The organism is Leptotrichia hofstadii (assembly GCF_007990525.1).
In the GTDB taxonomy this organism is placed as follows: domain Bacteria; phylum Fusobacteriota; class Fusobacteriia; order Fusobacteriales; family Leptotrichiaceae; genus Leptotrichia; species Leptotrichia hofstadii.
Window position 1 is genome coordinate 691,183 of sequence record NZ_AP019823.1, and the last position, 57,671, is coordinate 748,853.

At 29.8% G+C, this 57,671-nt stretch carries 57 protein-coding genes, 2 tRNA genes and 2 pseudogenes (2 of these 61 only partly in view); 53 read left to right on the forward strand and 8 right to left on the reverse strand.

Annotated elements, in window-relative coordinates:
- The 13 genes from FVE77_RS03285 to FVE77_RS03345 form a co-directional block, all read left to right on the forward strand.
- Positions 1-649 carry the 3' portion of a nitroreductase family protein gene (locus tag FVE77_RS03285; RefSeq protein WP_026745636.1) on the forward strand. It extends 110 nt beyond the left edge of the window, so only the last 649 of its 759 coding nucleotides appear in the window; the start codon falls outside the window, past its left edge; its stop codon occupies positions 647-649.
- Between the two features lie 114 nt (positions 650-763).
- Entirely contained in the window at positions 764-1,360 is a 597-nt protein-coding gene (locus tag FVE77_RS03290) for an ACP phosphodiesterase (RefSeq protein WP_026745637.1), read from the forward strand.
- A 53-nt stretch (positions 1,361-1,413) separates the two neighbouring features.
- On the forward strand, positions 1,414-1,986 hold the full coding sequence (locus FVE77_RS03295) for a hypothetical protein (protein WP_231370746.1): 573 nt from the start codon (positions 1,414-1,416) through the stop codon (positions 1,984-1,986).
- 334 nt (positions 1,987-2,320) lie between these two features.
- Complete coding sequence (locus FVE77_RS03300) at positions 2,321-3,919, forward strand: PAS domain-containing protein (protein ID WP_026745638.1); 1,599 nt, start codon at positions 2,321-2,323, stop codon at positions 3,917-3,919.
- A 205-nt stretch (positions 3,920-4,124) separates the two neighbouring features.
- Positions 4,125-6,116, forward strand: a complete 1,992-nt coding sequence (locus FVE77_RS03305; RefSeq protein ID WP_026745639.1) for a TonB-dependent receptor — start codon at positions 4,125-4,127, stop codon at positions 6,114-6,116.
- A 409-nt stretch (positions 6,117-6,525) separates the two neighbouring features.
- Positions 6,526-7,506, forward strand: a complete 981-nt coding sequence (locus tag FVE77_RS03310) for a FecCD family ABC transporter permease (RefSeq protein ID WP_026745640.1) — start codon at positions 6,526-6,528, stop codon at positions 7,504-7,506.
- 1 nt (position 7,507) lies between these two features.
- Positions 7,508-8,308 (forward strand): ABC transporter ATP-binding protein, encoded by an 801-nt coding sequence (locus FVE77_RS03315; protein ID WP_036087650.1) that lies wholly within the window; start codon positions 7,508-7,510, stop codon positions 8,306-8,308.
- 18 nt (positions 8,309-8,326) lie between these two features.
- Positions 8,327-9,190, forward strand: a complete 864-nt coding sequence (locus tag FVE77_RS03320; protein WP_026745642.1) for an ABC transporter substrate-binding protein — start codon at positions 8,327-8,329, stop codon at positions 9,188-9,190.
- 46 nt (positions 9,191-9,236) lie between these two features.
- On the forward strand, positions 9,237-10,016 hold the full coding sequence (locus FVE77_RS03325) for a DUF2470 domain-containing protein (RefSeq protein WP_026745643.1): 780 nt from the start codon (positions 9,237-9,239) through the stop codon (positions 10,014-10,016).
- A gap of 6 nt (positions 10,017-10,022) precedes the next feature.
- Positions 10,023-11,387 (forward strand): coproporphyrinogen-III oxidase family protein, encoded by a 1,365-nt coding sequence (locus FVE77_RS03330; protein WP_051254463.1) that lies wholly within the window; start codon positions 10,023-10,025, stop codon positions 11,385-11,387.
- Positions 11,332-11,847 carry a flavodoxin family protein gene (locus tag FVE77_RS03335; RefSeq protein WP_026745645.1) on the forward strand — a complete coding sequence of 172 codons (516 nt, stop codon included), beginning with the start codon at positions 11,332-11,334 and terminating at the stop codon, positions 11,845-11,847. Before FVE77_RS03330 ends, FVE77_RS03335 begins: the two co-directional genes overlap by 56 nt.
- 30 nt (positions 11,848-11,877) lie before the next feature.
- A complete protein-coding gene (locus FVE77_RS03340; protein ID WP_026745646.1) occupies positions 11,878-12,237 on the forward strand; it encodes a YbaN family protein in 360 nt (119 codons plus the stop codon).
- Between the two features lie 202 nt (positions 12,238-12,439).
- Positions 12,440-13,921, forward strand: a complete 1,482-nt coding sequence (locus FVE77_RS03345) for a hypothetical protein (protein WP_026745647.1) — start codon at positions 12,440-12,442, stop codon at positions 13,919-13,921.
- A gap of 159 nt (positions 13,922-14,080) precedes the next feature.
- On the opposite strand, the gene FVE77_RS03350 is transcribed toward FVE77_RS03345, so the two are convergent.
- Entirely contained in the window at positions 14,081-16,036 is a 1,956-nt protein-coding gene (locus tag FVE77_RS03350) for a PTS fructose transporter subunit IIABC (protein ID WP_026745648.1), read from the reverse strand.
- Positions 16,037-16,171: 135 nt separating this feature from the next.
- Positions 16,172-17,089, reverse strand: a complete 918-nt coding sequence (gene pfkB / locus FVE77_RS03355; protein WP_026745649.1) for a 1-phosphofructokinase — start codon at positions 17,087-17,089, stop codon at positions 16,172-16,174.
- A gap of 190 nt (positions 17,090-17,279) precedes the next feature.
- Between pfkB and FVE77_RS03360 the strand changes: the two genes are divergently transcribed.
- Together FVE77_RS03360 and FVE77_RS03365 are read left to right on the forward strand one after the other, a co-directional pair.
- Positions 17,280-17,365, forward strand: a tRNA-Leu gene (locus FVE77_RS03360).
- Between the two features lie 40 nt (positions 17,366-17,405).
- A tRNA-Leu gene (locus FVE77_RS03365) sits at positions 17,406-17,490 on the forward strand.
- Positions 17,491-17,741: 251 nt separating this feature from the next.
- On the opposite strand, the pseudogene FVE77_RS13050 reads toward FVE77_RS03365, so the two are convergent.
- The 6 genes and pseudogenes from FVE77_RS13050 to FVE77_RS03390 form a co-directional block, all read right to left on the reverse strand.
- Positions 17,742-18,278, reverse strand: a pseudogene (locus tag FVE77_RS13050) (AbiH family protein); the annotation flags it as partial.
- Between the two features lie 279 nt (positions 18,279-18,557).
- Positions 18,558-18,668 (reverse strand): bacteriophage abortive infection AbiH family protein, encoded by a 111-nt coding sequence (locus FVE77_RS12805; RefSeq protein WP_232052951.1) that lies wholly within the window; start codon positions 18,666-18,668, stop codon positions 18,558-18,560.
- 112 nt (positions 18,669-18,780) lie between these two features.
- Positions 18,781-19,527: a restriction endonuclease subunit S domain-containing protein gene (locus tag FVE77_RS03375; protein ID WP_051254464.1), complete on the reverse strand. Its 747-nt coding sequence runs from the start codon at positions 19,525-19,527 to the stop codon at positions 18,781-18,783.
- 124 nt (positions 19,528-19,651) lie between these two features.
- A complete protein-coding gene (gene tnpA, locus FVE77_RS03380) occupies positions 19,652-20,113 on the reverse strand; it encodes an IS200/IS605 family transposase (protein ID WP_026745652.1) in 462 nt (153 codons plus the stop codon).
- 492 nt (positions 20,114-20,605) lie between these two features.
- Positions 20,606-20,938 carry a helix-turn-helix domain-containing protein gene (locus FVE77_RS03385; protein WP_026745653.1) on the reverse strand — a complete coding sequence of 111 codons (333 nt, stop codon included), beginning with the start codon at positions 20,936-20,938 and terminating at the stop codon, positions 20,606-20,608.
- 22 nt (positions 20,939-20,960) lie between these two features.
- Positions 20,961-21,353, reverse strand: a complete 393-nt coding sequence (locus FVE77_RS03390) for a helix-turn-helix domain-containing protein (RefSeq protein WP_051254465.1) — start codon at positions 21,351-21,353, stop codon at positions 20,961-20,963.
- A 251-nt stretch (positions 21,354-21,604) separates the two neighbouring features.
- Between FVE77_RS03390 and FVE77_RS03395 the strand changes: the two genes are divergently transcribed.
- From FVE77_RS03395 to FVE77_RS03575, 38 genes and pseudogenes are all read left to right on the forward strand, one after another.
- Positions 21,605-21,805 carry a hypothetical protein gene (locus FVE77_RS03395; protein WP_026745655.1) on the forward strand — a complete coding sequence of 67 codons (201 nt, stop codon included), beginning with the start codon at positions 21,605-21,607 and terminating at the stop codon, positions 21,803-21,805.
- A 63-nt stretch (positions 21,806-21,868) separates the two neighbouring features.
- Positions 21,869-22,636, forward strand: coding sequence for a helix-turn-helix domain-containing protein (locus FVE77_RS03400; RefSeq protein WP_026745656.1), 768 nt, complete (start codon positions 21,869-21,871; stop codon positions 22,634-22,636).
- Complete coding sequence (locus FVE77_RS03405; RefSeq protein WP_081690284.1) at positions 22,557-23,330, forward strand: ATP-binding protein; 774 nt, start codon at positions 22,557-22,559, stop codon at positions 23,328-23,330. Before FVE77_RS03400 ends, FVE77_RS03405 begins: the two co-directional genes overlap by 80 nt.
- A 2-nt stretch (positions 23,331-23,332) precedes the next feature.
- Positions 23,333-23,497, forward strand: a complete 165-nt coding sequence (locus FVE77_RS03410; protein WP_081690285.1) for a helix-turn-helix domain-containing protein — start codon at positions 23,333-23,335, stop codon at positions 23,495-23,497.
- A 128-nt stretch (positions 23,498-23,625) separates the two neighbouring features.
- A complete protein-coding gene (locus FVE77_RS03415) occupies positions 23,626-24,414 on the forward strand; it encodes a ParA family protein (protein ID WP_026745658.1) in 789 nt (262 codons plus the stop codon).
- Positions 24,415-24,528: 114 nt separating this feature from the next.
- Positions 24,529-25,140 (forward strand): hypothetical protein, encoded by a 612-nt coding sequence (locus FVE77_RS03420; RefSeq protein ID WP_026745659.1) that lies wholly within the window; start codon positions 24,529-24,531, stop codon positions 25,138-25,140.
- 106 nt (positions 25,141-25,246) lie between these two features.
- Positions 25,247-25,543 (forward strand): hypothetical protein, encoded by a 297-nt coding sequence (locus FVE77_RS03425; RefSeq protein ID WP_172966410.1) that lies wholly within the window; start codon positions 25,247-25,249, stop codon positions 25,541-25,543.
- Positions 25,530-25,880, forward strand: a complete 351-nt coding sequence (locus FVE77_RS03430) for a hypothetical protein (RefSeq protein ID WP_026745661.1) — start codon at positions 25,530-25,532, stop codon at positions 25,878-25,880. The genes FVE77_RS03425 and FVE77_RS03430 overlap by 14 nt, the downstream gene beginning before the upstream one ends.
- Before the next feature lie 58 nt (positions 25,881-25,938).
- Positions 25,939-26,457, forward strand: a complete 519-nt coding sequence (locus FVE77_RS03435) for a hypothetical protein (RefSeq protein ID WP_026745662.1) — start codon at positions 25,939-25,941, stop codon at positions 26,455-26,457.
- 121 nt (positions 26,458-26,578) lie between these two features.
- Positions 26,579-26,983 (forward strand): hypothetical protein, encoded by a 405-nt coding sequence (locus tag FVE77_RS03440; RefSeq protein WP_026745663.1) that lies wholly within the window; start codon positions 26,579-26,581, stop codon positions 26,981-26,983.
- Between the two features lie 23 nt (positions 26,984-27,006).
- Positions 27,007-28,851, forward strand: coding sequence for a MobA/MobL family protein (locus FVE77_RS03445; RefSeq protein WP_172966411.1), 1,845 nt, complete (start codon positions 27,007-27,009; stop codon positions 28,849-28,851).
- Between the two features lie 690 nt (positions 28,852-29,541).
- Entirely contained in the window at positions 29,542-29,907 is a 366-nt protein-coding gene (locus FVE77_RS03450) for a hypothetical protein (RefSeq protein ID WP_026745665.1), read from the forward strand.
- A gap of 2 nt (positions 29,908-29,909) precedes the next feature.
- Entirely contained in the window at positions 29,910-30,617 is a 708-nt protein-coding gene (locus FVE77_RS03455; RefSeq protein WP_026745666.1) for a type IV secretion system protein, read from the forward strand.
- A 17-nt stretch (positions 30,618-30,634) separates the two neighbouring features.
- The gene (locus FVE77_RS03460; RefSeq protein WP_026745667.1) at positions 30,635-31,459 is read left to right on the forward strand and encodes a TrbG/VirB9 family P-type conjugative transfer protein; all 825 of its coding nucleotides are present in this window, start codon (positions 30,635-30,637) and stop codon (positions 31,457-31,459) included.
- Between the two features lie 18 nt (positions 31,460-31,477).
- Positions 31,478-32,815 carry a TrbI/VirB10 family protein gene (locus FVE77_RS03465; protein ID WP_051254466.1) on the forward strand — a complete coding sequence of 446 codons (1,338 nt, stop codon included), beginning with the start codon at positions 31,478-31,480 and terminating at the stop codon, positions 32,813-32,815.
- Positions 32,816-32,817: 2 nt separating this feature from the next.
- Positions 32,818-34,854 (forward strand): type IV secretory system conjugative DNA transfer family protein, encoded by a 2,037-nt coding sequence (locus FVE77_RS03470; RefSeq protein ID WP_026745668.1) that lies wholly within the window; start codon positions 32,818-32,820, stop codon positions 34,852-34,854.
- Positions 34,855-34,862: 8 nt separating this feature from the next.
- A complete protein-coding gene (locus FVE77_RS03475) occupies positions 34,863-35,162 on the forward strand; it encodes a hypothetical protein (protein ID WP_026745669.1) in 300 nt (99 codons plus the stop codon).
- On the forward strand, positions 35,159-36,148 hold the full coding sequence (locus tag FVE77_RS03480; RefSeq protein ID WP_021744871.1) for an ATPase, T2SS/T4P/T4SS family: 990 nt from the start codon (positions 35,159-35,161) through the stop codon (positions 36,146-36,148). Before FVE77_RS03475 ends, FVE77_RS03480 begins: the two co-directional genes overlap by 4 nt.
- The gene (locus FVE77_RS03485) at positions 36,148-36,387 is read left to right on the forward strand and encodes a VirB3 family type IV secretion system protein (RefSeq protein WP_021744870.1); all 240 of its coding nucleotides are present in this window, start codon (positions 36,148-36,150) and stop codon (positions 36,385-36,387) included. Before FVE77_RS03480 ends, FVE77_RS03485 begins: the two co-directional genes overlap by 1 nt.
- 55 nt (positions 36,388-36,442) lie before the next feature.
- Positions 36,443-37,066 carry a hypothetical protein gene (locus FVE77_RS03490; protein ID WP_146967811.1) on the forward strand — a complete coding sequence of 208 codons (624 nt, stop codon included), beginning with the start codon at positions 36,443-36,445 and terminating at the stop codon, positions 37,064-37,066.
- Between the two features lies 1 nt (position 37,067).
- Positions 37,068-39,551 carry a VirB4 family type IV secretion/conjugal transfer ATPase gene (locus tag FVE77_RS03495; protein WP_026745671.1) on the forward strand — a complete coding sequence of 828 codons (2,484 nt, stop codon included), beginning with the start codon at positions 37,068-37,070 and terminating at the stop codon, positions 39,549-39,551.
- Between the two features lies 1 nt (position 39,552).
- The gene (locus FVE77_RS03500; RefSeq protein WP_036087655.1) at positions 39,553-40,284 is read left to right on the forward strand and encodes a hypothetical protein; all 732 of its coding nucleotides are present in this window, start codon (positions 39,553-39,555) and stop codon (positions 40,282-40,284) included.
- Between the two features lie 13 nt (positions 40,285-40,297).
- The gene (locus FVE77_RS03505; RefSeq protein ID WP_026745672.1) at positions 40,298-41,761 is read left to right on the forward strand and encodes a type IV secretion system protein; all 1,464 of its coding nucleotides are present in this window, start codon (positions 40,298-40,300) and stop codon (positions 41,759-41,761) included.
- A gap of 120 nt (positions 41,762-41,881) precedes the next feature.
- Positions 41,882-42,073 carry a hypothetical protein gene (locus FVE77_RS03510; RefSeq protein ID WP_026745673.1) on the forward strand — a complete coding sequence of 64 codons (192 nt, stop codon included), beginning with the start codon at positions 41,882-41,884 and terminating at the stop codon, positions 42,071-42,073.
- Between the two features lie 89 nt (positions 42,074-42,162).
- Complete coding sequence (locus FVE77_RS03515) at positions 42,163-42,639, forward strand: hypothetical protein (RefSeq protein ID WP_081690288.1); 477 nt, start codon at positions 42,163-42,165, stop codon at positions 42,637-42,639.
- Positions 42,611-43,321: a nucleotidyl transferase AbiEii/AbiGii toxin family protein gene (locus tag FVE77_RS03520; protein WP_026745674.1), complete on the forward strand. Its 711-nt coding sequence runs from the start codon at positions 42,611-42,613 to the stop codon at positions 43,319-43,321. The genes FVE77_RS03515 and FVE77_RS03520 overlap by 29 nt, the downstream gene beginning before the upstream one ends.
- Positions 43,322-43,388: 67 nt before the next feature.
- Positions 43,389-43,760, forward strand: a complete 372-nt coding sequence (locus FVE77_RS03525) for a hypothetical protein (RefSeq protein ID WP_026745675.1) — start codon at positions 43,389-43,391, stop codon at positions 43,758-43,760.
- Positions 43,761-43,836: 76 nt separating this feature from the next.
- Positions 43,837-45,288, forward strand: coding sequence for a peptidoglycan amidohydrolase family protein (locus FVE77_RS03530; RefSeq protein ID WP_026745676.1), 1,452 nt, complete (start codon positions 43,837-43,839; stop codon positions 45,286-45,288).
- Between the two features lie 16 nt (positions 45,289-45,304).
- Positions 45,305-45,796 (forward strand): S26 family signal peptidase, encoded by a 492-nt coding sequence (locus FVE77_RS03535; protein ID WP_026745677.1) that lies wholly within the window; start codon positions 45,305-45,307, stop codon positions 45,794-45,796.
- Complete coding sequence (gene traD, locus FVE77_RS03540; protein ID WP_026745678.1) at positions 45,780-46,172, forward strand: conjugal transfer protein TraD; 393 nt, start codon at positions 45,780-45,782, stop codon at positions 46,170-46,172. The genes FVE77_RS03535 and traD overlap by 17 nt, the downstream gene beginning before the upstream one ends.
- The gene (locus FVE77_RS03545; protein ID WP_026745679.1) at positions 46,159-46,830 is read left to right on the forward strand and encodes a hypothetical protein; all 672 of its coding nucleotides are present in this window, start codon (positions 46,159-46,161) and stop codon (positions 46,828-46,830) included. The genes traD and FVE77_RS03545 overlap by 14 nt, the downstream gene beginning before the upstream one ends.
- A gap of 126 nt (positions 46,831-46,956) precedes the next feature.
- Positions 46,957-47,928 carry a DUF4116 domain-containing protein gene (locus FVE77_RS03550; RefSeq protein WP_162141759.1) on the forward strand — a complete coding sequence of 324 codons (972 nt, stop codon included), beginning with the start codon at positions 46,957-46,959 and terminating at the stop codon, positions 47,926-47,928.
- An 18-nt stretch (positions 47,929-47,946) separates the two neighbouring features.
- The gene (locus FVE77_RS03555; RefSeq protein WP_051254467.1) at positions 47,947-48,654 is read left to right on the forward strand and encodes a transglycosylase SLT domain-containing protein; all 708 of its coding nucleotides are present in this window, start codon (positions 47,947-47,949) and stop codon (positions 48,652-48,654) included.
- Positions 48,655-48,783: 129 nt separating this feature from the next.
- Positions 48,784-49,317, forward strand: coding sequence for a C40 family peptidase (locus tag FVE77_RS03560; protein ID WP_036087660.1), 534 nt, complete (start codon positions 48,784-48,786; stop codon positions 49,315-49,317).
- Positions 49,318-49,333: 16 nt separating this feature from the next.
- Entirely contained in the window at positions 49,334-49,756 is a 423-nt protein-coding gene (locus FVE77_RS03565; RefSeq protein WP_026745682.1) for a hypothetical protein, read from the forward strand.
- Between the two features lie 18 nt (positions 49,757-49,774).
- The gene (locus tag FVE77_RS03570; RefSeq protein WP_026745683.1) at positions 49,775-51,847 is read left to right on the forward strand and encodes a type IA DNA topoisomerase; all 2,073 of its coding nucleotides are present in this window, start codon (positions 49,775-49,777) and stop codon (positions 51,845-51,847) included.
- Positions 51,848-52,750: 903 nt separating this feature from the next.
- Positions 52,751-53,098 carry a TnpV protein gene (locus FVE77_RS13085; RefSeq protein WP_408610399.1) on the forward strand — a complete coding sequence of 116 codons (348 nt, stop codon included), beginning with the start codon at positions 52,751-52,753 and terminating at the stop codon, positions 53,096-53,098.
- Between the two features lie 401 nt (positions 53,099-53,499).
- Positions 53,500-57,671: pseudogene (locus tag FVE77_RS03575) on the forward strand (helicase-related protein) (its annotated part continues 616 nt past the right edge of the window); the annotation flags it as partial.

A 57,671-nucleotide genomic window follows, 5' to 3' on the forward strand; every position in this document is an offset into this window, starting at 1 on the left:
TGCGAATTCAGTTAATGGACAGCAAACTTCATTGATTGTTGTAAGAGATAAGGAAAAATTGGCAAAAATTGCAGAACTTTGTGGAGGACAGAAGCATATTGCACAGGCTGACGCTTTTGTATTTGTATTGGTTGATTTTCATCGTGGAGTTTATGCATCAAATTCTCTTGGCAAGAGAAATATCGCTCCAAAATCTGCGGATGGAATTCTAGTTGGTGCAGTAGATGCGGGAATTGTTGTAAATGCCTTGCAGACGGCAGCTCTTGCTCTTGGATATGGAAGTACTGTGATTGGTGCAATTAGAAAAGAAACAAAAGAATTTATAAAAATGCTTGGATTACCAGAATATGTATTCCCAATAGTAGGAAGCACACTTGGAGTGCCTGTGGAAAGAAAATTAACTAGAGTAAAACCAAGAGTTCCATTAGATACATTTGTGTTTGAAGACACCTATGATGCGAAAAAAGTGGAGGAAGGAGTGGAATTTCACGAAAAAGACACAGTGGCTTGGCGTGAAGAAAATGGAACACCACAATTACCTTCGTACAAGGAAATGATTGTAAGAATATATGAAAATTTCTATAACACATCAAAACAGGACTTGGAAGGTCAAGGATTTAAATTTGCTGATGAATTGGACGAGAAATAATTAAGAAAATATTTTTTTTAATTAAATGAAAAATAGGAGAAATTATAAATTTATTTAATTTTTATCATTTAATCTGGTTTAGTTTTAAAAGTAAAGTGGGAAAGAGAAAAGATTATGAATTTTTTAGCACATTCACTAATTTCGCTCGAAATTGATGAGCAGGAAAATAAAAAGACATTATATGGAAATTTTGCGGGAGATTTTTATAAGGGACTAATTAATAAAATAGAACTTCCTGAAGAATTGAAAGAGGGAATTGTCCTGCATCGGATAATTGATGGAATTTCTGACAGGAATGAGAATTTCCTGAATGAACTGCTTGCGGAAAAATTTGGGATTTTTAAAGGGATTGTGTCAGATATGTTTATCGATCATTTTTTAGCTCAAAATTTTGATAGGCTATTCAATGAAAATATTAATAATATTGAAAAGAAAATACTGTATAATATATCTAAAAATCAAAGTTTTTTTTCAAAAAAATTCGCAGGAACATTTACATGGATTAAAAATGAGAAAGTAATGTCTAATTATAAAGATATAGATTTTTTGGAGCGGGCGTTTTATGGAATTTCTAAAAGAGTCAGAAAAGGGGAAATTTTAAGGATGGCTGTAGAGGAGCTGGAAAAAAATTACAGTTCCTTTGAAGAAAAATCTATAAAAGAATTTTTTTATGTAAAAGAAAAAAGTATAAAAAAATTTATAAATATGTGAATAAGAAAAAATTGATTTTATAAATTGGAGAAAGAAGGAGAATGGTGAAGTTTATGAAAGTAAAAAAAATATTGATGGGATTAATGGTTCTAGGAGGGCTGGCGGCTGTACCAAATATAGTGAATGCGGCACCGTCTACAAAGGAAGCCGCGCAAGTTAAGAAGTATGATTCATTGAAAACAGCTGCAACAGATTATGCAAAAGCTTTGCAGGAAATATCAAATTACGGCTCAAGAAAGATGTTGAAGTCAATAAATCCAGATGTGGATAAATATGTAGCAAAAGCAAATAATTCAGCATTAAAGAAACAATGGGAAGAGTCAAATACGATGCTTATTGAACAATTTGAAGTTTCTGTATATCAAGTGAATGAAAATGGGAATAACGGGGAAGTTGTATTTTTAGTAAAAGGATACGATGAAAAGGCTTTGGATAAGTATTTAGGAGACAATGCGAGCAAATATGTAACAAAAGTTGATAATAGCAAGGATGAAGTGGAAGTTGATATTGAAAAATATATAAAATTACAATATGATTATTTGAAAAAAACTAAGAAAATAAATTTAGCAACATCAACAGTTAAATTTGTAAAGGGCAGCGACAATAAATGGCAAGTTGTAAAATAATGTATTTATTTTGATAGAGTGATTAGTAAGTTTGATATTTTTTGGATTTTTATATAAAAGTTATTAAAAGTGTGTTGTTTATCACACTTTTTTTTCTGCAAATATGTTAAAATAGGTTTGAGAATCAAAATATAATTGAATCTTTTTTGTCAAATTAGCAAAATAAATATTTCTGAGTGCAGATAAGAATAGCTATAATTTAAAAATTTGGCATGAAGTGTTACTATGTGTATATTATTTAAGCAGTAAAATTATATAAAATTTGATTTTAAAATTTTAACAAAAAAGTTTTATTTGGTTGAAAAAAGATTATAAAAAATAGAAGGTGGTTATTATGGCACAGGATATGAAAAATTATCTGAAATTAGATCTTGAAAAAATTGAGAAAATGACTCAAATAAAAAAAGATTATATTGAAGGAAAGACTGACTTTGAGGCTACTAAAAAATTAATAAAAGAGAATTTTGACAAGATGACGGCAAGCGAATTTGCTTATTCAGAGCAGAAAATTAAAGAACTTGGATTTGATGATAATACGGTTCATGATAAGATGAATGATGTTTTAGGGCTTTTTGAGGATATTATTGTGAAGGATGAATTTGACTTGCCTGAGGGGCATCCGATAAATACGTATATTTTGGAAAATGAAGCAGCTAGAAAGCTGATTGCGGAAATGAAAGAAGAGTTTGGGAAAAAGTTTATAAAGAACAGATGGCTTGAACTTTATGAAAAATTATCTCAATTTAACCCCACACATCTTGCAAGAAAACAGCATCAATTATTTTCAATATTAGAGAAAAAAGGGTTTGACCGTCCATCAAGAATAATGTGGAGCTTTGATAATAACGTGAGAGATAGCATAAGTGAAGCATATAAATTACTTGAAAATGATAAAATTGAAGAATTTTTGGAAAAACAGGAAAATGTGTGGGAATTGACGCTTGATATTATGCATAAGGAAGAAGAAGTGCTTTTTCCAACTTCGATGAAAATGATTAGTGAAGAAGAATTTAAGCAAATGCGTGCAGGAGATGACGAAATTGGATATTTCCTGATTGATAAGCCAACTGGATTTTATCCTGAAAATAATGAGAAACAAGATGACAAGAGTATTCAGAGCATAAAAGAGGAAACTGTAAAATTAGAAAACACTATTGAAAATAATCAAAATGCTGGAAACTTTATGAATGACCTTGCAAGTCTTATGGCAAAATATAATATGGGAAGCCAAAATAATGAAAATGAAGTTTTTGATGTGAAGCAGGGGAAATTAACGCTTGAACAGATTAATCTTATTTTTCAGCATATGCCTGTGGACTTGTCTTTTGTGGATGAAAATGAAATTGTGAAATTCTATACGGACACTAAACATAGGGTTTTCCCAAGAAGTGCAGGAGTTATAGGGCGTGATGTTAAAAACTGCCATCCAAGAGAAAGCGTCAGTTCGGTACTGGAAATAATAGACGCTTTTAGAAAAGGGGAGCAGGACGAGATTGATTTTTGGCTAGAAATGCGTGGAAAATTCATTTATATCTATTATGTGGCTGTAAGAGATGAAAATGGAGTGTTTAAAGGTGTTCTGGAAATGATGCAGGATGTTACTAGAATTAGAAGTCTTACAGGAGAAAGAAAACTTGTGACTTGGGAAAATAAAGTTAAAGATGAAAAAAAAGAAGAAGCTGGTGAAGTATTTACAAGCAAATATAATTTGACTGCAAAAACTGTAATAGGCGATATTGTTAAAAAATATCCGTATATTAAAGAATATATGCCATTAATTTCTCCAGAATATAAACGTCTTTTAGATCCTGTTCAATATATGATGATGTCTAAAATAGCGACTCTTCAAATGATTGCAATGCGTGGGGAACTGGAACTTGATTATTTGATCATGATGATCGAGGCTAAAATTGACGAGGAAGAGAATAAATAGGTTTTAAATTTATTAAAAATAAAGAAAAAGTATCTGTTTGATAATATCATTTGGATACTTTTTTTAACATATTTTTTAAATATCTATAAAAACGAAATATTGACAACGATAATATTTTATAGTAAAATATTTTTATAATCAAAGTATTTTTGGAGAAAAAATTAGCTGAAATTAAAAGATACTTATTTAGAATGAGGAGGAAAACATGTTAAAAAAATTAGCGATTTTAAGTTTTATTGCAGTTGGAATGATGGCATTTGGAGATGATAATGACACATTTAATGTAAAATTGGAAGAATCAGTAGTAACAGCCACGGGATTTGATGATGTGCAGAGCAATCAAATTAAGAACACTACAATTGTAACGGCTCAGGATATACACAACAAAGGGTATAATACTATAGAAGAGATATTGAAACGTACACCAGGTATAAATTTTGTTAATAATGGATTTGGATATATTGTGGATGTAAGAGGGCAGGGAGTTCAGGGAGCTGCTAAAAATGTAAAAGTTCTTGTGGATGGGTCTCCTTTAAACATACTTGATATGTCACATGCAATTTTACCTCTAAATTCAATTTCAGTTGAAGATATTGAAAAAATAGAAATTATTAACGGTGGAGGGACTGTACTTTACGGTGGAGGAACTGCTGGTGGAGTAATTAATGTAATTACAAAGAAAACGCAGGAAGAGCCTGTAAAAAATAAGGTTTACTATCAAAACAGCTCATTTGATACAAATAAATTTGGATTTGGAACAAGCATAAAATTTGCAGATAATTTCTTGTTAGATTTGGGATATGAAAATATTAATGGAAATGGGTATAGACGTGGGGACAAAAGAGATGGTGAGAATTTAAGAGGTGGATTTACATATAACATCGCTGATAATCAGACATTAAGATTTAAAGCTACAAGATACAAGGAAGAATCAAAAGAATCTGACGGTATAACTAAAACTCAGTTAAATAATGATAGAAAACAGGCAGGAACAACTTTGACAGAATCTGATTTGGATAGAACAGAATACAGCCTAAATTATGAAATTAAGCCTACTGACAATTTAACTTTCTCATTGTTAGGATACAATCAGAAAACAATTAGAGATTATGATCAGGAAGCTCCAGCTGGAAGAATGACTCATAAGACTGATGGACAGTTTAAAGATAGAAAAACTGGCATTGACTTAAAAGGTAAATATAACTATGGTTCAGGAAATGTAATCTTTGGATACGAATATATAAAAAATAATTCAAACAGAAGTTCTTATGGTGCAATGTATATGAGAAACAGAAGATTATTCCCAACATCTACTGTAGACATTGATTTGCAAAAAAATACTCATTCAGCGTTTATTCAAGGAAGACATTCTCTTACGGACAAGCTTGAGGGAACTTTAGGTTACAGATACGAACATGCTGATTACGATATTCACAGAACAGATGGAAGAAATGTTATAAATAAAAACACTAAAAAAAGCAATAATGCTTATGAAACAGGATTGAATTTTAAATATTCTGATACAGGAAATGTCTATGCAAAATATGAAAGAGGGTACAGATCTCCAAGTCCAACGGAAATGGTTGATAAATCAACTACAAGAGGATATGTACTAAACAATCTGAAGTCTGAAAAATACGATACTTATGAAATTGGTATAAAAGATATGATTGGACCTTCATTTGTAAGCTTGACAGGATTTTATACTAAGAAAAATGATGAAATTTTAATTAATATGCCAGGCGGACATGGATTAAACTGGACATATAAAAACTTGCAGGAAACAGAAAGAAAAGGAGTAGAGTTGTTTGCAGAACAATATTTTGGGACATTTAGACTAAATGAGTCAGTTTCTTATGTGGATGCAAAAATTAGCAAAGGTACAGATAAAAACAAAAAAATACCATATGTATCAAAAACAAAAGCAACTTTAGGAGCAAATTACGAAGTTCTGACAGGATTAAACCTAACAGCTGACCTCAATTACTTCTCAAATTCTGTAGATGGAAACTATGAAAAAATAAAAGGTTATTCTACAACAGATTTAGGAGTAAGTTATGCTCATAAAACAGGTTTAGGAGTCCAAGCAGGAGTTAAAAACTTATTCGATAAAAAATATTACAGATATAAAAATGGAGATTCATATATTCCAGAATCTGAAAGAACATATTATGTTGGTGTAAGTTACAACTTCTAGAAATGATTTTAAATACGGAAAGCGACAGTCAAGCAATTGTTATAAAGTTGTTTGGCTGTATTTTATAAATAAATTTTTTATATAAGTTATTGTACTAAGTTTTAAAATATTTTAGTTAATAATTATTTTTTCGTTTATATTTATAATTTCTTTTTAACGTAAGGGCATCAGACGCCATGCTCTCTTTCGCAATAAAAGTTATTTCAAAAGCTCAAACAACTATTTTTCTTTTAACGAAATTTTGCTTGGAAATTAGTTTGTATTGCAATAGTTATTATTATAATAAAAATATGATTAATTTTGTTTATAGAAAAAATATTTATAAAAACTTTTAACTTATGGACAAGGATTAAAGTAAAATATGAAAATTCAAAATAAGAAAAAGAAATATATAAAAATTGATAAAAATATGTGGAAAATATATTTGGTATTAATAATTTTTATAATTGTAGTGGCATTTTTATCTTTGGAAATAGGAACTGTGAATATTTCGGCAAAAGATATATTTAGAAGTTTTTTAGGCGTGAAAATGAGGGATGAATCTGTAAAATCGATAATATTTAATGTGAGGTTGCCGAGAATTATTATGGCGGTGCTGATTGGAATGTTGCTGGCTAGTTCGGGGACGGTTGTGCAGTCGGTTTTTCAGAATCCGTTGGCGGATCCTTATATAATTGGTATTTCGGCTAGTGCTACGCTTGGAGCGGTTATTGCATATATCTTTAATTTTCCTGATGTTATGTATGGAATTTGTGGATTTATTGTATCGGTTATCGTGGCGTTGATAATTTTTAGAATTTCGAGAAGCAGGACTAAGACGGATGTGGCGGTGCTTTTAATTGTTGGGATTGCAATTTCGTCTTTTTTAGGGGCATTTACGTCGTTCAGCATGTATTTGATTGGGCAGGATTCTTTTAGAATAGTAACGTGGATGATGGGATATATGGGAAGTGCTTCTTGGCTGAAAATCGGAGTTCTTATGATACCACTTTTAGTTTCTGTTGTTTATTTTTATTTAAAAAGATATGAGCTGGATTTACTGATGAGTGGAGATGAAGAGGCACATTCGCTTGGAGTGAATGTGGATAGGCTGAAAAGGAATTTATTGATTGTTTCGGCACTGATTGTCGGTTTTTCTGTGGCATTTACTGGAATGATAGGATTTGTCGGGCTTATTGCACCGCATACAGTAAGGCTTGTGCTAAAAAGTGGAAGCAATACTAGGCTACTGCCGTTAGCAACATTGGGTGGAGGGCTATTTTTGCTGATTTGTGATACGATTGGACGTACAATTTTAGCACCAACAGAAATTCCGATAGGAGAGGTAACTTCATTTTTTGGAGCACCATTTTTTCTATATTTGGCGATAAGAAGGAAAAAAGGTGGATAGGATGAGTAGTGGAAATAATAATTCAGAAATTTCGATAAAAAATGTAAGTTTTAGCTATGATAATTCCCAAAAAAAGATAATTGATGGATTAAATATAAATATAAAAAAAGGTGAATTTGTCGGGATTCTTGGTGCAAATGGGAGTGGAAAATCGACGTTTTTGAAAATGATTTTGAAATATTTTCCTATAGAAACTGGGAATATTGAGATTTCTGATAAAAATATCAGTTTATATAGTTCTAAGGAAATGGCAAAAATAATAAGTTTTGTTCCTCAAAAGTCGGCTTTGAATATGCCGATAAGTGTAATCGAAATGATTTATATGGGACGTACGCCACATATTAAGAATAAATGGATTGGGTTTGATAAGGAAGATGAGCGGAAGGTAAATGAGATTTTGGAAAAGTTGCGACTTGAAAAATTTAGGGACAGATTGATTTTTTCACTTTCGGGTGGAGAATTTCAGCGTGTTCTGCTGGCAAGGGCATTAGTGCAGGAAACGAGTATTATTCTACTGGATGAGCCGACTTCTGCATTGGATATGAATTATGCTCTTGAAATTATGAAGCTTACATCGGATTTTGTGAAGGAGAAAAAGATTACGGCTGTTATGGTTTTGCATGATTTGAATCTGGCTTCAATGTATTGTGATAATGTGATGTTTTTAAAAAATGGAAAAATTGCATATTCAGGGAGTCCAAAGGAGCTTTACAAAAAGGAGATTTTTTCTGAAATTTATGGATTTGAATGTGAAATTGTGGAAAATAGCGGATTTTTGTATGTAATACCTAAAAAAATTTAATAGGAAAGGATTGGAAAAATGAAAAAAATAATAAGAAATTCTTTTTATTTGGCATTGCTAATTATTTCAATGTTTATAATTTCTTGTTCAAAGAAAAATGATGAAAATGGTAAAAAGGGGGAAAATAAAAAATATAATAGGATTGTTGTGCTGGATCCTGCGGCTGTTGAAATGATTTATATGCTTGGAGCAGAAGATAAAATCGTGGGAGTTGCTAATTTGGAGCGTTCAAAGGTATGGCCTGAAGAAAAGGTTGCAAAACTTGAGAGCGTGGGAACTTTTATGAAGCCGTCGCTTGAAAAAATAATCGCCTTAAAGTCTGATTTGGTTATAATGTCAGCCCTTACAGGCGAGGAGCTGAATAATGGGCTTAAATCAAATAATATTGAGGCAAAAAGAGTTCAGGCAAATTCGATAGAAGAAATATTTACCAATTTTTTGGAAGTGGCAAAAATGCTTGGGAAAGAAAATGAAGCAAATAAAATAATTGCTGAAAAAAAAGTAAAGCTGGAAGAAATTAAAAAGATAGCAACCGGTAATAAAAAAGGGCTGTTTGTTATGTCAGCTTCCCCGCTTATGGTATTTGGAAACGATAATTTACCAAATGACATAATGAAATTACTGAATATTAAGAATATCGCAGAAAATCAGAAGGGGAGAAATCCGATTGTAACGCCTGAATTTATAATAAAGGAAAATCCAGACATCATAATTACATTATTACCAAACCCATCTCAAATTGTGGCTACAAATCCACAGTTAAAAAACGTAAATGCAATAAAAAACAGCAAATTTATTGTTGTAAATTCATCGCAGATTTTAAGAGGTTCGCCAAGAACTATTGATCAGATTGAAGAAATTGCAAAAGCGGTTGCAAAGTAAGAATTTGAGGATAATTTATTAAATCAAAATAGAAGGAGTGAAAAAAATGGATATAAGCATAGAAAGAATTTTGGATCATATGAATAACGATCATGGGGATGTTTTGCCTTTGTATGTAAGGCATTTTTGCAAGAGAGAAGATGTGAAGGAAGCGAAGTTGATTGATGTGAATGAAGAGGGAATGACTTTGCTTGTAAACGGAAATGAGAGAGTTCAGATTAAATTTACGAAAAAGACTGATTTTAAAGGAATCCATCTGGAAATGATAAAAATGGCAAAAATTGCGAGAAAAGCTTTGAATGTGCCTGCACCCGAACATTACAAGGACAAGGGACACCAGGAAGAGGAAAAAATGAAAATGGAAATAAGTGATTTTATTGGAAACTTTAAATCGGTTATAATTGGAACTGTATCAGAAGAAGGAGAGCCGAATGCAAGTTATGCACCATTTTTTAAGTATCATGGGGACAGTTATCTGTATATCAATGAAACAGAAGTCTATTTTGAAAATTTTAAGAAAAATGGGAAAGCAAGTTTGCTGTTTATTCAGGATGAAGGACAGGCAATGGTTCCATCAATGAGACAAAGAGTTACATACAATGTAGAAATTCAGTTTTTAGAAAAAAATGATTACTATAACGAAATTTTGGACGAATTTCAGAAAAATGACTTTTCAATACAAATGACTAGAAACGTGCCAGTTTTTCATCTAGTAAGAGCAAAATTGATAAGTGGAAAATATGTGAAGGGACCTAGACAGGCTTTTGATATCACAAAGGACAGAAGAGTTGTGGAAGTTATGTTGGGAGCGTCAGAAAACAGCTGAAAAGAAATGCCAAAGGAAATGCGAGAAGGTAAAATTTCAGAGCCAAATCTAGAGGAGCAGGGAATTTTTCCAAAGAGATTTAAGTCACATAATGATTCGGTAGGGATTGTGTCAGATTATTTTCGGAAAAATAAGAAATTTGGAACAGAAGCAGAGTTGCTGGAAAGGATGGAGAAACCTGCGGAAAATGAACTTGGAACAATTTACGTCCATACTCCATACTGTGATAAAATCTGTTCATTTTGCAACTTGAACCGAAAGCAGATTGACAATGATTTGGAAGATTACACAAATTTTCTTGTTTCAGAATTTGAAAAATACGGAAAGACGCCTTATATGAAAAGTAAAAAAATAAATGTAATTTTCTTTGGTGGTGGAACACCGACTATTTATAAGGAACATCAGCTGGAACGAATTTTAAAGGCTATAAATGATAATTTCATTTTAACAGATGACTGTGAATTTACATTTGAAACAACATTGCATAATTTGAATCCAAAGAAAATAAAAGTTCTGGAAAAAGGCGGAGTAAATCGGCTAAGTGTTGGAATTCAGACTTTTTCTGACAGAGGAAGGAAGATTTTGAACAGGACTTTTTCAAAGGAGGAAACGGTAAAAAGATTGAGAAATCTTAAAGAGAGTTTTAGTGGAATGGTTTGTACTGATATAATTTATAATTATCCCGATGAAACAGTTGAGGAAGTGCTGGAAGATGCGAGAATCGTGAAGGATCTCAAAATAGATAGCACAAGTTTTTATTCGCTTATGATTTATGAAGGCTCTCAAATGTCTAAGGATATACGAAATAACACATTGGAGTTGAATTATGAACTGAAAAAAGACTTTGAACTGCATGATGCTTTTCTCAAAAGTATGCTTGAAAGTGGAGAATATGAAGTGATGGAGCATACAAAAATTGTTAGAAAAGGAAGGGATGAGTATAGATATATAAGAAATACACATCAAGGGAAGGATATTCTGCCGATTGGAGTAGGTGCAGGCGGGAAAATTGATAATTTTGAAATCTTCAGATTGAGTCAGGATAAGGCATTTTATGCGATTTCTTCAGATGAAAATGAAATGAAGATGAAACGAATAAGTGGACTTTTACAGTATCCGAAAGTTTATTTTGACAAATTAAAAGAATATGTTTCCGATGAAATGTTTAATGAAATTTATAAGATTTTTGAAAATTTTGAAAAAAAAGGATACTTGAAAATTCATGAAACTCACACAGAACTCATGCCAGAAGGAATTTTCTGGGGAAACAACATAAGTGCAACAATATTAAAAAAATGTTTAGGAGGTGCAAAGGATGTCAAGTCTAGTAGTCTTTTCCACATCAACAGGAAACACAAGAAAAATAGCTGATGCCATTTTTTCAGCCTTAAAGGATACAGATAAAAAAATAGTGGATGTAAACGAAATAAACACTGTAAATATGAATGAATTTGAGAAAATTATTATTGGTGGCTGGATTGACAAAGGCGAGATTGATGAAAAATCCAAAGAGTTTTTGACTAATCTAAAAAATAAAAAACTTGGACTTTTTGTAACAATGGGTGGAAATCCAGAAACAGACAGGGCAAAAAACTGCTTTCAGGAAATAAAAAAATCATTGGAAAAAAATGGAAACATTGTAGAAAAAACATTTGTATGTCAAGGGGCGATTGATCCCAATTTAATAAATAAATTTCGAGAAATGACAAAACAGGGGATAGCTGGGCCTTTTGCAGTCACTCCAGAAAGAGAAGCCAGATGGGCAGAAGCGGCAAAACATCCAGACGAAAAGGATATTGAAAATGCTAAGAGAATATTTGGAGGATTGTAAAATTAAGAATAAAAATAAGGGGGATAAATTGTGAAAATAATTTATGTAATCGCAGGATTACTGGCAGTAGCATTGGGATTTATAGGAGCTTTTCTACCAGGATTGCCGACGACACCATTTTTATTATTAGCTAGCTTCTGCTTTGCAAAGGGCTCAAGGCGATTTGATGGATGGTTCAAATCAACAAAGCTGTATAAAAATCATCTGGAAGACTTTGAAAAAAATAGAAGTATGAGATTGAAAACAAAAATAACATTACTACTTTTTTCTAGTGCAATGATGTTATTTCCAATAATTAGGTTTAGTAATCATTATATTAGGGGAACGCTTGTTTTGCTGGAAGTTTTTAAATATTACTATTTTATTTTTAAAATAAAAACAAAATTTTAAAGAAAGGAAAAGACTTTTGTTTCTATTGCTTAAAATAACCTGAAAAAGTAAAATTTAAGAAATAAAAATTATTAACTAAAAAAACTTAAAATAAAACTTCCAAATAAAGACTACTTACTTGAATATTTAATGATAAATTTTTTTTAAAAATATGATATAATAGCAAAAAAATTAATAAATAAAATATGGGGAAAATAGTAAGATGAAAAATTATTTAAGAGCGATAAATCAAAGACTTGGAAATATTTTTGTGAATATTCGGACTTTGGAGGAATTGGAAAGAAAGACAAAAAGTGTTGTAGATGAAGAAAAGAATGTTTTTGAGTACAATCAGAATATTAAGAAAGTTAATGATCTTATAAAAAAGGGAGAATTTGAGAAAGCAAAAAATATTCTGGAAGAGATGAAGGGACTTCATCGGATGGGGTATTATGAGCTTGGGAAGTATTATTACTTCTGTGAAGGGGATTTGAGCAAGGCAGAGAGTAATTTATATATTGCATTTGAAAATGGGGTTGTGAAGGCTGGATATTATTTAGGGAGGCTGGAAGAAGAGAGCGGGAATGTGAATTTGGCTAGAAACTGGTATGTTACCAGTTTTAATTTTTCTGAGAAGTCTGTTATGAAGCTATTTTATTTTGCGATAAGAGAACAAAATTTCTGGGCAATAGATGGATATTTTTATTATTTGCTGCAATACGGCGAGAGTGCTAAAAATCTGTATGAATTTGCCAAATATTATTTTTGGAGAAATGATAATGAAAAAATAAAGGAAATTCAGAATAAGCTGCTGAATGAAAGCCAGATTTTGTATTTAACAAAAGAAATTTTATACAATGTTAAATGTATGCTTGGAGATGAAAAGAGCAGGGAGTACATAAAGTTTGTGGAAAACGCTAAAAATCTTGAGAAATTGGGAGAAATAGAAAAAGCAGAAAAATTTTATAAAAGATCAATTGAATATAGTGAATATGGAAATGTAGAACTGGCTAAATATTATGGAAAATTTACAGAATTTGATAAATATGAAAAACTAAAAAGGATTTTTAAAAATAATTTTCTGAAACAAATACGATCAGAAACATCTTATCAGCTTGGAAAGTACAGTGAACACCAAAGCAATCTTTACGATGCGATAAAATGGTACAAAATATCTGCAAAAAATGAGAATTATAAATCTTTCTATAAACTTTCAAAACTGCAAAGTCAAAAATTTTCTGAAACAGAAACAAATTTACAGAATAACTATTTTAAATATTTAAAAAACTCTGCAGATTTGGGATATGCACGAGCAATGATTGAAATGGCATTTGATTCACATTTAAACAGTCTGGAAAGTTTTGAGATGGCAGAGAAGATTTTGACACAGAATAATATTTTTGAACTGACAAAGGCAATAATGAATAAGGCAAAAATGATTTATTTTGGAAATGAAATTAAGGAAGTTCTGGAAATAAATTATGAAGAGGAAAATATGAATACGATAAAGATGTTATTTGAAAATGAGAAAAAAAGGAATAATAAGGAAATTGGTGAAATAGAATATTCGATTACGAAGAATAACTTACAAAGAAATCTGAAAATTATTGAGGGAGAAGGAAATATTGAAAAACAGCAAGAAAAACCAAAAAATACATCTTCAAATTTACTTAATAAATTAAAAAATTTTTTTGGAAATTCATAATTTATTCAGAAAAATTAAACAAATTTGAAATTGAGCAGATTAGCTATAATTATTAAAATTAGTTTTAAAATTATTATTACTTAAAATAGAAAAACCGTTTTAAATGAATTAATCAAATAAGACGGTTTTTTGTTATTTATTATAAAATATATTTAAATTTTAGTCTTTTTTTATAACAGGCTTTAATGCTCCTAATATAAGAGCTGAAACGATACTTCCAATAATAACTGCTACTAAGTACAATAAGAAGTTATTGCTTAATACCATTACTAAAATTCCACCATGTGGAGCAGGTATTTTTATGTTGAATAAACCTGTTAATCCTCCTGCAATTGCTGAACCTACAACACTTGCTGGAATAATTGTTTTCGGATCTGCCGCCGCATAAGGAATCGCACCTTCTGTAATAAATGATAATCCCATTACATAATTTGACAGTCCAGCTTCTCTTTCCTGCTCAGTAAATTTATTTTTAAATAATGTCGATGCTAATGCAATTGCGATAGGTGGCACCATTCCTCCAGCCATAACTGCTGCCATTGGAATACTTCCGCCAGAAGACAATGTTGCTGCCAGAGAGCCTACACCAAATACATAAGCTGCTTTATTTACAGGACCTCCCATATCTATTGCCATCATTCCGCCTAAAATCAATCCTAGCAATGCCGCGCTTGCTCCACTCATTGAAGTAAGCCAGTTATTTAATCCTGTATTTATTATTGAAACTATCGGATTTAATACTAAAACCATACCTAGACCTGTCATTAAAACAGATAAAACAGGATAAAACAAGATCATTTTTAATCCGTTTAATGATTTTGGCAAGTTTGCTAATGCTTTTACTAAAAATTTAACTACATAACCAGCTAAGAACCCTCCAGCTAACGCTCCTAAGAAACCTGAACCTCCAGCTTTTGCCATTGCTCCTGCAACTAATCCTGCTGTAAGCCCTGCTCTTTCACTTATGCTGTATGCTATATATCCTCCTAGAACAGGTATAAATAAATCAAATGCAACGCCTCCAATTTGAACTTTCAGTATATATGCTAATGTTGTAATTGAACCGTAAATCTGTCTAGGGTCATCAGTATTTACAGATTTAGCAAGACTTTCTGCATTTCCTTTTCCTGCCAAGGTATCAACCAAAAATGCCAACGCAATCAAGATACCTCCACTTATTACTAATGGAAGCATATAAGAAACTCCGCTTAATAAGTGTTTGTAAAGTCCTTTTTTCTCAGACGAAGATTCTTCAGAAGAAGCTGTAGAAGAACCGCTTGCATGGAAAACAGGGGCTTTTCCATCTAAAACTTGTTGAATTAATGCTTTTGCGTTGTTAATACCTTCCTTTGCCTCCACTTGAATTAATGGTTTACCGTCAAATCTGTTAACTTCAATATTTCTGTTAATTGCTAAAATTACACCAGTTGCTTTTTTTATATCTTCATCAGTTAAGACATTTTTTCTTCCATCAGCACCGTTTGTTTCAACTTTTATGTTTACTCCCATTTCATCAGCTGCTTTTTTAAGTGCTTCTGCCGCCATATAAGTGTGGGCAATTCCTGTTGGGCAGGCTGTTGCCGCGATTATGTAAGGAGCATTTTCATCAGATGACGTATGTGCAGGTACTTCTTCTTTCTTTTCTTCCTCTGCAAATTTTTCTGCTTCAGCCTTGTTAATAATATCCAATACTTCGTCAGCAGTTTTTGCATTTTCTAGTGCCGCTTTAAAATCGTCATCTAGCAATAACTGTGATAATCTTGCAAGCGTTTCGATATGAGTGTTATTCGCACCATCTGGAGCCGCAATCATAAAGAAAAGTGTCGCAGGCTCTCCATCTAATGAGTCGTAGTCGATCCCTTCAGGTTTTCTACCCATAGCAAGTGCAGGTTCTTTTACAAATTCTGTTTTCGCATGTGGAATCGCAATTCCTTCCCCAATTCCAGTTGAACTTTGTTCCTCTCTTGCCATCAATGCCTTGACATAGCCGTCATAGTCATTTAAGACACCTGTTTTTTCATGCAATTTTGCAAGTTCTTTTATAATGTCTACTTTATTTGTAGATTTTACATCCAGATTTATTCTATCTTTAATCAGTAAATCTGATATTTTCATATTTATACCATCCTTATTAATTTTATTTTTTAAATTTATTTTTATATTTAACATAATAAAACCACTTTAAAATTCGATTCAAAAATCATTATTTTACTCAAATTGAAATTTGATTTTTATTAATTTAAGTTTATTTTAGAAAGTTTCTTTTGTAATTTCAATTTCGCTGTATAATTTATTTACTAAATCTTTTTCTGCAAGTCCGTAAGAATAAGCTGTCGCACTTCCCGAAGCGACTGCCAGCCTAAATGAATCTTCTGGAGAAAGCCCTTTTACAAATCCGGCAATAAATCCTGCAACCATAGAGTCTCCCGCTCCGATTGAATTAATTAGCTGTCCTTTTGGAACTGATGCTTCCAGTACAAAGTCTTTGTTTACAAGCAATGCGCCTTCGCCACCTCTGGAAAGAATAACATTTTTTACACCTTTGTCCAAAAAGAATTTACATTTTTCGACAATTTCAGCTTTTGTTTCCAATTTTTCATTAAACATTTCCCTTAGTTCGTGAATATTTGGTTTTACAAAAAGGTTGTTATGAATATTGTCCTGCAGTAAGTTTCCTCTTGTGTCAAGAACAATTTCCACATTGGCTTTTACATTTTCGGATAATTCTTTGTAAATTTTACTGCTAACTGAAGCAGGGATGCTTCCTGAAAGTACAAGAATATCTCCATCTTTCAAATCAGAAATTTTATTAGTCAGTTCCTGCAATTTTTCAGATGTAATTTCTGGTGAAACTCCCGTAAGTTCTGTTTCTTTGTCGTTACCATTAACTTTTACATTAATTCTAGTATTTCCTTCAAGTTCTACAAATTCAGATTTAATGTTATCTTTTTGCAAATCTCTAATAATAAAATCTCCAACAAATCCAGCTACAAAGCCAATTGCTGTAGATTCCACATCCAGATTTTTCAATACTTTTGAAACATTAATTCCTTTTCCACCAGCTCTGTAATTGACTTCATGGGCAAGATTCAGATGTTCAGCCTGTAAGTCATTTTTCAGATACATGTCATAATCCAACGCTGGATTCAGTGTCAATGTGTAAATCATAATTTTCCTCCTTAAAATTAAACATTATTTCCCATTTATTTATATCATTTGAGACTTAAAATGTCAAATAAATTAACTAATCGTCTATTTTTTCTGATTGACAATTTAGAAATTTCTATGTATAATAAGTTTAATTATTGAAAAAAGTAAATGAATTTTTAATATATAATAAAATAGAATAAAAAATTATGCGAGTGTAGGTGGAATGGTAGACACGCTATCTTGAGGGGGTAGTGGCTTTTAGCCGTATGGGTTCAAATCCCATCATTCGCACCATCTTTTATTTTTATTTTGTTACAGTTCATTATTAAATTTTGCGAGTGTGATGGAATTGGTAGACATGCTATTTTCAGAGGGTAGTGGCAGTAGCCGTACGGGTTCGACTCCCGTCACTCGCACCATTAAATAACTTCAATCATATCTATTTATTTCATTTTTTATTGATATTGCTCTTTTGTATAGATATTTCCTGTACAGAATTTATTTTGAGCCTTTTTCAAAATTATGTTAATAAAATTTGAATAGGCTTAAGGTCTTATCATAAGTATTGATTAAATTCATCACTGATGCATGCATTTTTTCTTTGCTATCAACTGAATAATCATAATACAAAAATTTTAGGTTTATCGTATTATTATAAATATCATAATAATCAAAAATGCTTTGAAAATATGAATAATCTTGCTTCTGCTAAGGAATGTCCAAAAAACACAATTTCCCCTGTATATAGTATATATGTTAAAGGAGAAGCAACTTCTTTTTTTTCGATATTAGCTTCAAGAACTCTAGATGTTTTAGTAAAATAAATATATTGCTGATCTTCTTCTGCTTCTTTAGAATCTATTCCAAAAATGGGATTTTCTGTTGTCCCATGGATATTTACAAATACTTCAAAATAATCTTTCAAATAATCTGTATAATTAAAAGTTATTGCATTTATACCGCTTTCTTTTAACTTATCTTGTATTTTATTAAAGACATTTTTTATTTTTTTAGTCACAATATCTAAGTCATCTACTTGTAATGGATTATCTAAATTTTTAATATATTGACCAAATTCTTTTTCAAATTTATTTAACTCTCTTAATATTATATTTTTATCATTTTTGTCACATTTACTTATAATAAATTTTTTTAAAATAAGTTTTTTTAATATCTTTTCAATTTCTTCATAATTACCTTTGATTTCTTCACGCTTGGATCTTTTATTATCCGTTCTTCTTCTATTGACATTTCAATATTTGTTAAAGATTCTTTTGCACATTTTATATATGGTTTTATTTATTTTTCAACATTTTGCCAATATATTAGTTCATTATTAGATATTACTAAGTATAATAAAAATAAATTATTGATTTTTCCATCTATTAATCTAAATATTTTTTCACTTACTTTTTCTATTTCTAATTTTAAATCAAAAATATTTTCAGTACGCCTGATTAATAACACCTATATTTCATTTTTGATATTAATTTTTTTTTATCGAAGAATAACCTCCATTTTCAAAAAAATCATTATAACTTGTTTTCATTCCCATGTATAAATCAAAACTATTTTCTAGTATATATAACCTTTTCATAAATTCTCCTTTTACATTTTCATTTTTTAAATCAAATTAATTAAAAATTATCTCCTTTCATTTTTTTGAAATAAAAAAGCGACTAAGATTTTACTCCTGGTCGCTAAAACTTCTATAAATTTATACTTTTTTCAACAATCTCCATAACAGTCTTTTGTATTTTTTCTATTCTATTGTCAATTTCATTTTGTTTGTCAATTTTTTCTTGAATTTGTTTTACAATTATAGCTTGCTCAGTCAATGAAATGTTTGGAATCGGAAATTCTCGTATCATTGATGGGAATATATTTTGATTTTGCACCCCTTTTTTATTTACTTCAATCAAGTATTGGAAATATTTGCTTCGGAAATAATAGTAGGCAAACATCGGTATACAATGTTGAGCATTCATTCTTATTCTCATTGTAAAATCAGCAAAAATACCATCAAATTCATTTAAGACTATTGCGGTTTTGCCTATTGCAACTCCTGATCTCGCAATTATGATGTCATTTATTTTTATTGACTTGTCCTGCTTCTTTTCAGCATAATAATTGTCAGACACTAATTGCGTATCATCTAACTCTACTTCTAATGATTTTATTGTAGCCATAGAAAGAAAATAGGCACTCCCATTCTCATCAAAATCTGAGGGTGATATACTTGCCCCTAATACTATTGGCTCACTTATAAAGTTCTTAAGTTTCTTATAATCTGTTTTTGTTAATTCATTCATTACAAACTTACCACTATCTCTATGAAACTTTGAACTAAATCTTAAATCTCTATTATTAGCAAAAGTTTCAAATTTATTATTCTGATTATTTATTGCTTTTAGTTGTTCAAATGTACAATAATCATAGTCAAGACCACCCTTCAAAAGGGTGGCTTGCTCTACGGCTATAAGCCGTCGGGTCTCCTACTTCGTCTAAAGACGATACTTGACCTTCGTTCAAGCTACTGTTGTATTTGACTCGTTGCTACCTCTTAAAGAGGTATCCGTACTACTTGCTACCCTTAAAAGGGTCTTCATATTCCTTTACACTTAACTTGTCCATCGCTATATCATGTTTCTCCTGTTCGGCTATATATTTTTTTATTGTCGCTTCATTTAAGCCTACTGTACTTACATAATATCCTTCTGACCAGAAATGTCTGTTTCCAAATTTATATTTTAAGTTTGCATGCTTATCAAACATCATCAATGCACTTTTTCCTTTCAGATATCCCATAAAACTTGATACACTTATTTTTGGTGGTATGCTTACCAGCATATGCACGTGATCTTTCATCAGATGTCCTTCTATTATTTCAACTCCTTTATATTCACATAATCTTCTTAAAATTTCTCCCACACTTTTTCTGTATTGACTATATATAATTTTTCGTCTATACTTAGGTGTAAATACTATATGATACTTACACATCCATTTAGTATGAGACAGGCTATTAGTTTTATTAGCCATATAAACACCTTCCTTTCATTAATAGTAGCTTGAACAACTCTATTATAATGGAAGGTGTATTTTGTTGCAAACTTACGTTTCCGCACCCGCATAGCGGGTGGTTTTATGTTTCGCACGCTTTGCGTACTCAACTGACTAAAGTCAATAATAAAAAAATAGGTTCTTTTGAACCTATTTTTATTTTCTTTAAAATCTATATAACGCTTTTATTTTAAGCATTTGGTGCGAATGATGGGACTTGAACTCATACGGCTACTGCCACTACCCCCTCAAGACATTTTTCTATATTGATACACTAAATAAATGAAATATCCTTATCCTTATTAAACCGTTATTTTTACTAAGGGTAGGGGTATTTTATAAATATATATATTTTTAAAAAATCTTATTATTTATTTTAAACCAAAATCAAAATGTTGGAAAAATGTTGGAAAAATATTTTTTTAAATTTTGTTATATTTATACTTTTTTAGAAATTTTGTATGTAAAAAACTACTTTTTATTTTTATAATAAAATTCATTTAATTTATCTAGTATTTCTTTTTTATCTTCATCAGAAATATCATCAGATCCAAAAAATGCCATATTATTTTTTTCTAATATATCTTTAGAAATTATAGTTTCTTTCTCCTCTGTACTTAAAATATACTCAGGTGTTACATTAAACAATTTGGCTAGTTTAATAAGACTTTCTCCGTTAATCTTACGTTCACCATTTTCATATCTTGAAATAGTTGAACGAAAAACTCCTAATTTATTTGCTACTTCATCTTGAGAATATCCAAACTTTTCTCTTAAAATTCTCAATCTATTTTTATATTTCATGTTAAAAGCATTTCTCCCTAAACTATTTTTTTATTTTAAATTTTTGCTTGAAATAAAATTCTTGTATTGTATTAAAAAGTTCTTCTTTCTCTTTATCATCAATTTTATCAGAATTAAAAAAAGCTATATTATCATTAATTAATCTTTCTTTAGACAAAATATTTTCTGTTTTGAATCCCATTAAGTACTCTGGGTTTATTTTGTATATTTTTGATAAAGCTACAATTCTGTCAACAGGAATACGAGATATTTCACCACTTTCATATCTTTGTAAAGTTGTTGCAGAAACCGAAGTTGAATATTGTTTTAATTTTTCAGAAACTTCTTCTAGACTAAATTTATATTTTTTTCTAAATAATTTTAAATTATTCGCTATTGTAAGTTTACGATTTTTAGAATTAACATTTTTTTCCATTACATATGCTCCTCTTTAACAATACAATTATACTTTATTTTTCTTAAAATGCAAAATAAAAACTCAAAAAAAATCTTTTTAAGCTATAAATTTTTATATACTCTACTATATAAGTAACCACTCTTATTATAATTTTACTATATTATACACAAAAAGTAAACAATTATAAAAAAATTGTTGACAAATTTTAAATATATGATATAATTAAATTGCCAAAAGGGAACAATAAATAAAATGTAGGAAGTGATAAAATGAATAAAAAATTATTACGTTCAAAAATGGCTTTAAATGATGATAATAATCAAAGTTTAGCACGTAAATTGAAAATAACTAAAGGTTCGATTTCTAATAAAATTAACGGTTTTAATTCATTTAAAATAAGTGAAATGAATTTTATAAGACAAGATTATAAATTATCTGATAGGGAATTTATCGAAATTTTTATAGAATAATTTTTTTTATAATTTTTTGTGCCAAAATGCAACAAAATATAAAAATATAAGGGATCTAATATCATGGTAAAAAATGAAAATTATTTAGTTATTCAAGGTTGGATGATTGCAGAACTGAAATTAAAAGGAAATGAATTATTAATATATGCTATTATATATGGATTTTCTCAAAATAATCAGCAATTTACAGGTAGTCATAGATACTTAGCCGATTGGTGTAATTCAACTAGACAAGGAATAATGAAAAATATTGAAAGTTTAATTAAGAAAAACTTATTAGAAAAAAAAGAAGTTTATATTAATAATGTAAAATTTTGTAGGTATAGAACACTAGATATAAATGTAGAATATTTACAGGGTGTAAATAAAGTTGATAGGGATGGTAAACAAAGGTTACAGAGGGATGTAAACAAAAGTGATAAGGATAGTAAACAAAGTTTACAGAATAATAAAGAGGATACTATAGATAATAATCTATTAGATAATATAGATTCTCTTCTCTTTATGGAAAAATGGAACAAATTAGCAAAAGAATGTGAATTAAGTTTAATAAAATCTTTTACAGAGAATAGGAAGAAAAAATTATCTGAACTACTTGAGAAATATACTCAAGAGGAAATTTTAGAAACGATGTTTAAAATAAAAAATATAAACTTTTTACTTGGAAGAACTGATAAATCAAATTGGAAAATAACATTTGATGACTTTTTAAATGAGGAAAAATTTATAAAAATACTGGAAGGAGGTTATTATGATGGATTTAAATCAATTAATAAACAAAAAAATAGAACAGTTACAAAATCAACAACAAAAAGGAAATATGGATTTTAATAATAAAATTAAAGAAGCCATAGAAGCAACGAAACAACTAAAAAAACATGAACTAAAAGAAAAAATTAAATATTTTCTTAATATTTCAAGTTTACCAATTAAATGGAAGGAAAGAACTTTTGAAAATGCTAAAATTTTATCGTTAGAAGAAAAAAAAATTAAACAAAGATTAGAGTACTACTGTAATCATTTTAAAGAAGCTCAAAAGAATGGGTTGGGATTATATTTATGCGGAGAAGTCGGAACTGGAAAAAGTTTTTATAGTATATGTGTTTTTAATGAATTACTAAAAAATGATTTTAAAGTTTATAGAACAACTTTAAATGGAATTTATCAAAGGATTCAATCAACTTTCAGTAATTTTAACAATTTAACCGAAGAACAAGTTTTTAAGGACCTGCTTGAAGCAGATTTAATAATATTAGATGATTTAGGAAAAGAAAATATATCTGAAACTTGGGGAAAATCAAAGTTATATTCAATATTTAATTTTTTCTATGAAAAAGAAAAATGTATTATTATATCAACAAATTTAGAATCAGAGCAAATTTCAAATTTTATGGATACTCAAGGAAATGATGCTTTGATAGATAGATTTCGTGAAAAATTATATATTTTAGATTTTTTATGGGAAAGCAGAAGAGATAAAATAGGGAATCAATTGTTCAAGGAATTTTGGAATGGAGGTAAATAATAATGTCTTTAGAACTAGAAAAAATTTATACAGTAAAAGAAGTTGCTGAATATGGTAGATGTACACCACAATATATTTATAAATTGATAAAAAGAAAAAAAGTTAAAGTGATTTTATTTGGAGGTTATAAAATAAAAGAGTCTGAAGTAAAAAGAATCTTTGGATAATATTAAGTTTTTTACGAAGAATAAAAAGTAAATATTACAGAATAACATACGAAAGTTAAAAAGACTATAAAAAGGCTAATAATAAATTAAATTGAATGATAAATTTAAATAAATTAGGAGGAAATAATATGAAAATAATTAGTGTGATTAACCCAAAAGGTGGAGCAGGAAAGACGACAAGTGCAATAAATATTGCATATGCCTTAAAAAATAAGGATAAAAGAGTTTTATTAATTGATACAGATCCAAGAGGAGCGATAGCTTCGTATCTTGATATAAGAAATGATAATACGGTTTTTGAAGCGTTAAAGGAGTGCTATGATAGTTTGGGAATGGTTGATAAGGAAAAGTATATAAATAAAAAAAATGAAGTGGATGTAGTAATCAGCAATATTTATTTTAATCAAATTGATGAATTTTTTAAAAGGGAAGGAGATGAAAGTGGACAGGAGCAACTGAAAATATTTAGAGATTTTTTTGAAAACTTTAGTGAATATGACTTTATAGTAATTGATACAGAAGGGACTGTAAATAATACAGTCAAAGGAATTTTAAATGTAACAGACTATGTTTTTGCACCTTCAAAAGTTTCGTTTATAGATACGAATGGACTTAGGGATTTGCTTGAAATGATGGAGATTGCAAAAATTGACAATCCCAAAATTAAACTTTATAAAATATTTTTTGTACAAGTAAAGGAAAATACAAAAGTTTTTAAAAAGGCACATATGGAAATGAAAGAGATTTTAAAAGAAATGTATTCGGATATTTATGTGAGAGAAGATGCAAATATATTAAATTCGATGGAAAAGCATAAAGATATATTTAGCTTTAAGAAGAGCAGTAATGCGGCAATAGATTATAAAAATTTAGTGAATGAATTTTTGTATAATGAAATTTATATAAATGAAGGATAGGAAAGATTTTCTCACATGTGGGAAAACCACTAGTACAATGACAATTTAATAACTGTGTAAAAAATTGAATCACAGTTATTTGAATTGTCTATAATTTTTTTGATAGGAGGTATTATGGATAGACAGGAACTGTTAAATATTAATAAAAATCGAAAAATGGAAGTTGAAAAAAGTTATCATAGCGAATTTGATTTTAATAAATATGAGATAACTGATGAAAGGGTTATAAGAGAAGTAACTCAAACTGAAGAAGATATACGGCAAATAGGAAAATTTATGGCAAAAAAGGCTCTTGAAATAGGAAGAAAATTAAAAAGAGTTCAGGAAATTTTATCAAGTCACGGAACAGGAACATTTGTAGCTTGGTTTACTTCATTAGGGCTTGATAAGAATATGGTTTATCGTGAAATTAATAGGTGGGAACAGTTTGAAAAATATAGAAATCCTGCGATTGCGGAGGCAAGTGTTAGGACATTGGAGTATATAAAGAAAAACAATGATAAACTTGAAGAAGCGGAGATTGTGGAAATTCTTGAAGATCCAGTTGAAGCGGCTAAAAAGATTAAGGAAATAGAGAAAAAAGGCAAGGAAGAAACAGAAATTAATTTTGATGAAAAAATACAGAAATTAAGTGAAAAAATTGAAAAAGCATACAGAAATATTGAAAAATGGGAGATGGAAATTAAAAAATTGAAAGGTAGGAATGATGATTTTGAAAAAGATTGATAAAAGTAAGATACATTCAATAAAAATAAGGATAAAAGTATGATTGTTAATTACTGGGGGTGTTATTTTGATGAATATGAGTTGATTTAAATGGTTTTTCTCACATGTGAGAAAATCAAAATTATTTAAGGAAGGAAAATGGGATAAGAAAATGAAAGATTTTATGAAAGTTATGGGAAGTTTGATAGATAGGATTTTAGGATATATGTTGGCTATTATGTTTGCAATTTCATTTTTTATTAAAGATATAAGTACAATTATATTAAGTGGAGTGCTATTGACTGGGTTTACAATTATGTCAATATATGTTGAAGATGTCAGCAGAAGATTAGAGGCATTGAAAGAATTGGAAAAAATTTTAGAAAAAATGGAAGAGGAGAGTGTATTGGATGAAGAAAATTAATATAAATAATGGGGTTTATAATTTGAAAAAAAAGAAATTATTAGGAAGAAAAATGAAACATTTTGTTAGGGTATCAATAATTTTAGGAACCTTCATAATTATTATGAGTATAATAAAATTTCAAGAAAATAATTTAAAAAATAAAATCAAAGTTAATAAAGATGTTCAGGAAAAACAACAGCAGGAAATTTTAGATATATGTAGGACAAATAAAGTTATGAAGATATATAGTCAAAATGACGGCGAAAATTTTTATGTTGTTCTTGAGAATAAAAATATTTATAAAGTTGATGAAGATAAGCTGGGAAATTATACAATTGGAGAATATTGTAAATAAATTAATGATTTTTCTCACGTGTGAGAAAATTAAAAATTATATACAAGGATGATGATATATGAATATAATAAATAATACATTAAATAATAAAACACAAATCGAAATTAATGATAGAATAATAGATGTAAATAATATTGAAAAAATTGAAAGAAATCCGTTTTCGTTTAAAATATTTAAGTTAAATATAAAATTAATTACAGGGGAAGTGATTCAGGAAAAATATAAATCGCTTAGTGAAATGCACAAAAGTTATGAGAAATTTGTAACAGAAGCTGGATTTGACTTTTCTGGAAAATTAAGAGAGGAAAGAGTGAAATATGCAAATGGAAATATACATTTAAAAGATTTGATAATTATTTCTAGTGAGTTAATAGGGATAAGGCGAATTGGAGAGTTAAGGAAAGGATTAAAATCAATGATGTATCGGGGAGTAAAAGGAATGTATGATACTAAAATAGAACTATTTTTGAGGGGAGGAAATGTTATTACTTTAGAAGTAGAAAATGAAAAGTATGGTGAATATGATTTTGAGCAATTAAAAAGAATTTTTGAATCAAAAAAATGTATAGCAGAATAAAATAAAATCTAAACTAATCGTAATGTATGTTATGGTTAGTTTTTGTAATTATGAGAAGATTAAAAAAGTGAAAGAGAAAAAGGAATGTTTAGATATTTAAAAAATAATTTGGGAGGGATATATGAAAATATATGATATAAGATTATTAAGGACAACAACAGGAAAGGAGCATATATGTTTTTTTTACAAAACTTTACCAAAAAAAAAGATAAATGAAACAATAGATATTTTTAAGAGAAATGTGGGATTAATAGTAAATAATCAAATAAATGATGCAAAAATAAAGGAATATATAAGTGAAGAAAAGTTTGTAAAAATTATGAAAATGATAAAGGTAAGTGATAATAAAATAGGAAAATATAATATGAAGTTGTATAGAAATGATGAAATATGGATGTATAAAATTGAAAATATTTTAGATACTGATATAAACTTTAAAGATTGTGATATTTTATTAGATAGAAATTTTTTCATAAATGATAAATATATAAAATATGTGATTATAAAAAATAATATGGGGGTATAATCGTGGCAATATTTCATCTTAGAATGAAAAAAAGTAAAAGAGGAAGTAAATATATTCCGCCTACTGCACATTTAGACTATATAAATAGAGATGAAAAATATGGTAAAAAAGAGGATTTACTTTTTAAGGAAGTAAGGAATCTTCCTGAAGAGTTTAGCGATATTAAAGACTTTTGGAAATGTGCAGAAACTTATGAGAGAAAAAATTCTAATCTGTACAGGGAACTTGAAATTTCATTGCCTAGAGAGTTTACTCCTGAAGAAAATAAAAAGATAGTAGATAATTTTTGTGAAAATCTTTTTGGAAAAGAATATGTGTATAATTATGCAATGCACAATCCCAAAAGTTTTGATGGAGATATGCAACCACACGTGCATATAATGTTCTTTGAAAGAAAAATTGATGATATTAAAAGGGGTAAGGATAAGTATTTTAAGAGATATAATTCTAAAAATATAGAAAAAGGTGGCTGGAGAAAAGATAAAAAATGGAATGAGAAAAGTACATTAAAAAGTATAAGAAAAGAATGGGAAACATTTTTAAATTTTGAACTTGAAAAGAAAGGACTTGAGAAAGTAAGTGCAAAATCGTTAAAGGATCAGAAAAGGGATGCGGAAAATAATAATGATTATAAAAAAGTTTATGAATTAAATCGTGAAGCCATAAATATTGACGGCAAAATTTTGTATAGAAAAGAAAGTGAACTAAGTGATAAGGAAAAAGTTAAGAAGAGAATATTTAATAAAAGCAGAATTTTAAAAACTGGAACAGATTTAATGAAAAAATTACTTGAAAAATTGAAAAAACTGGAAAAAGAGTATGAAAATTTAAAAAAGGATAAAATAGGAGATTTAGAAAATTTGGAAAGACTGAGGGGGTTAGAAGAAAGTGTAAGGGATATAAAAAAGAAAATGTCAAAAGATAAAATTGAGAATACTGTGTACAACTTGATGACAGATAAAAAGTACTATAAATTTCTGAATGAGAACAAAAAAATTGACAAGGAACTAAAAAATATAAAAGATAAAAATAGAATAAAATATTTAAAAATTACAAAAGAAAAGAATTTAAAAAATTTAGAAAGTTTAAGAAATGAAATTCAGAACGACTGGAAAAAGAAGTATATTTTTGATAAAAGAGTTGAAAATATTAGGGAAAAATATTTAAGAAAAATTGCAAATTTTGAAGATGAAAAAGATACGATATATGAAAATTTAAAAGGGAAAAACGTTAAATACAATGATGAAAAAAAAGGACTGTATGATATAAATCATTTGCAATTTATTTATGAAAAAGATGGACTGAAAGAGATAAATAAAATTGAAAAAGAACTAAAAAAATTAGTAAAAGAGTTAGATAAAAATGAGGAAGTAGTCAGTCAGAAAACTTTGATAAAAGATAAATATTCAAATTATGAATTTTCAAAATTGGAGAAAGATATTGCGGAAAGTAAAATTAAAATAGAAGGGCTGCAAAAAGAACTTAACAAAAATTTGGATATAAGTGAACAAAAATATTACTTGGACTGGTTAAAAAGGGAAGTAAAAATAAAGGAAGATTATGAAGCAAGAAAAGAAAATATTGAAATAAAAATTCAAAAAAAATTACAGGATGAACTTTTAAAAAATGGTAATTCCAAAGTTCAGGAAAGGGAAAAAATTCAAAAAATTATAAAGAATATAGAAGCCATAAAAGTATTGGATAAGAAAAAAAGATTGTCTGAAAAACGACAAGGAAGCATAAAAAAATGGAACAGGAAAAAGAAAAGTAAAAGTTTAAACGGTGCAAATTATGATAAAAATTTAGGAGGTATAAGTGGTGATTTTAGAATGGAAGATATGGAAGTTTTGGATGAGTTGGAAAGGTAAAAAGTTTTAATGAGAGTAAATATAAATAAATTTAAGGGCAGTAAAAAGCTGTCCTTTTTTGTAAAAATAAGTTTTTGAAGGTATAAATATTATTAATTTCTTAGAAATTAAACACGAACGAAGTGAGTTTTTGAGTGTAAACGAAAGTCATTTTTTCACAATTTTTTGTGGCAAAAAAATCACGGTAAGTTTCTAAAAATTTTTAAATTTGAGAAACTTGTAAGCGTGCTTTCCAAAATTTAGAAAAATTTGGGAAAGTTTATGGGGAAAAAATTTTCAAAAAAGGGCTTGACTTTTTGAAAAAATTGAGGTAATATTAGCACAAGAATAAAACAGCGTAAAAAATGAGAGCCTAGTTTTAGGAGGTGTATAGGCAGGATACAGGACTTTTCCTTAAACTCATTTTAAAAGAAGAATAAAATAAAGTAGTATAAAATTAAATATAGAGAGCCTAAATGCAGGATTATTGGAAAAAACATTTCTAAGATTTTGTATAGGCTCTTTTTTTGTTCAAAAGCGAGGTGAAAATAATGAAATTAGATTTAAATATTAGAAGTCCTTAACCAGAATATTATGATAAAAAACAAATATATAAATTTAAATATAGGAGTCTGAGTGCAGAATTATCGGAAAAAACATTTCTGAAATTTTGTACAGACTCTTTTTTTGTATAAGAGAGGACGATAAATAATGAAAAAAATAAAACTTAAAAATATATTGCTAAATAAAAAATTTCAATTGCTGTGTCTAATGATTTTGTTTTTGGTAACAACTGTGATAAGTCAGGCAACTACAAGTGGAAATGCAGGAATATTTGCAACACTTGTAACTTTTCTTACAAATATGAATAATGGACTGAAAATAGTTTTTTCACTTGGGGCTATTGGGTGCATAGGATTTGGAGTATTCAAGATGTTGACTGATCCGAACATGACAGCAATAATAACTCTATTAATAGGAGTGGCTTTGGCACTTGCACTTATTTTTGGTTCAGAGGATATAGTAAAAGGACTTGGCGGAACTATGATTGATACAGCTCTTTTGGAAGGAGTATAGGCTTGGATTTAAAAAGAATAAATAGAAAAAGAGATATTTTTAAATTAAGGACTGATGTCAAAAGAGAAAAGGGAAGTTTTGAAAAAAGGGCTGAAACTTTGTTTGAACTTGCAGAAACGAATGCAAAGTTAAAAAAGGGATTAGGAATAAGCATAGTTATCAACCATATATTAATTTTAGCATTAGTATTCTTTGTTTTGAGAACGAATATAAAGGTATTTCTTGTTCAGGTTGATAAAACGACAGGAGCTCCAATGGAAGTAAATGTGTTGACAAAATCCAATTTAAAAGTTGGGGAGAAGGAAACAAAATATTTCATATCAAAATTTATTTTGGATGTAAGAACTCTTCCAAAGGACACGACATATTATGATAATAAATTAAAGGAAAATTCTTTTTTCTTAACACAAAATTCACAAAAAAAATTGGATGCGATGATTCAGGAAACGGGAACAATACAAATGCTTGCAGATAAAATCACAACGAATGTAAATATAGTCTCAGCTAACAAACTTACAAATACTTCAAATACTTATCAAGTCAGATGGAAGGAAAAGCAGTTTTCTGAAACAGGAATGGAAATGCAGGATACAAGTTATCTTGGAGTATTTACTGTGGAATATGTGAATGAAAAAAATGAGGAACTGGTTGCTAAAAATCCATTGGGGATAATAATAAAGGATTTTACAATTTCGAGAGAAAATAATTAGAAAAATGAGGGAGATGTATGACAAAGAACAAGTTAAAAAAATTTAATAGAAAAATATTATCAATGCTGCTTTTGATATTGATGTCGGTTAATGTTTTTGCAAATGATGGAAATGCAAAAGACAATATTACAGTAGACGTAGTAAAGAATAGTAAGAAAATATTTGATGATGACGGAATATTAAGTGGAAAAAAGGATGCAATTAAAAAGACAGCCGTTATATTTAATTATGCAGAAAACAGCATATATGAAGTCTATTCCAAGCCAGACTATTTAACAACTTTAAGGCTTGCTCCAAATGAAAAAGTGGTATTTAAGGCTGGTGGAGATACAGAACGTTGGATGATTGAAGAGGCGACAGGTGGAAAAGAAAATAGGACATATATATACATAAAGCCGCTTGAAGAAGATATAAAGACTAACATAAATATAGTTACAGACAAGCATAGTTACTTTATTAATATTGAATCCACAAATGGAGAATATAATCCTTTAGTTGAGTGGCAATATCCAAATGAGAGAAAAATATTAATGGATGAATATGAGGCTAATACGGAAAGTATTGGTACAACGGACTTAATGAAACTGAATTACAGATATTCATGGAACAAGAACTCAAAGCTTTCTCCAGTTCAAGTGTTTGACAACGGAGAAAAGACATTCATAGTATTAAAGTCAAATTTGCAGGAAATGCCAGCTTTTTATGTAAAAGGTTTGGATAACCAATTATCCTTAGTTAACATAAAAATTGAAGGACGCAATGTTATGATTAACAATGTTGTAAAAGAAATATATATGACGCTTGGAAAAAATACGTTGAAGATATATAACCAGAAAAAATAGAAAAAGGGGGTGTCTTAATTGGTAAATAAGAATGACTATTTTGAAACTTCTGAAGATGATTTTACCGAACAGAAGGAAGAGGAAATATCGCTTGAGGATGAGGGGACAGGAACGATAAAAAATTCAAAGATAAAAATAGAAGAATTTTTTGATAAGAAAAAAGTTGCTATCCTAGTCTGCATAATTTTGGCTTTAATTTTTGTAAGCATATATTTTGCAAATCAGGCTAAAAAGAATGAGAAGCCGAAGGAACAAGAAAAAATGGAATCAATATCAACTGGAACAGGACTGGATATAAAGGATGCAGTAGATACTCAAAATCAAAATGCCCAAATTCCTGAAGATGTAACGCAGGATGGAGTGGCAAATATAAATACGACTACTGATGGAACTGGAACGCCTAGCTTATCACAGTATGATTCTCAGCTAGGTTCAGAATACAATAACGACAATCTTGATTCAAATTATGGTTCAAGCTCATCATCGTTTTCAGATATTTCAGAAGATAAAAATTCCAATAGTTCAACAGTCTCGGAAGAAAAAAGCAAGGAGTGGAGAAAATCTGCAATAGGATTTAATAAGGGAGTTTCAACACAAACTCCGCAAACAACAGAACAGTATCAGGAACAACAACAGCAACAAGTTCCTCAGAATGTGCAACAGCAAAATGAAAATGACACAGATCAGAATAAACAGAAGTCAAAGTCCTTATTCCTGAAGCAAAAGCAGGACAGCTTCTATTCGACTAATTTAAAAAATCCTGCAATAGGAAAATATGAGTTAAAGACAGGGAGCTTTATTCCAGCTGTTCTTGTAACGGCAATCAACTCTGATTTGCCAGGAGATGTGATTGCTCAGGTTAGAGAAAATGTTTATGACTACCGTACTGGAAAGTATATTTTAATTCCTATGGGTACAAAAATAGTTGGAAAATATGACAGCAGTATAACGTATGGACAGAACAGGGTTTTGTTGATATGGCAAAGACTGGTTTTTCCAAATGGATCAACACTTGTGCTTGATAATATGCAGGGAGTGGATTTACTGGGTAATGCTGGACTGAAAGGGAAAACTAACAACCATTTCTGGAAACTTATGAGAAGTGTGCTGTTATCTTCTGCCATAAATATGGCTTCAGGCTCGCTTGAAAGTCTTGATGTAAATATTGAAGCTGGTAGCAGGTCAAGAGTGAATATTGGTACAGGAGCTTCAGATGCGGCACAGAATATTAGAAGCATTGGGGAAAGAATGGTTGAAAAGGATTTGAATAGACAGCCTACAATTGAGATAAAAAGAGGTAAAAAATTTAATATCTTTGTAAGCAAGGATATAATTTTATCTCCATACAGGAAATAATTATGGACAAGAAATATAAGCCGCTCAGAAATACGAAGCCTGTAAAATGGATTTTTGCAATAATAATGTTTATTTCAGTAAATATAACAGGTTTAATGATAGTATCAACAAACTATATGGAAGAACTGGAAAAAGTTAATAATTATACTACTTTTGCAAAAATACGTAGATTAATAAAACCTGTAATTATTGATAAAAAGAATCAGTATATGTATTTTCCATCTGAAAACTGGGAAATGGTAATGGAAAAAACTCCTAGATTAACTTCGCAGTTTCAATTAGGTATGTGCTTTATATTTATTAGCTCGTTAATTATTTTGACAATGCCGTACTGGAAAAAAAAGAAGCTGAAATCACACGGAGATGCTGAATTTGGAACATATGATGATTTGAAGAAAAATAAGAAAAAGCCGTCAGATGTAGATTTTTTAAGTGGCAATGAAAATGGTTTTGTTATTGGATATGTAAAAACTTTATCAGGGAAATTAAAATTACTCTATGATACGTCAATGATACATATTGCCCTGTTCTTGCCAACAAGAGGAGGAAAAGGTGTGGGATATATTATTCCAAGCCTTATAGCAGGACTGAAAAGAATATCAACCTTTATTTCTGACATAAAGAAGGAAAACTATGAGCTTACGAGCTGGTACAGAGCAAAGATATTGAAGCACAGGATATTAAAGTTTGAGCCAATGAGCGAACTTTCAAACAGTTATAACTTTTTATCGGAAGTACGGTATGGAACAAATTACGAGATTGAAGATTGCAGAATAATTGGAACAATGATTGTTGGGGAAGATGAGAGCAAGGATCCATTTTGGGGAGACAGTGCAAAAGATACAATTTCCACTTTAACTGGTTATGTTCATTATAGGGAAGTAAGCAGCCGTCCTGAAGAAGATCCTGATATAACGGATGTTAGAGTTTCACTAAACGATGTAATATCAATAATTACTAATACTGAAAATTCTTTGTATAGAATGTTTGCAAAATATCTTGGAAAGCCTATGGAAGAAGATGAATACGAGGATGAAATGTCAAAAGATTTTATTCTGAAGGAAAAAACAATTGAAAGGCTTAGAAAAATATATACTGATGAAGAATCAATTAAAGCATTAAACAAAGGATTGCACCCCTTTGTTGCAAAACAGTTCGGATATTTATTGCAAAATACAGGAGAAAATACGTTCAAGTCTATTACTTCAACGGCAAAGACTAAATTGCAGGTATTTGAAATTCCTTCGGTTGTAAAAAATATAGGAAAGTCTGATTTTAGGGCAATGGACTTGGTTAATGGCGATAATCCTGTAGATTTATACTTTGTAATAAAACCAAAAGATATAGATTTGTTAGCTCCGTTAGTACGGATAATGTATATTCAGCTGACAAATTTATTAATGGAAAGTTTAAGTAAGAAAAATTTTAACATAACGTTTTTAATGGATGAACTGAATGCCTATGGCAAGATGAAGGCTCTTGTAAAAGGGCTTGGGTACTATGCAGGATTTGGAATAAAGATGGTTGGAATATTTCAAGGGCTTGATCAGTTAAATTCGACATACGATAAACAGGGGAAAGAGGTGTTAAATGGATGTCAGATTCAAATATTTGGTAGGCCAAACGATGAAGCTGCACCTGACTATATTTCAAAGACACTCGGCAAAGAAACAATCAGGGTAAAAAGTAGAAATATTGGGCTAAAAGGGGGAGGAAACGTTTCAGAGCAGGGAAAGGATTTATTAAGTCCTTCAGAAACAAGACTGCTGCCTGACAGAAAGGCAGTTGTAATTACAGGATATAAAAAACCTTTATTATTAGATAAGCTCTATTACTACGAATATCCTGAACTGCTAAAAAGGACACAGCACCAGCCAGTATTCTTTAAGGACGGATATGTAATATTTGAAGCAATGAAGGGGATGTATGAATACAAGCATACATTTAAGATGATAGAGGAAGATTTTTATGATGATATAAAATATGAAAAAATTATTGAAAAGGTAAGAAAAAAGTATAAATCAAAAAAAATAGGATAGGGAGATATATGGAAAATATTGAAGAAACAATTAATGATTCAGATGAAATAGTAAAGAAAAAGAGAAAAGCTAGAGAAAAAAATTATACTGAAAGAATAAAAAGAAATAAAGAAAAGATTGCCAAACTGGAGAAAATAATGGCTGATTCCCAAAAGGAAATTGAAAAGGTTGAACAGGAAAATGTAGACATTTTAAAAGAGATTTTAGAAAAATCTGGTGTCGGAAACAAACTTTTAAAAATCATAATTGAAAGTCCAAGCAATGATGAAACTGCTAAAAAAATGAAGGAACTGGCAGAAATATTATGACGGAAAGTGAAAAATATGAACTTCAGAAGCAGGCACAAATAGACTTTGTAAATGAAAGGCTGTCAGCATTGAAGGAATATATGGAAGATGACGACATTACGGAAATAATGCTAAATCCTGATGGGTATGTATGGGTGGAATCATATGAAAGGGGAATGTATAAGACAAATACATACCTGAATGAAATGGAAGGATACAAAATTATTCAGGTGCTTGCTTCATATAACTCAAAGATAATTTCTGAAAAAAATCCAAGACTTTCTGGAAACTTGCCAAATTCTGACAGATTTCAAGGAGCCGCAAAAGGAATTACTAAAGGGATTCCAGTATTTACAATAAGGAAAAGGCCTAAAAAAATATTTACACTCGATGATTATTTAGCAATGGGTTCAATTACAGAATTTCAGAAAAATTTTCTTACAGAAGCCATTTTAAATAAAAAGAATATAGTTGTATCGGGCGGAACTGGTACAGGAAAGACAACATTTACTAATGCTCTTGTGGATTATTTAAAGGAAGTGGACAGAATCAGGAATACTGTTGAAAGAATATACATTATTGAGGAAGTTGAGGAAATTATTTGCAATAAGGAAAACGTGTTAAGAGTTTTTGTAACTGAGGATGTTTCTGCACTGGAATTATCAAAGGATGCACTTAGACACAGGCCAGACAGGATTATTCAGGGAGAGCTTAGATATGGAGAAGAAGCTGAGGAGATACTTAAAAACTGGAATACTGGACATAGCGGAGGATTTACAACAGTCCATTCAGACGGGGCAGAAGAAACTTTGGAAAGACTGGAAGAGCTGTTAATGGAAGTTGACAGGAATCCAAGACAGCCACTTATAGGGCGTTCCGTAGACGTAATTGTAAATATCATAAGAACGACTGAAAATGGTAAAACTGTAAGAAAGGTAAATAAGATAATTAAAGTAAACGGCTTTAATAAAAAGACAAAGGAATATGAAATTGAGGAGGTAGGATAATGAAATTAAAAGTGTATAAATCTTTGCTGGATGTGAAGATGGTAATGGGGTTGCCATATAAGGTTTTTATATCGCTAGTATTATTAACAGGAATTATATTTTTAATATTCAGGCACTGGGTAATTTTTATACCGGCAGGGGCAATATATATTCTATGTGCAGTTATGTCAGTAAAGGATCCGATGACGTTGGAATTGATAATAGAGCATTACAAGACTGAAAGATATTTAAATCCTTAAGCGAATATTAAAAATGGAAGCGAAAAGAAAAAATATTGAAAGGGGAATAATTGAAATGAAAGAAAAAATTATGAATTTTTTAGAAGAAAGAACAAAAAATGAAGTCGGATATACTACATTAAGCAGAAATCAGATAATGGAAAAACTGGGAATAAAAGAGGAAGAAAAGTTTAATGAAGCATTTAAGGAGTTAGTACAAGATAATAAAGTATTCTTTCATAATTCATCAGAAGAAAAAATAAATTATGATGGTTCTATATTTGAAGTAAATAAAATAAAATATTTTATCAATAAAGATAAATCACTTGAATTTAAAAATAACTATGAAAAAAAATTGGAAGAAATAGCAGATAAAATAAAAGAAACAGAAAAAGTGAAAGAAGAAAAGCTTTCAACGTTATCAGGTAATGCAAAATTAATTTACAATACATACAAAGAAAATGTAGGAAACTTAGTATACCTTGACTCAAAATCAGTTAGAGAAAAAACAGGACTAGAATTTAAAGACTTTGTAGCCGCACAAAAAGAATTGTCATCAAATAAAGTGTTATTTATGACAAAAATATCTAAAAGCAACGAAGAAAAATTCGTATTAATAGATAGAGGAGACATTTTAAGTAAAGTTCTAAAAAGAGAAGAAATTAAGGAAAATATTAAAAATAAAGAAAAGGAAAGATAGAATGGGAAAAACACTTGATAACTACAAAAATTCATTTATCTATCATATTCCTTGGGACTTCCTTCTCAATGACTTTATTCTTGTTAATAAAAATATGGGGTTTCAGGTAACTCTCAAAGTGAGAAATCACGACTTGGATTTTTTTACTGAGGAAGAAGTGAACTTGAAAATATTGCAGTATAACAATGCGATAAAAAAATTGCCTGACAATTTTATTGTTCATTATGAAGTTCAAAGAAAGAAGTCAAGAGGATATATTGAAACAGAAATTAATGATAACTTTATACCTACAGTTCTTATAGAAAATGAAAGAAAGGATTTATTTTCAAAAGGGGAATATTTTAAATGTGACTACTATATAACATTGACATATTTAATAGCAGAAGATGCTGAAAATAAGATAAACTCATTGCTGGCTAGTAAAAAGGAAGATGATTCAGAAGAAAAAATGGTGGAGGAAGCAGAAAGGGAATTAAAAATATTTAGACAAAAAGTAGCTTCATTTATTGCGTTATTAAAATATGCTACAACAAGCATTGAAGTCTTACAGGGAGATGAACTTATGGCATATATGTATTCCACAGTAAATGCTGAATTTCCTGAAAAGAAGAAAATGCCTACATCTCCTCTATATCCAATTGATCAATATTTGTCAAACTCAAGTTTTGAAAATGGAAAAGACACGAAAATACAAAGACTGACAAAGGCAAAGCATTTAAGGACAATCTCGGTTAATCTGTTTCCTGATGAGATAGAGTCAAGAGTTCTGAAAAAACTTGAAAGTCTGGACTTTGAATTTAGAATGTCGGCAAGATACATTATACTTTCGCAAAATGAATCAAAAAAGATGTTAAAAAACTTCTTTATTTTTCATCAGGGAAAACAGAAAAATTTTGGGCAATACATAACGGAAGCTATAACTAAAAAGCCTTCATTTAACATTGATGAGCTGGAATTGGCAAAAACAGAAGAAGCCAAAATGGCTTTAAATGAATTTAAGGAAGGCGGAATGAGTTATGGATATTACACATTTACCATAATACTTGCTGATGAAGATATAAAAAGGTTTGAAGATAATGCACTTAAAATAGTAACAATATTTGATGAGCAGGACTTTACTTGCTCAATTGACAAGTACAATATTTTCCCTTCATATTTAGGGGCTATTCCAGGAAATGTGAAGGCGAATATAAGAAAATATCCAATAAACTCAATGCTTTTAAGCTGTCTTTTCCCTACTTCATCGCTGTATCGTGGAGAGGAAGTGAATGAATTTTTTAGGGATAAGAAAAATATTACAGGTGTTCCGCTTATGATGACTAAAACAGATTTGAACGATATATTTTACTTTAACCTTCATATAAAGGATGCGGCACATACGCTTATAGCAGGTCCAACAAGGTCAGGAAAATCAGTATTATTGGGAATGCTGGTAGCTGAACTTAAAAAATATCCTAATGCACAGGTATTCTTTTTTGATAAAGGTGGCTCAATACGTGTTTTAACTGCTTGTATGGGTGGAAAATTTTATGACTTGGGAAAAGGTGGAGATAATGATTTGGCATTTCAGCCACTTGCAAATATTCATATCGAAACAGAAAGAGCATTTGCAAGCAACTGGATAATTTCCCTTCTTCAGCAGGAAAATGTAATTGTAACACCTGATATGAAAAGTACAATCTGGGAAACGCTTACGACTCTTGCAAATGATCCGCCTAACAGGAGAACAATGACAAATTTTGCATTTACAGTTATGAACAAGGAAATTCAGCAGGCACTTGAGCCATACACAAATACAGGTTCATATGGAAAATATTTCGATAATAATGAGGATAATTTTTCAGACTCAAACTGGCAGGTATTTGAAATGGGAAGAATAATAGAAGATCCAAAAGCAACAGCTCCGATATTAAGCTATCTGTTTCATAGAATAGAAGTGGAAAAATTAACAAAGGACTATCTAACTGCAATCGTAGTTGATGAGGCTTGGTTTGCAATGGAAAACGAAAGTTTCAGGCTTAAATTCAATGACTGGCTTAGAACTCTTGCAAAACTGAATGCCTTTATAATCTTTGCAACACAGTCTCTTGATGAAATTTCAAAATCTGAAATAACACCTGCAATAGTTGACGGATGTAAAACAAAGATACTTCTTCCTTCTCCACAGGCACAGAATTACTGGAAGGAACTTTATTCAAAGTTCGGATTAAATGCAATAGAAATTGAAAGAGTTGCACGTGGACAAATGCAGAAACAATACTTTTACAAAAGTGAGCTTGGAGCAAGGGAGTTTGAAATGGACTTAGGTAAAATTGAACTGGCTTATGTAGGCTCGGCAAGTTCAACAGATCAGATGAAAATACAGGAAATATGTGCAGAAACAAATGATTTAAAGGAAATTAACTTAAAATGGCTAGAATACAAATTGGGTAGAAATAGTCAGGAATTTAGAAGATGTAAGGAAATTATACAGGGAGGTAACTAAAATGAAAAAAATAATATTCTTTTTAATGACAATGACAATCATATCAGTAAATTCGTTTTCAGGAATACTTGGAGGAGGCAGTGGGGCTTCTGATTACTGGCAAATGAAAACATATTTTGAAAGTGTGGCAATCAATGCACAGACGCTAAAAAGCCTTAATGCACAGTTAAAGGAGATAGAAAGACAGATTGAGCTTTCAAAGAAACTGCCTGAAGCCTATCTAAAAAAATATATAAGCCAATATGATGACACAATAAAGACATTAGTTAGAATAACAAATACCACAAAATCAACATTAAGGGACGCAAAAAGAGCTGAACTATGGTTTAAAGATGTTTATGCCGATGCTAATAACAGACAGTATATGGCTCTTCTTGACAGATTTACAAACACGCTTGACAGTCTTTCAAGGGACGCAATGAAGTCAGGCTCTATGAATGAAGTGGCAATGAAAAAAACATCGGGTAATGCAAGGATACTTATAAGAAAAACTCACGAAGCAAAAAATCCACAGCAAGTATTGGAAGTGCTATCACAATGGAGTGCCAACCTGTCAGTACAGATGAATGCAATAGCCGATATGATTTCAACTACAAATAGACTTGACGCATTAAAGGCGGCTGAAGAAGTGCAGGCAAGAAGGGAAGCTCAAAAAAGAAGCGAATATACAAAAAACAGTTTAAACAATCATATAAAGGCAATGGAAAATGAAGTGAAAAAACATAAGAGATAAGGAGGAGAAATAATTGGCAGCGGCAAATTTTCAATTTGATACGGCACTGATTGAACCAATAATCAGTATGCTTGATACAGGAATGACAACTTTAATGGTTGTAATATTGACACTTGCCTCATCATTTGCTGTGCTGGACTTATCATTTACAGCCTTCTTTAACTGGTCGGAGAACATAGGCAATACACTTGTTGAAACTATAAAAAAACTTGTAAGATATGCACTTACTTTTGGGCTTATAAAAATGTACAAGGAACTGCTGGATATGGCATATAAACTATTTTCCGATATAGGAAACTTATTTGGAGAAGGGCTTGGAAGTCCGTTAAAAGTGCAGGGCATTTGGGATAAGTTATGGGAGGAATTAAGCAAGTTTTTAAGTATAGGCTTAAAGTTTCAAGATTTTTGGGCTATTCTGTACTTTATTCTCTTTATTATTGGATTCATATTTTTAGTGTTTATAATATCAACAATAACAATAGCTATAATACAGTTCCATGTAGTTGGAAAATTGGCAATAATATATCTTGCTTGTCTACCACTTGACGCTTTGAGCGATATAGGAAGAAAAACTTTGGGAGCAATTGTAGGCTCAGGCACTCAATTAATGGTTGCAGTTGCACTTTCATCTATGGGAGTAAAAATTTTAAAATCTTATCCTATTCCTGAAAATATTGGGGCAGAAAATAACGAGCCTCATACGATAATTGTGTGGCTTGCGGTATTCATAGCAATTTCATTTTTAATAAAGAACTATCAGAGCATAGCTTCTTTAATTTTATACGGACAAGGTGGATTAAATGGCTCACAGCTTGGTAATTTTACTGGAAATGTTGTTAGTGCAGGAGGCTCGGCTGTAGGAGGAGTTACATCTTTATTGGGAAGTGCAGCAGTTGGCGGACTAGGTGCAGCAGTTGGTTCAGTTGTTGGTGGGGTGTCTACTGGAGGAGCAGGAGCAATAGCAGGTATGAAGACAGGTGCGAAAATAGGCTCTAAAATAGGAAAATATCCTGGAAATCTGACTGCTTCGGCTGCTGAAAATGCAGGAAAAGCAATAAAAGTAATGACAATGGACTTTGATCCAATTGCTTCAGGCAGAAAAGTAAAAAATATGGCCAGTGATGGAATTAAAAAATTTATGGGCAATAAAAAAGATGATAAGAAAGATACCGAAGAAAATAAATCACAGGAAACAGAAAACACTAAAAATCAAAATTCTCAAAATGCAAATAAAGGAAATGAAAAAACTAAATCAGGAAATGCGGATAGAATAGCCGATACAAAAGAAGCTGAAGAAAAAATGAGAAGTGATAACAGCAAGACAGCCTCGAATAAGGATTCTCAAAAACAGTCAAATGAAGGGAAGAAAGTCACGCAAAAACATTCAGAAAATACAAAAACAAAAGAAACTGAGAATAGTAACAGTGAAACTTTTGCAGAATCTGAAATGAGGAGAGAAAAGAACAGCAAGGAATAAAATGTGTAAGGACAATGACAATAGAATATTAATCTAGTTTTAAAAAATTCAGATTGAAAAAACTATTAGATGTGATATAATATTATTGTAAAAATAGAAATTATTAAAGATGTGATAAGAATGGCAACGTCAAGTTTTTTCAAGAATTTAGAATTAAGTAAAGAAGCAGCTGAAGAATTAATAAAAATGACAGAAGAGGGTTTTACTGTAAATAAAGTGCCTAATTTGGAAATTAATATAATTAGTAATCCTGAAGAAATTAAAAAGTTTTTTGAAGAAAGAGATAATAAAAATTTAGAATTTTGTATTTAAAATACTAGAAAGTCTGACTTCTGAAGACGACTTAAAAGTTATAATGAAATTAAAATAAAATGATATAAAAGTTTAAATGAGGTGAAAAAATGGAATTATATGAAAGAATAATACCAAAAACTTCTTCAACAAGTTATATATCTGGATGGGAAGCATTGAATATTCCTGATGAAAATAGAAATACTGCTGATTGGCATCCAAGAACTTATTTATTTTCTTATGATAAAGACAAGGCAATAAATCTGTATAACACGACAAATGTTTTAGGAAATTCTGGAATAAAGAAAAGAACAATAGATTATCCAAGTAAAAGGGAAGTATATATTGCTAATTTTCCAAGAGCGATTGCAGATTTGGTATTAACAATGAAGGATTATCAGTTACCTTCGCTTCATAACTGTTGCAGTGATTTTTTAAATGAAGATGAAACGGAACAGCTTTATCAGTATCTGAGAAGTATAAAGGATAATCCAAGAGTGGATGAGTTTCTTAAATATGAATTTACTGTAAGATATTTTAATGATAAGGAGCTTTATGATGAAAGAGTGGCAAAAGGACAGAATTGACATAATAAAAAAAATTTTACCAAAATTAGGTGAAAATTATGTTTTAAAAGGTGGAACAGCTTTATTATTATATTACGGATTAGATCGTTTTTCAGAAGATGTTGATTTGGATTCAATTAGTGGGAATATGAATATACTGAATAAATTAAAAACTATTGGACAGAATAAATGGAATATGATCATAAAAAAAGATACAGAAACAGTTTTTAGAGTAATGGTTGATTACGGAGCAACAAATAATTATGGAGATTATCCTTTAAAAATTGAAATTTCTTCCCGAAATAAAAAATTTTTACAATCTAAAATTTATGATTATAAAAATATTGCAGGAGTTAATGTTTATTCATTAGAGGAAATTTTAAAGATGAAAATAAGAGCATTTAATGATAGGGATAAAATAAGAGATTTTTATGATTTGTCCTATTTTTTGAAAAAACAGCCTGAAAAATTTACAAAAGATATGCTGATAGACTTTAAAGAGCGTATGGATTATAAAAATTTGGATACTTTATCATATTTATTAAAGGAAGAATTTGAAAAAAATGAATTAAAGGATATTTCAAAAAATTCAGAAGAAATAGTTTTAGAAACGTATGATAAGATTGAAAATTTAGTTATCAATTATTCTAAAAATAAAAATTTGGAATTAAATTCTGAAAAGAATAAAGAAATGGAAAGATAAATAAATTTTAAATATAATTTTAACGATAAAAAGTTGTTGTAAATATGAACGATATGGGGAGAGTGATATGATTAAAAAAGGGATAGTAACTTTAATGTTCATAATAGGAATACTAGGTTTTTCTGCAAAGACAGGAAACGCTAACTCATATATGGATAAAATAATTGGATACTGGTATTACAGTAAAGTTGGATATCAAGATCCAGTAGGGATAAGGAAATTATCTAACGGAACATATCAAATTGGTTTTAATACTGGAGAAAAAAATGCGGATAAAAACGGATTTGAATGGGATAATATACAGTTATTAAGAAATGGAATTTATAAAATTCAAGGGATGGACAGATATATACATATAATAAAAAATGGATTTGTAATTAAAGATGGAAATGGAAATATTATTGATTATTTAGATAGAAAATTAAATAAGTTACCTTAATTTTAAAGTATGAAAGGCTAGATTAAAATTCTAGTCTTTTTTTTGTACTTTTTTAGAAAGGGGGATTAAAGGAAATATGAAAAAAATTGTAATTAGCTTGTTTTTCATTCTTAATTTGATAGCAGTTTCTGCTGGAAATAAAGGAAATTATGATGTAGCAAAATATAGACAGGATGTTGTTAATTATGCAATGGCACAAGTAGGAAAGGCATATAGTCAGGCTAATAGAATGGGAGCAAATACTTATGACTGTTCCAGTTTTGTAGATAGAACTTCACAAGCGGCAGGTATGAGTTCTGTTACAGGAGCGAATACTAAAAATTGGGCAAACACAACATCGAGTATGAGAGCAGGAGCAAAAGCGACTAAAATAGCAACCAATCAAATAAAACCAGGAGATGCCATTTTATTTAATGGACATGTAGTTTATGCAATTGGCACAGCAAATGGATGCAGTATTGACGTTGTTCACGCTTCAAATTCAAAACCATATCCTAAAGGTGGAGTAAAAGTATCAAAAGGCTACAATATATGCAAAGCACATGGAGGATATTCAGGAGTTATTACAGCAGAGCAGGTATTGATAAATAACGGATATACTCCAGTAAATTCAGATGGAACAGTTGCAGTACCTCCAGCAGGTTCAACAGTGTCTGCAAACGGAGGGCATTCTGGAAATAATGCTTCAACTGCTTCCACAAAATCATCGTTATCAGTAGATTGGGATAATATTCAAAATGAATTTGTACAAATGATAAATAGCGGGATAGAAAAAATGATACCTGGATTATTAGTTCTGTTAAGTGTACTCACAGTTCTTGAAATAATGTGGGTTTTATATGGCTATATAGTAAAAAATGTATTGGAAAATTTATGGATGTCCTTACTCAGAATAATGATAAGATTTTCAATACTGGCATATGTTATACCTAATGCAATTTCTTTAATTAATATGGGGTATGGAATATTTTCTGGAATTGGCTCATATTTTATGGGAAACAGTGGAGGGACTGTAACTTTAAACAGTATATGGGCAATAGCTGGAAGGGAAACAGGGAAAATCTTAAAGATTATTAATGAATCAAACTTTAATTTTTTTAATATTATTACTGATTCAAGGCTATTTTTTGAAGAACTTGGGAAAATACTGCTGTTAATAGGGGTTATTATTCTTGTTTATTATTTTGTGGTAAAAATAATATTTGAAATGATGATGGCGGTATTACAGTTTAGAATGGCTTTGGGATTATCTTGGATATTTTTACCTTTTGATGTAAATTCGATTACAAAAAGGGACTTAGGAAATAAAGCATTGACAACCCTATTTCTCACAGGAAGTAAAATAGTTGTCATAATGGCACTGGGAGGAATAGTATTTAAAAACTTGGATGTGGCAGGATTTGGGGAAGTTACTTTTAAGGAATTGAAATACGAAACAATATTTTTGTTTATCACAGTAGGAATGGTAATGGCTTTTGTAATGAATGAAGCAGATAAGATAACAACAACACTTGCCAAAGGAAATTAAAAAGAGGGAGGAAATTGTGGATATACGAACTAAAAAGTTTAACTTGATAATGCTTTCTGTATCAATATTTCTTGCCATAACATTCACAGGGCTACATCTATTGTCAAAAATTTATGTAATAAATGTAACACCGTCAATTCCATTAGGAATATATAAACTGGAAAAATTTGATGGAGTATTGAAAAAGGGGGATTTAGTTGTTTATGAGGTGAATGATAAATATAAAAATTTGACAAGTATAAAAGGGACAATGTTTAAATCAGTAAAACCTGTTGCGGCATTTTATGAGGATAAAGTTGAGATAAAAGATAATCGGATATATGTAAATGATGAAGATTATGGAGAAATATTTCCTGAAATATCGTCTAATTTCAATGGGAAAATAAAGGAAGATGAAGTTTTGACATTATCTAAAGTCAGGGGGACATTTGACGGAAGATATTATGGTGCAATAAAGAAGTCAAAAATAGAGAAAAAAGCAAGGTTGATATATGAGTTTAGAATATGAAGATAAGATGATTAAACTGAAATCTAATGAAAAAAGGAAAATTGAAATACATAAGAAAATAGTTAAGACAGATGAAAAAATAAAGGAAATCAGACGAGAAATAGCAAATGATACAAGAAGGCTAAATACATCGGAAAAAAATCAAAAATGGAAGCAAAGAACAAGAAAACTGATTGAAATGGGAGTTCTACTTGAAATTGCGGATATTTTAAATGAAGATAAGGCAACGTTGCTGGGATATTTTATGAAATTTCAGTTTTTAAGCAATGATGAAATTAAAGACTGTAAAATTATGGGTGGTGAAGAGTTTCAGATGAGAGAAGAAAAGAAACAGATGTTGAAACGAAGATTGGAGAAAAAAGATGAGTTTAGATAATTTGAAAGAAATGATGAAAAATGAAGGATTTTCTCCCTTAGAAAGTGAAGATTTTGAAGAAATAGAGCGAAAAAAAACTAACAAAGTAACGGAACTTCAAGGCGATGAATTAAAAGAAAGGGTGAAATTAGAAAAATTAGAAATAAAAGCTGAACTTGCTGAAGAACTTGAACAGTTCATACACGATGAGGAAAGAAAATATAATCAGGAAAAGAGGAGAATTGAGAGTGAATACGATGAAAAAATTTATCAGTTGGAACAGCAGCAGAAAAAAATTTATCGAGATAGGAGAGAAAAGTTATATGAAACAGAAGACGCTTTAAAAATTAGAGAAAATGAAATTGATATGGAAATGCAGAAATTGGATGAAAAAGTAACTGAAAGGGAAAATGAATTAAAAAAGTTGAATGAAGAAATAGATAGAAAATTAGGATTTAAAGAATATCTGAATGAGAATGATTTTATATACAGAAATAAGTTAGAAGCTGTATTGATACTGAGAAAATTGAAAAATAAAAGAATAAAGATACTGAGCAGAATAGAATACGATACTGTTTTTAAAAATGTTATTGGAGGAGTGAATGAACTGATAAAAATGAATAATTTGATAATAGATTACAAAAAATTTGTAAAAGGGCAGGAAGCAAGAAAGAGATAAAATTTTAATTAATAAGAAAGGGCTAGAATAATGTTGTTGAGCATGTTTCAAAAAAATGAGAAAAAAGACTATTTGAAAAGGATAGGAGTAAAATTTTCTAAAGACGAAAAACAGGAGATAAAGAAAATGATAAAATCAAATTTGACTCTTGAACAGTTTAAATTATGTGTAACACCTGTACTTAATGAGGAAATATTGCAAAAAAGAGCTGAAAATAACTTGGATGATAGCAAATGGGAAAAACTTGTGATGAAAAAGCTGGATGTAAATCAGATGAAGGAAATAAGGAAAGGATTTGAAAAAGGATTATCTGAAGAGGATGTTGAGCTGTATGTAAAAAGTGGATATGACAGCAAAACAATGGAAAAAATCAGGAATATGCTTGAAAAAGATAAAAATAACGAGTATCTTCGAGAATATTTGATGTTAAAGGATAAAAAGGAAATAAAATCAATTACTAATGAAAAATTGGAAAAATACATTGAGGAAAACAAAATGAATGAACTTAGAAATAAGGCTGATAAAATGGAAAAATGGTATGAAGCCTCAATATATGCAGGTAAAAATACATTTAAATATTATTCTTCAGAAAAAATAAGAGATGATGAAAAATATGTTATGAAAAAAGTCAAAGAAAATGCGAAAAATCTTGAATATGCAAGTGAAAGGCTTAAAAATAACAGGGATTTAGTTTTGGAAGCAGTAAAACAGGATGGACGTGCTTTACAATTTGCAAGCGAGGAATTAAAAAATGATAAGGAAATAGTGATGGAATCTGTAAAAAACTACCCTAATTCCTATCAATATGCAAGTTCTGAAATGCAAAAGGATGAAGATGTCGTAACGGAAGTTTTAAAAAGAAATGAAGACGCTCTAAGTTATGGAGATGAAAATATTAAACAGGAAATAGAGGAAATTAAGGAAAAATACAAGGACAGTGATTTTGATGGGCTGACAGATAGGGAAGAAAAATTTGTGTATGGAACAAATCCTTATTTAAAAGATACTGATTTGGATAGAAAGAGTGATTATGAGGAAATAAAGATAAATTATACAAATCCGAAAATAAAAAGCAAGGACATTGAAATTGAAAGATAGCAAAGGAGATGGTTATAAATGAAAAAATGTATATTGTTTCTTATGATAGTTTCAAAAATTTCCTTTTCTGGGGGAGAGATAAGCTTTCAGAAACAGAAAGAAAAAGTTGAGCAGGAAAGAATTGAGAAATTAAAAATGCAAAAGGATAATGAGGCTGACAAGGGTAAGGAATTAAACAATTTGTCTAAAGAAGATACAGGCAATATCCAATCACAAAACAACAGATTATTTTATGATGATAAGTCTGTAAAAAAAGTTAATAATACTTCTCGTATTCAAAAAAATATTGGAAACAGAAAACTTATTGAATATATTAAAACACAGAACAGCAGACTGAATGAAAATGAAATACAAAATATACTTGGCTATGTTTTCAAATACAGCAAAGAGTATAACTTTAATCCATATTTAGTTTTAGCAGTTATGAATACTGAAAGCCATTTTAATCATTCAACAGTATCAAGTGCTGGAGCAAGAGGGCTTATGCAGTTAATGCCTTTTAATTTTAAGGAATTTGGAGTGGATAACAGCATATCAGGAAATATAAAGGGAGGTGTGTTGCATTTAAAAAGAGATTATGAAAAAACTGGGAGTGTTTCAAAAATGCTGGTCTGCTATAACGCTGGCTGTGGAAGATTAGCAAATAACGCTTGGAAAGGGATAAAGGAAACAAGGGAATACATACCAAAAGTAATTCAGAAATATAATAAAATAATAAACTTGTAACTATATTTTCTCACACGTGAGAAAATCAAAATTAGGTCAGTGGATTTTTTTCATTACAAAAGTTTTGAGAAAAAACACTGAGCAGTAAAAATAATAAGAATTATGAAACAAGATTTGAAGGAGTGGAAAATGTTTAATAATGTTGTAAAAATTTTAATGGGAATATCAGTTATTTCTTCGTTATCTTTTTCTAAGGGGGAAATTAATTTTCAGAAACAATTAATAAATGAAGATAGTAAAAAGATGGAAATAATTGAAAATAACACAACTAAGAGCAATAAGGACAGAGAAGAAAAAATAAGATATAAAATTGTAGAATTTGCAAAAACTCAGATTGGAAAGCCTTATGTATATGGTGCAACTGGAAACAATAGCTTTGACTGCTCCAGCTTTGTACAATATGTGATTAAGAGAACACTAGGAATTACAATTCCACGTGTTTCAGCAGAACAGTCAGTATTTAAGCCAAAACTATATAACAACATTAAAAAAGGAGATTTATTATTTTTTGAAACTTTAGGAAAAGGTAGAATTTCACATGTCGGGATGTATATTGGGAATAGACAGTTTATACATGCCAGTTCAAAAAGCAAAAGAGTAACTGTATCAGACTTTACTGGATTTTATCAAGATAAATTTAGATGGGCAGTGTCGGTTATATAAATGTGAAGGAGATAGTATGGAAAGTAAGGTAATTCAACAATTTTTAGGAGAAATTGATGGTGTGGAATTTGACAAGGAAAATGTATATTATTCATCAGAACATATTTTATCAAAAATAGAAGAAAAATTTGGGAATGTATATAACAAAGAATTTGTAAAAGAATTGAGAGATACAATTAATACTTTAAATTTAAAATATGATGAGTTTAGTTTTGATACTTTGGAACATGATTTTAGTGATTGTATAGAGGAAGCTGATAAATTTAAAAATATAGAATTTATGTATTATGGAGATGATTGGAAAATTGAAATATTAAATGAAGGGATAAAGAATAATAAGTATTTAAAAACTGAGAAAGAGAAAAGTCTAGGTGAAAACCAAAAACAAAATTTTTCTAGAAGTTTTCGGAATACTGATGACAAAGATTTAGAGAGATAAATGTAAAAGGAAGAAAATATGAAAAAATTAATAATAGCAGAAAAGCCAAGTCTTGCACGTAATATTGCAAGTGCATTGAATATCAGGGTTAATAAAGAGGGGTATATGGAAAATGAAAAGTATATTGTTTCTTGGGCTTTTGGACATTTGTTTAAATTAAGGGATGTTGATGGATATGTTGGAGAAAAAAGGAAATGGAGTGAAGTTAAACTGCCATTTTTCCCTGAAGAGTTTGAATTTGAATTAAAAAATGATTTGGGAATAAAGAAACAGTATAAGATATTAAAAAACCTTATTAACAGCAATGAAGTTGATGAGATAGTAAATGCGGGAGATGCAGACAGGGAAGGGCAAATTATAGTGGATATTATTATCAATGCCATAAAAACTGATAAGAAGATAAAAAGATTGTGGCTTCCTGAACAAACTGAAGAAACCATAAGGAAAGCTGTAAATAATCTTGAAGATAATTTTAAATATAAAAATTTACATAATGAGGGGCTTGCAAGGACATATATGGACTGGCTTTTGGGAATTAATCTTACTAGATATATTTCATTAAAGGCAAATACATTTTTTCCAGTCGGACGTGTACTCATTCCAGTTATAAAATATATTTACGATAAAGATTTAGCGATTAAAAATTTTATTCCTGAAAAATATTTTACTATTGAAAATGAAACTATGTGTAATGGAGCTTTGTTAAAACTTGTCTGTGATAAAAAATACAACCTTTTAGAACTTGAAAAAGCCAAAAGCTATTCAAATGAGTTAAATAAATATAAAGGAATTGTAAAGGATATAACTGAAAAGGAAATTATTTTTAATCCTCCAAAACTTTTTTCACTTTCAAAATTACAAAGTAAATTATCAAAGGAAAAGAAAATGAGTTTTGCAAAATCGCTTGAAATTATACAGAAACTCTATGAAAAAGGGTATATTACATATCCTAGAACAAATACAGAGTATCTTGCTGAAGAGGAGAAAGAAAAAGTAAAAGAACTTATAAACTTATATTATGGTCATGAATTAGAATTTAAGGACAATAAAAAAATATTTGATAGTAGCAAGATTGAGAGCCACAGCGCAATAATGCCGACTTTAAAAATTCCTGATATGAATAGTTTGGATTTGGAAGAAAAGATAATTTTTGAAACAATAAGAAATAGATTTATTTCTAACTTTTTAAAGGAGAAAACGATAATTAATCAAACAGAAGTAAAAATTGTTGTGGGAAATGAAGTTTTTAACTTGAAAGGAAAATCAGTAAAACAGGAAGGATTTTTAAAATATGAAAATCAGAAGATAGATAATAAGTTGCCATATTTTGAAATTAATCAAAAAATTGATGTTGATTTTAAAGTTGTTGATAAATTAACCGTTCCTCCTAAAAAAGTTACTGAGGAAAATTTGAGTAATTATTTAAAAAACCCTTTTAGAAAAGAAAAAAATCAAGAAAATGAGGACGATACACAAGAATATAGAGAAATAATGAAAGGTGTAGAGATTGGGACGGAGGCGACTAGAACAGGGATAATTGAGAATGCTAAGAAATATGGATATATTACTTCTGAAAAACAGAATTTTAGTATAACTGAAAAAGGAATAAAGTTAATTGAACTGCTGGATTTGCTCCATATTAATCTTTATGCAGAAAAGACTGTTGAGTTTTCTATGCTTCAGAAAGATATTTATAATAACAGAAAAACAGTAGATGATATTATTGAAAAAACTAAAAGTGAGTTACAAAATATAATAAATCGAGATGCAGAAGTTGAAAAACTTGAAAAAGAAATGGAAGTTATTGGAAAATGTCCTAAATGTAACAGTAATGTTTATGAGAACAGTAAAAGTTACTATTGCAGTAATTATAAGAAGGGATGTAAAACATCTCTTTGGAAAGAAGCAAGTTATTTTGGACAAAAAATAAAGATAAGTAAGGATAATGCAAAAAAATTATTAAGAGGGGAACAGGTTGTGTTTAAGATAAAAAGTAAAAGTGGAAAGGAATATAATGCACATTTTGGAATAGAGATAAATGGAGATTATTTGAACTTGCAAAGAAAGGATTTTATAAAAATAGAAAAATGATAATTAAAATTTGAAATCATAAAATTTTATATTAGGGGGAAGAAATGGGATATAAAATTCAAAATATATTGGAAAATGCACATAAAAAAGTAAATGAAGATTTTAGTGAGTATATTAACTATCTTCATGTTATGGGAAATAATTATAAGTATTCTGCAATGGAACAGCTAAATATATTTTTTATTCGTCCTGAAGCTGTAGCCTGTGCAGAATATGACTTTTGGAAAGAAAACTTTAACAGAGTTGTGGAAAGAAATCAGAAGGGAATACCCATATATAATGTAAGGAATGGAAAAAAGAATGTCAGATATATTTTTGACGTTACCCAGACAGTATCTTTGGATAAGAGAAACGATGAAAAACCTAAATTATGGGAATTTAATAACAGAACTCATAAAGATGTTTTTGAAAGAATGACGGGAAAATCAGATTTTGAAGAAGCACAGATGGAGCTTATAAATCAGACAATGCTTGAAAACAGCAAATTAGATACTTTCAACTACAAAGATACAGAAGTTCTTGAAAGTTTTATCAAAAAATCTGTTTTAATAGCACTTGATCAGAGAATGGGAATTAATAAAAAGGATATATTTAATGAAAAGGAAAAAGAGGTTTATTCCTTGTTTTCAGATTTCAGGACTATGGAATTAATATCATCAGAAATATCCAATGTAGCCAAAAAAGTTTTAATTAAAGTAAGCAAAGAAATTCAAAAAATAAATGATGAAACAACTTTAGAACAAAATAGTAAAATTGGATATGAGATAGAAAATGAAAAAAATGAGGAGGAATTGGAATATGCTGAAAAAGATGATAGACGGGAAAGAATATCTGATAGAGAACGGAATATATACTCCAGTAGTGAAGCAAACATCTTACGAGCAGGCGGGAGGGAATTACAAAATGATACTGCTGGACGAGAAGTTTCAAGTGCTAGTTCCGAATTTAGAGGAAGAAGAATTAAACTTGAGCAGACTCAACTCTTGGGGACGGGCGAGAATGAAATATTTGGAACAAGAGAAAGCGGAATTTTTGAAAAATCTTCTAATGAAGGGAGAAGTTATGGAACATCTATTTTCAATTCAGAAAGAAGTGGAGAAATTTTGGGAGATAGAAAAACCCAAAATGATGAAAACTATGGGATTAACCGAAGAATTAAAAGAAAAAGATCAAATGGAATGGGTAAGGCTTATGAACAGCCTACTCTCTTCTCTCAGGGAAATAACTTACAATCAGATAATTTACAAATAGAAAATGATAATATAATTACTCAAAAGAATATTGACGATGTATTAAAATCATACAGTGGAGCAGAAAATATTTATAATTTTTTTCAAGATAACAGTTCAAAGGAAGATAGAATAAAATATTTGAAATGGGAATACGGAACAGGCGGTTTTTCAATACCTGACCGTGGAGATTTTATTGATGATGCCTTTTATACTTCTAAAAATATGAAGTTATATAAAAATCATTTTAGTGCTAATGAAGTTAAGGTAGTTCTGTCTTGGAACAAAATAGAAAAGAGAATACAGGAACTTATAGATGAAAATCAATATTTTATTCCTGAAAAGGAAACAGAAAATATTATTGAGAATGATGAAATAATATATCCTTATATAGATGAAGAAAATAGTAAAGATAATATTTCTAAAAATTTTAAAATTGCTGAAGAAATTCAGTCTGAAAAACTGTTACCATCAGAGCGTCTAAACAATAATATCGAAGCTATAAAAGTTTTAAAAAATTTGAAGGAAAGAAAAGCTGCAGATGATGAAAAGATAACACTTTCTAAATATGTTGGATGGGGTGGACTAGCTGATGTATTTGATGAAAATAAAGGTGGACAATGGGAAGAAGCAAGAAATTTTTTAAAAGAAAGTTTGACGCAGGAAGAATATGATAATGCTAAGGCAAGTACATTGACAGCCTTTTATACACCTAAAATAGTAATTGATTCCATTTATAAAGGAATACAGCAATTTGGATTTGAAGGCGGAAATATTTTAGAGCCAAGTTGTGGTGTGGGAAACTTTATAGGTAATTTGCCTGATGAATTAGAAAACTCCAAGATATATGGTGTGGAACTAGACAGTATCAGCGGAGATATTGCTAAAAAACTTTATCCTGAAAGTAATATTCAAGTAAAAGGATTTGAAAAAACAGAATTTTCCAACAATTCATTTGATGTTGTGATAGGAAATGTTCCTTTTGGAAATTTTAAGGTAATGGACAGAGAATATGAAAAGCAGAACTTTATGATACACGACTACTTTATTGCAAAATCATTGGATAAAGTGAAAAAAGGTGGAATTATGGCTTTCGTAACTTCTTCTGGAACATTTGATAAAAAGGATGACAGCGTGAGAAGATACATTGGAGAAAGAGCGGAACTTCTGGGAGCAGTAAGGCTTCCAAATGATACATTTAAAGGCGTTGCTGGAACTGAAGTAACATCGGATATTATATTTCTAAAGAAAAGGGAAAATATAAATAAAGATGAGCAGGACTGGTATGCGGTTAAATCTGACTCTGAAGGATTTGTATATAATCAGTATTTTGTGGATAATCCTAATATGGTTTTGGGGAAAATAGAGGAAGTTAGTGGACGTTTTGGGAGAACATTAACTTGTATGCCAAAAGAAAATAGTAATTTAAAGGATGAATTAGAACAAGCAGTTGGGAATATAGAAGGAAGTTATGAAAAAACTCTCGCTGAGGAAAAAGAAACTGTAATTGCTGTTGAAAATGAAGACTATGAAATAAGAAATTTTTCATTCTTCAAAAAAGATAACGATATTTATTTTAAAGAAAATAGTGAAATGATATTACAAGATTTATCAGATAGAGATAAGGATAAAATATCAAAATATATAGAACTGACATCTTCGTTAAGGAAAGTTATTCAGATTCAAAAAGATGGGGAAACAGATGATAGATTAAAAATCGAACAGGAAAAACTAAATAGAATATATGATGGATTTATTATTAAGCATGGATACTTAAATTCAAGAGCAAATTCGAGATTATTTACTGAAGATTCTAATTATTCCTTATTATCTTCAATAGAAATATTTGATGAACGTGGAAACTTTAAGAAAAAAGGGGATATTTTTTCCAAAAGAACTATAAAGCAATCAAAAGTTATACATAGAGTAGATACTCCGCAAGAAGCATTAATTCTTTCAATTTCTCAAAAGGCAAAAGTGGATTTTGAATATATGACAGATCTTACTGGTATGAAAAAAGAAGAGTTAATTAACAGTTTAAAAGGAGAAATATTTCTTAATATAAATCAAGATTTTCCACAGGAATTTCAATATGTAACACAAGATGAATATTTAAGCGGAAATATAAGAGAAAAAATAGAATATATTGACAAATTTAATTCTCTTTCTGATGAAGAAAAAAAAGGAATAAGCCCTGAAATACTAAATTTTCAAAAAGAAAAATTACAGGAAGTAATGCCTAAGCCACTTGAAGCAAGCGAGATAAATGTCAGAATAGGAGCAACTTGGGTTCCTAAAAAGCATATAAAGGACTTTATTGTGGAAACATTAAAGACACCAGCATATAAAAGTTCATACATTAAAGTTCATTATTCTGAATATAATTCTGAATGGAGAATAGAAAATAAGAATATGGATAATGATAATCCCCTTGCTGTTATGACTTTTGGAACTGAAAGGGTAAATGCGTACAAACTTATAGAAGATTCTCTAAATTTAAGAGATACAAAAATTTTTGACTATGAAACAGATTCGGAAGGTAAAAAAATAGCAATTTTAAATAAAAAGGAAACTATGCTGGCAGGACAAAAACAGGATATTATTAAACAGGCTTTTAAAGATTGGATTTTTAAGGATTTGGAAAGAAGAAATGAATTAACTAAGATATATAACGAAAAATTTAATTCAATTCGACTAAGAGAATATGATGGAAGCCATCTTACTTTTAATGGCATAAATCCTGAAATAAAATTAAGACCACATCAGTTAAACGCAGTTGCAAGAACATTATATGGTGGAAATACACTGCTTGCACACGTTGTGGGAGCAGGAAAAACTTTTGAAATGGTTGCTTCTGCAATGGAGTCAAAAAGACTTGGACTTGCAACAAAATCAATGTTTGTTGTCCCTAATCATTTGACTGAACAGCTAGGAAGAGAATTTTTAGAACTTTATCAAGGAGCAAATATTCTTATAGCGACTAAAAAGGATTTTGAACCTAAAAATAGAAAAAGATTTATTGGAAGAATTGCAACTGGAGAATATGACGCTGTAATAATAGGACATTCTCAGTTTGAGAAAATACCAATGAGTAAGAATTATCAAGAGAAACATATACAAAATGAAATAGATGAGATTATACAAAATATCCAAACATTAAAGCAGGAAAATAATCAGAATTTTACTGTAAAACAGCTTGAAGGTACAAAAAAGAAACTGGAAGTAAGGCTAAAAAAATTAAATGATGATTTTAAAAAGGATAATGTCGTTACATTTGAAGAATTAGGAGTTGATAAGCTGTATGTGGACGAGGCACATTCATTTAAAAACTTGTTTTTATACACTAAAATGAGAAATGTGGCTGGAATAGGACAAACTGAAGCATTAAAATCATCGGATATGTTTATGAAATGTAGATATATGGATGAAATAACAGGTGGAAAAGGAGTTGTATTTGCGACAGGTACACCAGTTTCCAACACTATGTCGGAACTTTATACAATGCAAAGATATTTACAGTATGATGAGCTTAAAAAACAAGGACATCAAAATTTTGATTCTTGGGCAAGCACATTTGGGGAAACAGTTACAGCTATTGAATTATCTCCTGAAGGAAATGGCTATAGAACTAAAACAAGATTTGCAAAATTCTACAATCTTCCTGAACTTATGAACAATGTTAAACAGTTTGCAGATATACAAACTGCCGATATGCTAAATTTGCCAACACCTGAAGTAGAGTACAAAAAAGTATTGACTAAACCGACAGAGGAACAGAAATTAATATTAGAAAGCCTTTCAGAAAGAGCAGAAGAAGTAAGAAACAGAAATGTAGAGCCAACAGAAGACAATATGTTAAAAATTACAAATGACGGTAAAAAACTTGCATTAGATCAGAGGCTTGTAAATGAAATGCTTCCCGATGATGAAAACAGTAAAGTAAATGCTTGTGTAGAAAATATTTACAATATATGGAAAGAAAATGTTGAAAAAAAATCTGCACAGCTTGTATTTTCTGATATGTCTACTCCCAAAAACGATGGAAGTTTCAATATTTATGAAGATTTAAAGGAAAAGTTGATTAATAAAGGTATTCCTGAAGAAGAAATAGCATTTATTCATAATGCAAATTCTGAAAAACAGAAGGACGAACTTTTTGCAAAAGTAAGAACAGGAGATGTAAGAATATTGCTAGGTTCAACACAAAAAATGGGAGCAGGAACAAATGTACAGACAAAACTAATTGCACTTCACGACTTAGATGTGCCGTGGCGTCCTGCTGATTTGGAGCAACGGGCAGGAAGGATAGTCAGGCAAGGAAATGAAAATAAGAAAGTGGAAATTTACAGATATGTTACTGTGAATACATTTGACGCTTATTTGTGGCAAACTATCGAGAATAAACAAAAGTTTATAAGCCAAATTATGACTTCAAAAACTCCAGTCAGAGTAGCAGAAGATGTTGATGAAAGCTCTTTAAACTATGCTGAAATAAAGGCACTTGCAACTGGAAATCCTTTAATTAAGGAAAAAATGGATTTGGATATGGAAGTAAACAAGTTAAGAATGCTTGAAGCTAATTACAAATCAAACTT

Coding starts and splice junctions, on each gene's coding strand:
- FVE77_RS03290 (WP_026745637.1), top strand. CDS start 764: ATGAATTTTTTAGCACATTCACTAATTTCGCTCGAAATTGATGAGCAG.
- FVE77_RS03295 (WP_231370746.1), top strand. CDS start 1,414: ATGAAAGTAAAAAAAATATTGATGGGATTAATGGTTCTAGGAGGGCTG.
- FVE77_RS03300 (WP_026745638.1), top strand. CDS start 2,321: ATGGCACAGGATATGAAAAATTATCTGAAATTAGATCTTGAAAAAATT.
- FVE77_RS03305 (WP_026745639.1), top strand. CDS start 4,125: ATGTTAAAAAAATTAGCGATTTTAAGTTTTATTGCAGTTGGAATGATG.
- FVE77_RS03310 (WP_026745640.1), top strand. CDS start 6,526: ATGTGGAAAATATATTTGGTATTAATAATTTTTATAATTGTAGTGGCA.
- FVE77_RS03315 (WP_036087650.1), top strand. CDS start 7,508: ATGAGTAGTGGAAATAATAATTCAGAAATTTCGATAAAAAATGTAAGT.
- FVE77_RS03320 (WP_026745642.1), top strand. CDS start 8,327: ATGAAAAAAATAATAAGAAATTCTTTTTATTTGGCATTGCTAATTATT.
- FVE77_RS03325 (WP_026745643.1), top strand. CDS start 9,237: ATGGATATAAGCATAGAAAGAATTTTGGATCATATGAATAACGATCAT.
- FVE77_RS03330 (WP_051254463.1), top strand. CDS start 10,023: ATGCCAAAGGAAATGCGAGAAGGTAAAATTTCAGAGCCAAATCTAGAG.
- FVE77_RS03335 (WP_026745645.1), top strand. CDS start 11,332: ATGTCAAGTCTAGTAGTCTTTTCCACATCAACAGGAAACACAAGAAAA.
- FVE77_RS03345 (WP_026745647.1), top strand. CDS start 12,440: ATGAAAAATTATTTAAGAGCGATAAATCAAAGACTTGGAAATATTTTT.
- FVE77_RS03350 (WP_026745648.1), bottom strand. CDS start 16,036: ATGAAAATATCAGATTTACTGATTAAAGATAGAATAAATCTGGATGTA.
- pfkB (WP_026745649.1), bottom strand. CDS start 17,089: ATGATTTACACATTGACACTGAATCCAGCGTTGGATTATGACATGTAT.
- FVE77_RS12805 (WP_232052951.1), bottom strand. CDS start 18,668: ATGAAAAGGTTATATATACTAGAAAATAGTTTTGATTTATACATGGGA.
- tnpA (WP_026745652.1), bottom strand. CDS start 20,113: ATGGCTAATAAAACTAATAGCCTGTCTCATACTAAATGGATGTGTAAG.
- FVE77_RS03385 (WP_026745653.1), bottom strand. CDS start 20,938: ATGAAATATAAAAATAGATTGAGAATTTTAAGAGAAAAGTTTGGATAT.
- FVE77_RS03390 (WP_051254465.1), bottom strand. CDS start 21,353: ATGGAAAAAAATGTTAATTCTAAAAATCGTAAACTTACAATAGCGAAT.
- FVE77_RS03395 (WP_026745655.1), top strand. CDS start 21,605: ATGAATAAAAAATTATTACGTTCAAAAATGGCTTTAAATGATGATAAT.
- FVE77_RS03400 (WP_026745656.1), top strand. CDS start 21,869: ATGGTAAAAAATGAAAATTATTTAGTTATTCAAGGTTGGATGATTGCA.
- FVE77_RS03405 (WP_081690284.1), top strand. CDS start 22,557: ATGATGGATTTAAATCAATTAATAAACAAAAAAATAGAACAGTTACAA.
- FVE77_RS03410 (WP_081690285.1), top strand. CDS start 23,333: ATGTCTTTAGAACTAGAAAAAATTTATACAGTAAAAGAAGTTGCTGAA.
- FVE77_RS03415 (WP_026745658.1), top strand. CDS start 23,626: ATGAAAATAATTAGTGTGATTAACCCAAAAGGTGGAGCAGGAAAGACG.
- FVE77_RS03420 (WP_026745659.1), top strand. CDS start 24,529: ATGGATAGACAGGAACTGTTAAATATTAATAAAAATCGAAAAATGGAA.
- FVE77_RS03430 (WP_026745661.1), top strand. CDS start 25,530: ATGAAGAAAATTAATATAAATAATGGGGTTTATAATTTGAAAAAAAAG.
- FVE77_RS03435 (WP_026745662.1), top strand. CDS start 25,939: ATGAATATAATAAATAATACATTAAATAATAAAACACAAATCGAAATT.
- FVE77_RS03440 (WP_026745663.1), top strand. CDS start 26,579: ATGAAAATATATGATATAAGATTATTAAGGACAACAACAGGAAAGGAG.
- FVE77_RS03445 (WP_172966411.1), top strand. CDS start 27,007: ATGAAAAAAAGTAAAAGAGGAAGTAAATATATTCCGCCTACTGCACAT.
- FVE77_RS03450 (WP_026745665.1), top strand. CDS start 29,542: ATGAAAAAAATAAAACTTAAAAATATATTGCTAAATAAAAAATTTCAA.
- FVE77_RS03460 (WP_026745667.1), top strand. CDS start 30,635: ATGACAAAGAACAAGTTAAAAAAATTTAATAGAAAAATATTATCAATG.
- FVE77_RS03470 (WP_026745668.1), top strand. CDS start 32,818: ATGGACAAGAAATATAAGCCGCTCAGAAATACGAAGCCTGTAAAATGG.
- FVE77_RS03475 (WP_026745669.1), top strand. CDS start 34,863: ATGGAAAATATTGAAGAAACAATTAATGATTCAGATGAAATAGTAAAG.
- FVE77_RS03480 (WP_021744871.1), top strand. CDS start 35,159: ATGACGGAAAGTGAAAAATATGAACTTCAGAAGCAGGCACAAATAGAC.
- FVE77_RS03485 (WP_021744870.1), top strand. CDS start 36,148: ATGAAATTAAAAGTGTATAAATCTTTGCTGGATGTGAAGATGGTAATG.
- FVE77_RS03490 (WP_146967811.1), top strand. CDS start 36,443: ATGAAAGAAAAAATTATGAATTTTTTAGAAGAAAGAACAAAAAATGAA.
- FVE77_RS03495 (WP_026745671.1), top strand. CDS start 37,068: ATGGGAAAAACACTTGATAACTACAAAAATTCATTTATCTATCATATT.
- FVE77_RS03500 (WP_036087655.1), top strand. CDS start 39,553: ATGAAAAAAATAATATTCTTTTTAATGACAATGACAATCATATCAGTA.
- FVE77_RS03510 (WP_026745673.1), top strand. CDS start 41,882: ATGGCAACGTCAAGTTTTTTCAAGAATTTAGAATTAAGTAAAGAAGCA.
- FVE77_RS03515 (WP_081690288.1), top strand. CDS start 42,163: ATGGAATTATATGAAAGAATAATACCAAAAACTTCTTCAACAAGTTAT.
- FVE77_RS03520 (WP_026745674.1), top strand. CDS start 42,611: ATGAAAGAGTGGCAAAAGGACAGAATTGACATAATAAAAAAAATTTTA.
- FVE77_RS03525 (WP_026745675.1), top strand. CDS start 43,389: ATGATTAAAAAAGGGATAGTAACTTTAATGTTCATAATAGGAATACTA.
- FVE77_RS03530 (WP_026745676.1), top strand. CDS start 43,837: ATGAAAAAAATTGTAATTAGCTTGTTTTTCATTCTTAATTTGATAGCA.
- traD (WP_026745678.1), top strand. CDS start 45,780: ATGAGTTTAGAATATGAAGATAAGATGATTAAACTGAAATCTAATGAA.
- FVE77_RS03545 (WP_026745679.1), top strand. CDS start 46,159: ATGAGTTTAGATAATTTGAAAGAAATGATGAAAAATGAAGGATTTTCT.
- FVE77_RS03550 (WP_162141759.1), top strand. CDS start 46,957: ATGATAAAATCAAATTTGACTCTTGAACAGTTTAAATTATGTGTAACA.
- FVE77_RS03555 (WP_051254467.1), top strand. CDS start 47,947: ATGAAAAAATGTATATTGTTTCTTATGATAGTTTCAAAAATTTCCTTT.
- FVE77_RS03560 (WP_036087660.1), top strand. CDS start 48,784: ATGTTTAATAATGTTGTAAAAATTTTAATGGGAATATCAGTTATTTCT.
- FVE77_RS03565 (WP_026745682.1), top strand. CDS start 49,334: ATGGAAAGTAAGGTAATTCAACAATTTTTAGGAGAAATTGATGGTGTG.
- FVE77_RS03570 (WP_026745683.1), top strand. CDS start 49,775: ATGAAAAAATTAATAATAGCAGAAAAGCCAAGTCTTGCACGTAATATT.
- FVE77_RS13085 (WP_408610399.1), top strand. CDS start 52,751: ATGATACTGCTGGACGAGAAGTTTCAAGTGCTAGTTCCGAATTTAGAG.